The organism is Mycoplasma putrefaciens KS1 (assembly GCF_000224105.1).
Taxonomy (GTDB): domain Bacteria; phylum Bacillota_I; class Bacilli_A; order Mycoplasmatales; family Mycoplasmataceae; genus Mycoplasma; species Mycoplasma putrefaciens.
The window spans coordinates 576,716-634,386 of the sequence record NC_015946.1 but is presented as its reverse complement, the minus strand read 5'-3'; the positions used below and the strand labels follow the sequence as shown (position 1 = coordinate 634,386).

Annotated in this window: 35 protein-coding genes (2 of these 35 running past the window's edge); 27 read left to right on the top strand and 8 right to left on the bottom strand. The window is 26.2% G+C overall.

Annotation, left to right across the window (positions count from 1 at the left end; all coding sequences use genetic code 4):
• A protein-coding gene (locus MPUT_RS02720) for an ABC transporter permease (RefSeq protein WP_014035263.1) crosses the window boundary here: on the bottom strand, positions 1 to 4,706 show its 5' portion. The gene continues 697 nt to the left of window position 1, outside the view; 4,706 of the gene's 5,403 nt are visible here — the first part of the coding sequence; it begins with the start codon at positions 4,704 to 4,706; its stop codon lies off the left edge, out of view.
• A 167-nt stretch (positions 4,707 to 4,873) separates the two neighbouring features.
• Between MPUT_RS02720 and MPUT_RS02715 the strand changes: the two genes are divergently transcribed.
• The 10 genes from MPUT_RS02715 (at position 4,874) to rplT (ending at position 22,667) form a co-directional block, all read left to right on the top strand.
• Positions 4,874 to 8,041: an STREFT protein gene (locus MPUT_RS02715; RefSeq protein ID WP_014035262.1), complete on the top strand. Its 3,168-nt coding sequence runs from the start codon at positions 4,874 to 4,876 to the stop codon at positions 8,039 to 8,041.
• Between the two features lie 215 nt (positions 8,042 to 8,256).
• A complete protein-coding gene (locus MPUT_RS02710; RefSeq protein WP_014035261.1) occupies positions 8,257 to 11,412 on the top strand; it encodes an STREFT protein in 3,156 nt (1,051 codons plus the stop codon).
• Positions 11,413 to 11,620: 208 nt separating this feature from the next.
• Complete coding sequence (locus tag MPUT_RS02705) at positions 11,621 to 14,761, top strand: STREFT protein (protein WP_014035260.1); 3,141 nt, start codon at positions 11,621 to 11,623, stop codon at positions 14,759 to 14,761.
• Positions 14,762 to 14,977: 216 nt separating this feature from the next.
• The gene (locus MPUT_RS02700) at positions 14,978 to 18,115 is read left to right on the top strand and encodes an STREFT protein (RefSeq protein ID WP_014035259.1); all 3,138 of its coding nucleotides are present in this window, start codon (positions 14,978 to 14,980) and stop codon (positions 18,113 to 18,115) included.
• Between the two features lie 100 nt (positions 18,116 to 18,215).
• A complete protein-coding gene (gene coaD / locus MPUT_RS02695; protein ID WP_014035258.1) occupies positions 18,216 to 18,641 on the top strand; it encodes a pantetheine-phosphate adenylyltransferase in 426 nt (141 codons plus the stop codon).
• Positions 18,642 to 18,726: 85 nt separating this feature from the next.
• A complete protein-coding gene (ptsP, locus tag MPUT_RS02690) occupies positions 18,727 to 20,451 on the top strand; it encodes a phosphoenolpyruvate--protein phosphotransferase (RefSeq protein WP_014035257.1) in 1,725 nt (574 codons plus the stop codon).
• 132 nt (positions 20,452 to 20,583) lie between these two features.
• On the top strand, positions 20,584 to 21,054 hold the full coding sequence (locus MPUT_RS02685; RefSeq protein ID WP_014035256.1) for a PTS sugar transporter subunit IIA: 471 nt from the start codon (positions 20,584 to 20,586) through the stop codon (positions 21,052 to 21,054).
• A 467-nt stretch (positions 21,055 to 21,521) separates the two neighbouring features.
• Entirely contained in the window at positions 21,522 to 22,070 is a 549-nt protein-coding gene (gene infC / locus MPUT_RS02680) for a translation initiation factor IF-3 (protein WP_014035255.1), read from the top strand.
• Positions 22,071 to 22,086: 16 nt separating this feature from the next.
• Positions 22,087 to 22,281, top strand: a complete 195-nt coding sequence (gene rpmI / locus MPUT_RS02675) for a 50S ribosomal protein L35 (protein ID WP_014035254.1) — start codon at positions 22,087 to 22,089, stop codon at positions 22,279 to 22,281.
• Positions 22,282 to 22,301: 20 nt separating this feature from the next.
• Entirely contained in the window at positions 22,302 to 22,667 is a 366-nt protein-coding gene (gene rplT, locus MPUT_RS02670) for a 50S ribosomal protein L20 (RefSeq protein WP_014035253.1), read from the top strand.
• A gap of 72 nt (positions 22,668 to 22,739) precedes the next feature.
• Here rplT and MPUT_RS02665 read toward each other — a convergent pair whose 3' ends face one another.
• Complete coding sequence (locus MPUT_RS02665) at positions 22,740 to 23,435, bottom strand: hypothetical protein (protein ID WP_014035252.1); 696 nt, start codon at positions 23,433 to 23,435, stop codon at positions 22,740 to 22,742.
• 163 nt (positions 23,436 to 23,598) lie between these two features.
• Between MPUT_RS02665 and MPUT_RS02660 the strand changes: the two genes are divergently transcribed.
• Positions 23,599 to 26,004, top strand: coding sequence for a PTS fructose transporter subunit IIABC (locus tag MPUT_RS02660; RefSeq protein WP_014035251.1), 2,406 nt, complete (start codon positions 23,599 to 23,601; stop codon positions 26,002 to 26,004).
• A gap of 32 nt (positions 26,005 to 26,036) precedes the next feature.
• On the opposite strand, the gene trmFO is transcribed toward MPUT_RS02660, so the two are convergent.
• Together trmFO and trpS are read right to left on the bottom strand one after the other, a co-directional pair.
• Positions 26,037 to 27,317, bottom strand: coding sequence for a methylenetetrahydrofolate--tRNA-(uracil(54)-C(5))-methyltransferase (FADH(2)-oxidizing) TrmFO (gene trmFO, locus MPUT_RS02655; protein WP_014035250.1), 1,281 nt, complete (start codon positions 27,315 to 27,317; stop codon positions 26,037 to 26,039).
• 34 nt (positions 27,318 to 27,351) lie between these two features.
• Complete coding sequence (trpS, locus tag MPUT_RS02650; RefSeq protein ID WP_014035249.1) at positions 27,352 to 28,365, bottom strand: tryptophan--tRNA ligase; 1,014 nt, start codon at positions 28,363 to 28,365, stop codon at positions 27,352 to 27,354.
• 278 nt (positions 28,366 to 28,643) lie between these two features.
• Between trpS and MPUT_RS02645 the strand changes: the two genes are divergently transcribed.
• The 12 genes from MPUT_RS02645 (at position 28,644) to greA (ending at position 47,856) form a co-directional block, all read left to right on the top strand.
• Positions 28,644 to 29,543 carry an MAG4940 family membrane protein gene (locus MPUT_RS02645; RefSeq protein WP_014035248.1) on the top strand — a complete coding sequence of 300 codons (900 nt, stop codon included), beginning with the start codon at positions 28,644 to 28,646 and terminating at the stop codon, positions 29,541 to 29,543.
• Positions 29,544 to 29,552: 9 nt separating this feature from the next.
• On the top strand, positions 29,553 to 31,757 hold the full coding sequence (locus MPUT_RS02640) for an MSC_0775 family lipoprotein (protein WP_014035247.1): 2,205 nt from the start codon (positions 29,553 to 29,555) through the stop codon (positions 31,755 to 31,757).
• Between the two features lie 104 nt (positions 31,758 to 31,861).
• Positions 31,862 to 32,581 carry an SDR family oxidoreductase gene (locus MPUT_RS02635; RefSeq protein WP_014035246.1) on the top strand — a complete coding sequence of 240 codons (720 nt, stop codon included), beginning with the start codon at positions 31,862 to 31,864 and terminating at the stop codon, positions 32,579 to 32,581.
• An 81-nt stretch (positions 32,582 to 32,662) separates the two neighbouring features.
• A complete protein-coding gene (locus MPUT_RS02630) occupies positions 32,663 to 33,460 on the top strand; it encodes a diacylglycerol kinase catalytic domain-containing protein (protein ID WP_014035245.1) in 798 nt (265 codons plus the stop codon).
• A gap of 179 nt (positions 33,461 to 33,639) precedes the next feature.
• Complete coding sequence (locus MPUT_RS02625) at positions 33,640 to 35,568, top strand: BspA family leucine-rich repeat surface protein (protein WP_014035244.1); 1,929 nt, start codon at positions 33,640 to 33,642, stop codon at positions 35,566 to 35,568.
• 403 nt (positions 35,569 to 35,971) lie between these two features.
• Complete coding sequence (locus MPUT_RS02620) at positions 35,972 to 36,565, top strand: lipoprotein (protein WP_014035243.1); 594 nt, start codon at positions 35,972 to 35,974, stop codon at positions 36,563 to 36,565.
• Between the two features lie 1,089 nt (positions 36,566 to 37,654).
• Positions 37,655 to 39,790 (top strand): BspA family leucine-rich repeat surface protein, encoded by a 2,136-nt coding sequence (locus tag MPUT_RS02615; RefSeq protein WP_014035241.1) that lies wholly within the window; start codon positions 37,655 to 37,657, stop codon positions 39,788 to 39,790.
• A 1,694-nt stretch (positions 39,791 to 41,484) separates the two neighbouring features.
• Positions 41,485 to 42,171, top strand: coding sequence for a lipoprotein (locus tag MPUT_RS02610; RefSeq protein ID WP_014035240.1), 687 nt, complete (start codon positions 41,485 to 41,487; stop codon positions 42,169 to 42,171).
• 239 nt (positions 42,172 to 42,410) lie between these two features.
• On the top strand, positions 42,411 to 44,156 hold the full coding sequence (locus MPUT_RS02605) for a ribonuclease J (RefSeq protein ID WP_014035239.1): 1,746 nt from the start codon (positions 42,411 to 42,413) through the stop codon (positions 44,154 to 44,156).
• A 244-nt stretch (positions 44,157 to 44,400) separates the two neighbouring features.
• Positions 44,401 to 45,537, top strand: a complete 1,137-nt coding sequence (locus tag MPUT_RS02600) for a hypothetical protein (protein WP_014035238.1) — start codon at positions 44,401 to 44,403, stop codon at positions 45,535 to 45,537.
• Between the two features lie 18 nt (positions 45,538 to 45,555).
• Positions 45,556 to 47,310, top strand: a complete 1,755-nt coding sequence (gene uvrC, locus MPUT_RS02595; RefSeq protein WP_014035237.1) for an excinuclease ABC subunit UvrC — start codon at positions 45,556 to 45,558, stop codon at positions 47,308 to 47,310.
• Between the two features lie 72 nt (positions 47,311 to 47,382).
• Positions 47,383 to 47,856 carry a transcription elongation factor GreA gene (gene greA / locus MPUT_RS02590; RefSeq protein ID WP_014035236.1) on the top strand — a complete coding sequence of 158 codons (474 nt, stop codon included), beginning with the start codon at positions 47,383 to 47,385 and terminating at the stop codon, positions 47,854 to 47,856.
• 61 nt (positions 47,857 to 47,917) lie between these two features.
• Here greA and ald read toward each other — a convergent pair whose 3' ends face one another.
• Positions 47,918 to 49,036 (bottom strand): alanine dehydrogenase, encoded by a 1,119-nt coding sequence (gene ald, locus MPUT_RS02585; RefSeq protein ID WP_014035235.1) that lies wholly within the window; start codon positions 49,034 to 49,036, stop codon positions 47,918 to 47,920.
• 458 nt (positions 49,037 to 49,494) lie between these two features.
• On the opposite strand from ald, the gene MPUT_RS03920 reads away from it, so the two are divergent.
• From MPUT_RS03920 to MPUT_RS02570, 4 genes are read left to right on the top strand one after another with little or no spacing between them, the layout of a single operon-like run.
• Positions 49,495 to 49,905: a type I restriction-modification system subunit M N-terminal domain-containing protein gene (locus MPUT_RS03920; protein ID WP_331838521.1), complete on the top strand. Its 411-nt coding sequence runs from the start codon at positions 49,495 to 49,497 to the stop codon at positions 49,903 to 49,905.
• A gap of 9 nt (positions 49,906 to 49,914) precedes the next feature.
• Positions 49,915 to 52,179 (top strand): type I restriction-modification system subunit M, encoded by a 2,265-nt coding sequence (locus MPUT_RS02580; RefSeq protein ID WP_331838526.1) that lies wholly within the window; start codon positions 49,915 to 49,917, stop codon positions 52,177 to 52,179.
• Between the two features lies 1 nt (position 52,180).
• Positions 52,181 to 53,353, top strand: a complete 1,173-nt coding sequence (locus MPUT_RS03870; RefSeq protein WP_014035234.1) for a restriction endonuclease subunit S — start codon at positions 52,181 to 52,183, stop codon at positions 53,351 to 53,353.
• Between the two features lie 8 nt (positions 53,354 to 53,361).
• A complete protein-coding gene (locus MPUT_RS02570; protein ID WP_014035233.1) occupies positions 53,362 to 56,532 on the top strand; it encodes a type I restriction endonuclease subunit R in 3,171 nt (1,056 codons plus the stop codon).
• Positions 56,533 to 56,601: 69 nt separating this feature from the next.
• On the opposite strand, the gene MPUT_RS03915 is transcribed toward MPUT_RS02570, so the two are convergent.
• The 3 genes in view from MPUT_RS03915 to MPUT_RS02560 are tightly spaced (at most 45 nt apart) and all read right to left on the bottom strand, a layout consistent with a single transcriptional unit that may run on beyond the window.
• Positions 56,602 to 57,066, bottom strand: a complete 465-nt coding sequence (locus tag MPUT_RS03915; protein ID WP_331838525.1) for a site-specific integrase — start codon at positions 57,064 to 57,066, stop codon at positions 56,602 to 56,604.
• Positions 57,067 to 57,111: 45 nt separating this feature from the next.
• Positions 57,112 to 57,522: a phage integrase SAM-like domain-containing protein gene (locus MPUT_RS03910; protein ID WP_331838520.1), complete on the bottom strand. Its 411-nt coding sequence runs from the start codon at positions 57,520 to 57,522 to the stop codon at positions 57,112 to 57,114.
• On the bottom strand, positions 57,474 to 57,671 hold the 3' end of the coding sequence (locus MPUT_RS02560; RefSeq protein WP_014035232.1) for a restriction endonuclease subunit S. The gene runs 312 nt beyond the window's last position; the window shows 198 of its 510 coding nt (coding positions 313-510); its start codon lies off the right edge, out of view; it ends in the stop codon at positions 57,474 to 57,476. Before MPUT_RS02560 ends, MPUT_RS03910 begins: the two co-directional genes overlap by 49 nt.

Below are 57,671 nucleotides of genomic sequence, written 5' to 3'. Positions count from 1 at the left end.
TACTTACCAGGTTGACCAATTGGGTTTTTAGTATCAAATGGATTGTAGTTGTAGTTTGTTGATCTTGAAATATCATAACCAAAGATCATATTTGCTAAGTCAGAATCTATGATTGCTTGAGCTTTTCCGTATAACTCAAGTTCTCCAATATTTTTAAATCTTATCTTTAGATCTTTATTAACATAACTTACTTTACTGTTTTCTAGTTTTAATAAAGCAGCTACTCCACTTCTTTGTCCAACTGCTCTTCGATAGAAGTGAGAAATACCTTTTAAGATTAAGTCTTCTAATATGCTTTCTGATGAGTGTTCTTTAACACCAGTGATCTTACCTTGACTATCAAAGTTAAAGTAATCAAACGCACGGCGTTCTTTTCCATCAGTTTCTTTATGCTCGTTTGCTTGATCAAGTGAAAGATCATATGGTCTTATAGCTAAGAATTCTGTATTATCTTTTATTTCTAAAACTGAAGATCAAGCATTTTTAATTGATTTTGGAACCTGGCCATTTTTAATTAAACTTATTGCAGGTTGCTTTTTATTTCTTGTATTTTCATCTTCTTTTGATAAATCGTTTTCAAATTCTCTATAAACAGTTTTTGGGTCTTTATATATTTGTCAATAACTTGCATAAGTTGCAAATTCTTTTCAGTTAACCTCATCTAATTTAGGAATAAACAGTAACAAGTTTCTCATTTGGTAATATGGTCTTATAAATGAACCTAATATCTTACCTTTGTTATTAATAATGAAGTCTCCAAACATTGGCGAATTTGCAACAATACCATTATTCTTTTGCTTTTCTTTTTCTTTAGATCAGATATCAATCACTTGTTTTTGAGTGAATTTATTTGTATCTAAATTATAAGGATTTAAATAATAACGATCAGTTCCAAGATTATTTTGATCTTTATTTCCAGATACTTTTTCATAATTATTTAAAATATCTTGACTATTTAAATATTTATTTATTTGATTATTCTGTTTTGCATAATCAGTGTTTGCATAATCAGTATCATCATAAATTCAAGCTTGTCTTGGCAGGGCTTGGAATTGACCATTTTTATTTTTAAACATTAACTGAGTATTATTAGTTGAAATATTATTAAAAATAGATTTGTTTGAATTAAATTTAGCAGATAATGTTTTATTTAAAACAGCAGGTATTGTTAGTGTATTTGTTTTAGCATCATATATTTTTATTGATTGATGATAAATATCATTTTTTATAGAACCTTTGGGTTGGTTTACAACCTTATTGATTTGTTGAATTGCTTCAACTGATAAGAAAGTTTTATCTTTAGTACTTGAATCAATATCAAATGATTTTTGTGTTTTATCTATTCCTAAAATACTATAACCAGCTTTTGAGTTATTTGATAATGGATCAAACACAGTTGCTAATTGATCTTTATCAGGAATAATGTTTTGTATTTGGAATCCAAGACTTAGTTGTTCTTTTCTAGATCCAGAAGTTAGATGAGATTTAACAAATGTTGGAGTATAAGCAAATAAGAAATCTAACATTTGTTCTTTTCAATCGCTTGAAATATTAGTTTTTGCATCAAATAGTATTTTTAAAAGTTGACCTGCAAACTGTGTTAAAGGCTCTGAAGCTGCATTTGCTTCTTCTAATCTGTGCTTATCATCAATTACATATTTACTTATATCATCATTATTAAAGAAATATGAATACAATTGTTCAACTGAACCTATTGATAATGATCTACCATTAGCAATAGTTATTTGATAACTTAATCAACCTAGCAATCTCTCATATAAATCATTATTTTTACTATTTCTAAAATAACTATCTACAAATGATTTTAAAGGAGTAACAGTCTTTGGACCTTCTGCATAACTTATATCATAAATTAGTTGAGGTAAAGCAGAAGTGTTTTGAATTGAGCTTGTATAGTCATTTGGGTTGTCATAATAATCTAATGATACACCAGCTTCAGTTGCTTTTTTAAAGCTCTTGTCATCAGCTGGACCATTTCAAATATTAATAGAATCTTTACCTAAAGGAGAATTGGTTAAACTTGAAGTTAAATTATATTCATTACTATAATTTATATTTTGGAAATATTTATCTTTAGCATTTAAAGCCATTGATGGTATGGCAATACCTATTGAAATAAATAATGTTCCAACAATTAATAATCCAATTAGTAAAGATAAAGGTTTTTTACCAGCTTCAGCTAGTTTAAAAGTTAATACTCTATTGAATTTAACTGTTCTAAAGACTTTGTCATTAAATCAGTCAGTAATTACTGGTTTACTTCATTTATCAGTTTGATTAATAATATCAAGAGTTGGTTTTCTAATATTTAATAAAGCAACTAGATAAGAAAAAGCACCAAGTATTACTCCAAAGATTAGAAATGTTCATAACGGAGCAGTTGCGTTATATGCAATAATATCTGTTCTAATTCCAAAATAATCTTGAAAAATTGCAATGAATGGAACTTGTAGCATAGTTCCTATCATCCAACCTATTGGAATTACTAGAATAGTTAAAATAACTGCATAAGATAAATATGAAGTTGAAATAACTCTTGCATAAACCCCATTAGCTTTTAAAATACCAATTTGTTTTGCATTACTTTTAATTGATTTATAAACCCCAAAAAAGACAGCTAAACTAGTAACAAAAGCAATTACAATTGCTGTTAAAAATGAGGTTAATGAATATCATTTACTTGCTTTTTTATACAATGTTCAGTTTAATGAATAGAATGATTTATCAAACTCAGATTGAGAATAAAAAGTACTTGGTTCTATATCATTATTACCATAAGCATTAATATTTTGTCTAATTTTAGTAGAATCTGAAAACTGATCTAGATAAACATTTCTTAAGCTTGCACCACTATTTTTTTTAAACAAGAAAAAGTTGAAAATAGAACTGCTATCATTGTTATCTCCTTTATCTTGAGCACCTAGCATTTCTCTAATTGTGTTTCTGGTTGCATAAACTAAACCACCAGAACTAGATTTAGGTAGAGGAACTTTTGGATCTGAAGTTGGGAAGAATGAATAAGTATCAGTTGCATATCCAGTAACAATTAATCCTGTTGCAAAACCTAGCTTAATACTTTCTCCAATTTTAATTTTATTTGCTCTTGCAAATTGTTTGCTTAAAGTTATTTCACTAGGTGCTCTTGGAAGTTGACCATTTAAAATAGCATAATTTGTAAAGTTAGTGTCTGAAATATCTACAACTCTAAAAGTCTTTTTAGTTGTAGGATCTACATAAACAACTTCTGGTCTTATGTATAAGTCATATCCATTACCAATAGCAGATAAGTAATTATGAGTTAAAAATGCTGAAGTAATTGGAAATTGTTTTGGAATTGCTTTTTGAACCTCTTTTTTAAGTTCTGTATATTCTGTGCTTAAAGTGTCAGTAAAGAAATTAACAGATTTCTTACCTATATTTGCAAACGGATCAGCATTAACAGCTAAAAGTTGTACTAAATCATCGTTTCTAAATGATAAAGGCAATTCTTGTGAATTTTGAGTGTATTTATTTGTATTAGACAAAACACCTTCTAATTCTCTAGTTTCAGAAAAGTAGAAAAGTTTATCAATTGTACGATCTGATCCATTCTTTGAAATTTCAACAACCAATGGTCTTAGAACACCTCTAAAACCTCTTTCAACAATAAGATCTTCGAATTTTTTATTAATTATTTCGTCGGTATCTTCTTTTTTATTTAAAACATTTAAGTTTTTGAATCCTTCTTGAGATAATGATCTTTCAAAAGTTATTGAATATCTTTTTGATAGATCTTTTCCTATTACATAATTCTTACCTTCATTAGTTGGTTTATCTTTCTCATAAGCTAATCCAAACATAAATTCATAAAGGAACATAGCTGTCTTCTTTTTATCAGACATTATCTTTTTTAGTGTAGATTCTCTTAATTGATGATTATCTAAAAAAAAGCGAACAGTTTTAAATAGGTATTGAGATACTGACTCAAAAGCATAATAAGAATAATTATAAATTTTTAGGTGTTCAGGGAATTTTTGTTTGATTTCATTATATTTTTTAGTGTTGTTTATAAAAGTTAATCAATTACTTTTACTATCTTTTTCTAAAAAAGGTTTATATCAGTCAGGATTTTTATTTGTATATTTGTCAATCAGAGTGTTTCTAATGGCGTTATATTCACTCTCATTTTTTTTGTTAGAAAGTAATTTTACCATTGTATTAAATATTGCATCATTAATAGCAAAGTCAAATTTTTCTTGGTTTTTCGAAACATTAACATCGCTATCTCAAAGATCATACATACCTTCGTAACTAATCCAGGCTTTTTTAAAATCTTCAGAAGCAACAGCCTTAGTTAATAAAGTATTATCATAAGCACTATTAAAAACTAAGTTGTAATTATGAGTTGAACCTTCTAACCCAGTCCAGGTTTTTTTGACAAAGTCAAAAATCGGTAAGAATAATGAATCATTTTTTTCTGGTTTAGCTTTGGGACCAACTCCAATATTATAAGTTGAGTCAAACTCAGGAGATCTATTATTATTAACTACAGTATTATATTCATTTTCAAGTCTTTGGTTAGTAGTAAATGAAATGGTAAGAATAGTAGAAGCTATAAAAGTTAACAACATAATAATAATTAGTTGAAGTTTTAACTTAAAGATCCACTTCATACCTTGTTTTATCATTAAAAATAAATTCCGCATAATCTTTCCTAATTTCTGATAAGGCCTATATTTATTTTTATACTACACCCGATAAATTTCAAGCACTTATAAAAAACATACGAATATTATATAATAGATAATGTATAAAAATCATTAGGGCTTATTATTTATTCTTTTATTTAGAATTTTTATAAAGGAGCAAATAAATGATTAAAAAACTCAAACCCTATAGAAAGTGATACATTCCAATTCTATTGCTATTGGTTGTACTTGGTGCTTTTGTAGGGTTTATCTCAAGTTATGCAGAAAGTAAGACCCATGACTTTATGACTAATATTAAAAATTATGTTCAACTTAGCTCTTATGCAGTTAGAGGTAAAATTTTAAAAGATCAAGAAGGTGTTAATGATGATTATGTTAACCAAACTTTAGCAAATAAAAGAATAACAGATGAATTTAATGATGGTTTTATTTGAAAACCAAATAACACTGATCCAAAAAATGATGATACAATTAGTAGTCTGTTACAAACTTATTTTGGTAAATCTACAGATCTATTCACCGATAATATTAAATATCTAGATAAAAAAGATAATAAGCTTAAAAATATACAAAACACCAATTCAGCAAATATTGTGCCAGAAAACATTAATAACTTTATTGGTGTTATCAATTCTGCTAAGAAATTTATTAGTGGGTTGTCAAGTTCAACAGTTAATTTAGGTTTAAACCTATTACAAAAAAACTTTTTAAAAGATCAACAAGTAGTTGATAGTATCAAACAAAATCCAATTGTTAAAAAATTTATTAGTTATGTTGAAAAGAATCAAACTAAATTTGCAAACATAGCCAATCTTTTAATTTCATCATCAAATATTGATAATGATGCTAGTTTTTATCAAAATTTAACTGTTAGACAGTTATTTAACAAACAATTAAATCATATTTCAGAAGTTATTACAGGTAGAAAAATTCTTAATCATAACCAAGATAATCTACCAGATGATTTAATTCAATACTTTTTAAATGAAATAATAACAATTATTAAAACTGAGTTTGCTCAAAAAAAAGATATAATCGAAAAGTTTAAAAGTGTTTGAAACAGCATTAAAGCTAAGTTTGATTTTAAAAAGTGAAAAGATCAATTAATCCCAGCTTTGATAAGATATCTTAAAACTGAATTATTTTTTGCGACTTATTATGTTGTTAATCCTAACCTAACAATAAACCAATTATTAGATCAATCAGCAAGTGCTGAACAATTCAAAGCATTAACTACCGGATCTTTAGATTTGGGAGTAATTTTAAAAGGATTGTCACTAGTTTTTCAAAACCAAGAGTGAGGTAATCGCTTTTTAGATTTTATTTTTAAAAAAGTTGATCCTAGTAAGATATATTTCACTTTAGAAGATCAACCAGCAAATATTGGTACTGGTAATCTATTATTTGATATTTTAAATGCTGTGCAAGCATCTTTATTATCAATTACCGGAATTTTAGATTTTGTAATTCCTAAAATAGAAGAATACATTAAACAAAACACTGATAAGGTAAAAGAACTGATTATTAAGAATTTAACTGATCTATTAGAAAAATTTATTCCTGGTGGAAATAATAACAATGGAAATGCAAAAAAGTTACGATGACAGACTCCTAAGTTTAATAATAATGAACTAGAGTTTAAGATTGAGTATAACACTATTTCTATTTTTCGAAAGCTTTGAGCTAATGTTGCTCATGGACATATTAATTTTTTTGATAACAATGGGCTTATTTCAAACCTTATAAGGGGTTTAAAAGATATTACACTTGCATCATCTGAATTGCTAGCAACTGTTTCAAACTATTTAAAACACATCTTTTATAGAGATAAAGAAAGAGATTTTGATTTTAAAAAGGCTTTTACAAGTTTATCTAATCTTCTTAAAATATCAAACGATTTATTCGAAGAACAATATATTAATCAAAATAGTAGGAATCTTGTGATATTTATAGGTTTAGGACCAGGAGATATAGCTAAAATACATTCTATTTATGACATCATAAACTTACCAAATGCTAGAGTATTTACTGTTCCAATTATTGGTAATTTGATTAAAGGTTTTGTGGGAAAATATTTAGAACCATTTAACAATGCTCACAATGAATTAAAAAAATATGGTTTTATAACAGACACTAAAGAGTTTAGAAAACAATTTCCAGAATATATTCTAAAAGCTGCTGAGTTTGTAGGATCATATTATGAAAAAAACAACGGAATTCCTAAATATGATTTAGTTGAAAATCTTTATACTGAAAACGGAAACTTTGCTACTGATTTTACGAAAAAATGAGCTAACTTCTTTGTTCCTGATGTTAATGATACTAATAACCCATTATTACCAATTGTTAAAGCAATTTTAAGAGATCCTATCAATGGAGAAAAAGAAAGAATAAAAACTTTGGCTGATGTCAAAAATGAGATCGCAAACTCTGGGGCTAAATTGATTAGTGATGATGCTTTTTATAAAAATTTTGTAACTTTATCAAATACTGTTATACCAATGAATAGGCTAGCTAAAGTTCTAGGATTAAAACAACTAAGAGATATTAAACTAGGTCTTTTATTTGATCAAATTGGTGAAACTATTTTAGATCACAACAAAAAACATCCTGATAAAATCATTGCTTTTAACATAGCTGCAATAGGTCATATTTTAAAATCACTAACTATTAAAGTAACAGCTAAAAGTGAAGGTGTTATTAAGGTTAATGATAAAAATATAATCTCAACAATTTTTGAGAGCCTAGATTCGGTAGACAATAAAGATAAAGATCCAGCAGCAATTCCCAAAAATTCATACTTTTTATGAGATTCGGTTGAAATGAAATTAGATGGTAAATCTATAACCAATGGAGCAATTCCAATTAAAAAAATTGATAATCTTGTTTCACCTTTAACAATTCTATTAGGAATATTAAAAATCGGAAATAACCAAGCAAAATATATAAGTGGTTCAATTATACATAGTTTATCAACACTAATTGGTGGATTAGACGCTAAAGACCCTTTATACAACCTAAGTTTAGAAAATAAAAATTCAACTCTATTTATCTTTGATGCTTGAGAAGCAACTTTGCAAGCTAGACAAAAAGAATTAGATAAAATAGAATATCAACAAGCTGGTCAATATTATGTAAGTAGTTCTTGAAAAATTAAAATAATTTCTCATACTGATAATCAAATTAAATATCAATTAACAAGAACTCATACTTCAAATAATGACTATGTTAAAAAGATTGGTAAGAAATTTGAAGTAATGCTAACTAAACAACCAGATAATCATTCGTATTGAACAATTAATCAAGTTTTAGCATTAGACTACCAGCAATAGGTTTTTTATAGCAACAAGCGTTGCTATTTTTATTTAATTAATAGTTTTAATCATTAATTGTAATTGTTAAAAATTGAATTTGAAACTTAAGATCAAGTTTGAGTCTAGTCTTGACAAATTCTAAAAAATCAAAAAGCTAAAATATTATTATATAATTTAACATTATATAAGTTTAATTTTCATTTTTATTTAGTCAATTTAAAAGGGGTAAATTAATGATTAAGAAGCTGAAAATTCTTAAAAAGTTATACATTCCAATCTTAATATTATTAATTGTTATAGGTGCTTTTCTAGGTTTTATATTAGGTTATAGTGAAAATAAAAAACATAACTTAATCGCCAATATTCAAAACTATGTTAGATTAAGTTCTTATGCTGTTAGAGGTAAAATTCTAAAAGATCAAGAAGGAATTAATAAAGATTATGTTAACAAGACTTTGGCAAACAAAAAGATAATTGATGAGTTTGGCCCTAACTTTATCTGAAAACAAAATAAATCTAATAGCTCAAATGAAGCCACAACAATTAGTAATTTATTACAAACTTATTTTGGTAAATCTACAGATTTATTTACAGATAATATTAAATATCTAGATAAAAAAGATAAAAATAAACTTAAAGATATACAAAAAACTAATACCCAAGACATTACTCCAGATAATATTAGTAACTTTATTAGTGTTGTTAATTCAGCTAAAAAATTTATTAGTGGGTTGTCAAGTTCAACAGTAAATTTAGGAATAAATTTATTACAAAGAAACTTTTTAAAAACAGATAAAGAAGTTGATGCTATTAGAAATAATGGTGGTGTCAGAGGTTTTGTTAATGCCATTGAAAGTAACCAAGGTCTAATATCAACCATAGCCAATCTCTTAATTTCTTCATCAAATGATAGTGATTCTAGTTTTTATAACGGTTTAACTGTTAAACAACTATTTAATAAGCAGTTAAACGAGATTTCAAAAATTATTACAAAAAAAGAACACAATAATCATAATGAAGACCATCTTCCAAATGATTTAATCGAATATTTCTGAGATGAAATATCAAAAATAGTAAAAGCTCAATTTGATAACAAAGAAAGTAATTTACTATATAAAATCCAACAGATTTTAATAAATATTAAACATAGATTTGATATCAAAGATTGAATACAAAAATTATTACCAGCTTTAGTGAAATATATAAAGACTGAATTATTTTTTGCTACTTATTATGTTGTAAATCCTAAACTAACTATAGAGCAGCTGTTAAGTCAATCAGCAAGTGCTGATCAATTCAAATCTCTAACTAAAGGGGGATTAAATTTAGGAGTTCTTTTAAAAGGATTGTCATTAGTTTTTGAAAATCAAGAGCATGGAAATAGATTTTTAGATTTTGTTTTCAAAAAAGCTGATCATTCTAAAGTATACTTTACTTCAGAAAAACAACCACCAAACTTAGGTACTGGAAATTTAATTTTTGACATTTTAAATGCTGTTCAATCAGTTTTACTATCAAAAACAGGTCCTTTAAAATCTGTTATTCCAAAAATTCAAGAATACATACAATCAAAAAAGCAAGACATTAAAGATTTAATTACTAAAACCTTGACACATTTTTTAAATAAATATATACCAGGTGGAAATGATTCAAGCGGAAATAAAGACAATCTTTGGTGAGATAAACCTAAATTTGATGAAAGAGATAGACTAAAAATTGATATTCAATATAAATTTTTGCTGTCTTGATATAATGTGGCTAGTGGGCATATTGACTTTTTTGGAAGCAAGGGACTTCTAACAAATCTTGTTAGTGGTTTTAAAAATATTATATTGTCAGTATCAGATATATTAGGTACTATCTCAAACTACATAAAACATATTTTCTATAGAGGAAAAGAACAAAGCTTTGACTTTAAAAGCGCCTTTACTAATTTATCTAATCTTCTTAAAGTCTCTAATAGTCTATTAGAAGCTCAGTATGTTGCTGACAGCAATAGAGAAGATGATCTTGTTATTTATTTAGGTTTAGGGCCACATAGTATAGCTAAAGTATATTCTATTTACGATGTTTTAAATTTACCACATGCTAGTGTATTTAGTAATCCTATTATTGGTAGTCTAGTTAAAAAATATACTGGAAAATACTTAGAACCATTCTTGGGTGTTCTTAAAAAATTAAAAGATTATAAATTCATAACAGAAGTTGAAAAGTTTAGAGAAGATTTTCCAAAATACATACTAAATTCCGCTAACTTTATAGAAACTTATTACAACAAAAATGAAGCAATTCCAAAGTATGACTTAATCAAGTATCTATACACTAAAGACCAAAACTTTATAGCAAACTTTACAAAGCAATGAGCAAGTTTTTTTGTTCCTGATGGTACAGATCAAAACAATCCATTACTCCCAATTGTTAAAGCTATTTTTAAAGATCCTAGTGGTAATGGTGAAAAAATCAAGACACTACAAGATATAAGACAAGGAATTGAAGAAATTGGTGCTAAATTAATTAAGGGAAATGTCTTTTATAAAAACCTTTACTCATTATCAAATATTGAAGTACCAATAGGTAAATTAGCAAGTTTTTTAGGAATAAAAGAGCTTACTAACATTAAAATAACTGAGCTATTTAATCAAATTGCTAATGTTATTTTGAATAACAATAAAAAATATCCTAATAAATTAATTGATTTTAATTTAGCTTCATTAGGTTATATTTTAAAATCACTAACTACTAAAGTAACTGCATGAAGCAAAGGAAGAGAAATCTTTAGAGATAAAAATATTTTAGCTGTAATTCTTGAAAGCCTAGATGCAGCTGATAATAAAACTAAAGATCCTGAAGATATTGAAAACGAAAATTCATATTTCTTATGAGATTCAGTTGAATTAAAATTAGATAATAAATCTTTATCTGGCGGAGAAATTAAAATTAATAAATCAGATAGTTCAGCTTCACCATTATCAATGCTATTAGGAATTGGTAATGATAAAACTAAATATCTAACTGGTTCAATTCTACATAGTTTATCAACACTAATTGGTGGGTTAAAATCAAATGATGCTTTATATAAACTAAGTTTAGAAAATAAGAATTCTCTAATCTTTGGAATTGATGCTTGAGAAGAAATTTTAAAAACAAAACAAAAAGAATTAGATAAAAAAGAATATCAACAAGCTGGTCAATATTATAACAATAATGCCTGAGCAACCAAATTAATTTCCTATAATCACAATCAAATTAAGTACCAATTAATAAGAATTCATGATTCAAACAATCAATATGTTAAAAAAATTGGTAAGAAATTTGAAGTTATGCTAACTAAACAACCAGACAATCATACTTATTGAGTAATTAGTCAAATTCTAGCATTAGATTATTAACCATAGAATAGAATTTTTATAGCAACTTGTGTTGCTATTTTTATTTATTAATAATTTAGTTGCAAATGTAAGTAATTTTTAGTGTAATTATAAGCTGGATTTTCAAACCATTTTTATAGACTTTAAAAATCCAAAAAATATTAGATTATTATATAATTTAAATTGTTAAATTTTATTTTTATTTAGGTAATTTAAAAGGGGTAAATTAATGCTTAAGAAATTGAAAGTTCTTAAAAAATGATACATTCCAATTCTAATATTATTAGTTGCTATAAGTGTTTTTTTAGGGTTTATATTAAGTTATACTGAAAGCAAAAAACAGAGTTTAATGACTAATATTCAAAACTATGTTAGATTAAGTTCTTATGCTGTTAGAGGTAAAATTCTAAAAGATCAAGAAGGAATTAATAAAGATTATGTTAACAAGACTTTGGCAAACAAAAAGATAATTGATGAGTTTGGCCCTAACTTTATCTGAAAACAAAATAAATCTAATAGCTCAAATGAAGCCACAACAATTAGTAATTTATTACAAACTTATTTTGGTAAGTCTACAGATCTGTTTACAGATAATATTAAATATCTAGATAAAAAAGATAAAAATAAACTTAAAGACATACAAAAAACTAATATCCAAGACATTACTCCAGATAATATTAGTAACTTTATTAGTGTTGTTAATTCAGCTAAAAAATTTATTAGTGGGTTGTCAAGTTCAACAGTAAATTTAGGTGTTAATTTATTACAGAGAAACTTTTTAAGAACAACTAAAGAAGTTGATGTAATTAAAAATAATAGTGTTATCAAAACTCTTGTAAAATATGTTGAAAATAACCAAGAATTGTTATCAATTATAGGAGATATTTTAATTTCTTCATCAAAAAATAGTGATGTTAGTTTTTATCAAGGATTAACTGTTAGACGAGTATTTTATAAACACTTAAATAATATTTCAGAAATCATTACAGGTAAAAGACATACAAATCATGATCGTGATCATTTACCAAATGATTTAATTGAATATTTTTGAAAAGAAATAATACAAATAGTAAAAACTGAATTTGATAAAACTAATACTAATTTATTAGATAAAATTCAAGTAATTTTAAAAAATATTAAAACTAAATTTAATGTTAAAGAATGAATTAAAAAATTACTACCAGCTTTAATAAATTACATTAAAACTGAATTATTCTTTGCTACTTATTATGTTACTAATCCTAATCTATCAATGAATCAATTACTAGAACAATCAGCAACTGCTGAGCAATTTAAAACTCTAACAAATGGAGGACTAAATTTAGGTGTTATTCTAAAAGGATTGTCATTGATTTTTCAAGATCAAAAATCAGGTAATAGATTTTTAGACTTTATTTTTAAAAAAGGAGTTTATTCTAGAATCTATTTTGATACCACAAACCCACCTGATAATATTGGTACTGGAAATCTATTATTTGATATTTTAAATGCTGTGCAATCATCTTTACTATCAGCTAAAGGTGCTTTAAAATCTGTAATTCCAAGAATTGAAGAGTACCTAAAAGAAAACAAAGAAAAGATAAAAACTTTAATTACTAAAACTTTAACTGATTTTTTTAAAAAATACTTACCAAGTAACAATGAAAATCTTTGATGAGCTCAACCTGAATTTGATGGTGACAGATTAAAAATTAATATTCAATATTACTTTTTATGATGAAATAATGTTGCTAATGGTCATATTGACTTTTTTGGAGATAAAGGACTTCTAACAAATATGATTAGAGGTTTTAAAGACATTATTCTAGCATCATCAGATATCTTAACTACTATCTCAAATTATATAAAAGATATCTTTTATAGAGGAGAACAAGAAAGATTTGATTTCAGAAAAGCTTTTACTAATTTAGCTAGTCTTTTAAAAGTAACTAATAATTTATTAGAAGCTCAGTATGTTAAACCAAATGATACTAGCGAAAGTAATCTAGTAATGTTTTTGGGTTTAGGACCGCAAAACATAGCTAAAATTTATTCAATTTATGATGTTTTAAACTTACCACATGCTAGTGTCTTTAGTAACTCAGTTGTTGGTGGTATAGCTCAAAAGTATGTTGGAAAACACTTAAAGCCAATTTTAAATATTCTTGAAAAATTAAAAAATTATAAATTTATAACTGATGTTACAAAATTCAGACAAGAGTTTCCAGAATACATATTAGGTGCTGCTAAGTTTATTGAAGATTATTATAAGAAAAATAATGCAATACCAAAATATGACTTAGTTAAGAATTTGTATACTAGAGATCAAAACTTTATAACTGATTTTACAAAACAATGAGCAAGTTTTTTTGTTCCTGATGGTACAGATCAAAAAAATCCCCTACTACCAATTGTTAAAGCTGTTTTAAAAGATCCTAGCGGTTCAAATGAACAAATTAAATCACTAGAAGATATCAGAAAAGGAATTGAAACAATTGGTGCTAATTTAATTAAAGGAAATGTTGTTTATAAAAACTTTAATTCATTATCAAATATTGATATACCAGTAAGTAGGTTGGCAAAACTTTTAGGAATAAACGAACTAGCTGATCTTAAAATAACTGAGTTATTTAAACAAATTGCTGATGTGATCTTAAATTACAGTAAAAAATATCCTAATAAATTAATTGATTTTAATTTAGCTTCATTAGGTTATATTTTAAAATCACTAACTACTAAAGTAACTGTTAAAAGTAAAAATAACCAAATTTTTAAAGATAAAAACATCTTAGCAGTAATCTTTGAAAGCTTAGATGCAGCTGATAATAAAACAAGAGACGAAGTTGATATTAAAAATAAAAAGTCATACTTTTTATGAGATTCAGTAGAAATGAAATTAGATAACAAAATCACAAATGACAAATCTACTACAATTAATAAATCAGATAGTTCAGCTTCACCATTATCAATGCTATTAGGAATTGGTAGTGATAAAACTAAATATCTAACTGGTTCAATTCTACATAGTTTATCAACACTAGTTGGTGGGTTAAAATCAAATGATGCTTTATATAAACTAAGCTCAGAAAATAAAAATTCTCTAATCTTTGGACTTGATGCTTGAGAAGAAATTTTAAAACTTAAACAAAAAGAATTAAATAAAAAAGAATATCAACAAGCTGGTCAATATTATCAAAATAACTCATGAACAACCAAATTAATATCTTACAATCAAAACGAAATTAAATATCAATTAACAAGAACACACGTTTCAAATAATGATCATGTTAAAAAGATTGGTAAGAAATTTGAAGTTATGCTAACAAAACAGTCAGATAATCATGCATATTGAGCAATTAGTCAAGTTTTAGCATTAGACTATCAACAATAAGATAGCAATAAGTGTTGCTATTTTTATTTACTAAATAATTTAATTAAGTACTATTTAGTTAAGTTATTTTAGGTATTAAATAACTAATTTAAGTACTTATGATTAAGAGATTTTTAAAGCATTCTACAAACTCTAAAAATCAAAAAATATCACATTGCTATATAATTTATAGTGAATAATTTTCATTTTCATTTAAGTTATTAAAGAGGTATATTAATGTTTAAGAAACTAAAAATTCTTAAAAAATGATACGTTTCAATTCTGATATTATTAGTTGTTATAAGCACTTTTTTAGGTTTTATACTAAGTTATACTGAAAGTAAAAAACAAAGTTTAATGTCTAATATTCAAAACTATGTTAGACTAAGTTCTTATGCTGTTAGAGGTAAAATTCTAAAAGATCAAGAAGGAATTAACAAAGATTATGTTAACAAAACCTTAGCAAACAAAAAGATAACAGATGAGTTTGGATCTAGTTTTATTTGAAAGCAAGATAGATCTGATACTTCAAGTCAAGATACAATTAGTAATTTATTACAAACTTATTTTGGTAAATCTACAGATCTGTTTACCGATAATATTAAATATCTAGATAAAAAAGATAAAAATAAACTTAAAGATATAAATAATACTAATTCACAAAACATTATTCCAGAAAACATTAATAACTTTATTGGTGTTGTTAATTTAGCTAAAAAATTTATTAGCGGATTGTCAAGTTCAACAGTTAATTTAGGTGTTAATTTATTACAAAGAAACTTTTTAAGAACAACTAAAGAAGTTGAAGCTATTAAAAATAATAATGCTATTAAAACTCTTGTGAAATATGTTGAAACTAACCAAGGATTGTTATCAACTATAGCAGATATTTTAATTTCATCTTCAGATGATCAGCTTGAACCAAACTTTTATCAAAATTTAACTGTCAGACAGTTGTTTAATAAACATTTAAATAAAATTTCAGAAGTTATTACAAATAAGAAATATTTTAATCATGATCAAGATAACTTAGCAAATGATTTGATCCAATATTTTTGACAAGAAATAATTGATGTTTTTAAAAAAGAATTTGCTAATAATAATGAGATAACAGCTAAAATTAAAAATATTTTAAAAGCAATTAAAGAAAAATTTGATTTTAAAAAATTTTTAAAAAAAGTCTTACCATCACTAATAAGATATCTTAAAACTGAATTATTTTTTGCTACTTATTATGTTGTAAATCCTAAACTAACTATAGCTGAATTGTTAAACCAATCAATAGACGCTCAACAGTTTAAAACCTTAACTAGTAATCGATTAGATCTCGGAGTTCTTTTAAAAGGATTGTCACTAGTTTTTCAAAACCAAAATTCAGGAAAGAGATTTTTAGATTTTATTTTTAAAAAAGTTGATGCTGATAAAATCTATTTCACATCTAAAGACCAACCAGTAAACATTGGTACATCAAATTTATTATTTGATATTTTAAATGCTATACAATCAGCTTTATTATCAACTACTAGTGCTTTAAGTTTTGTGATTCCAAAAATTGAAGATTATATTGATAAACACAAAGAAAATATTAAAAAATTAATTACCGATAATTTAACAAATCTTTTGAAAAAATACTTACCTACTAGTAATAAAAATTTTAAATGAGCTGAACCTGAATTTGAAAATGATAAATTAAAAATTGATATTCAGTACTGAACTGTTTTGTGATGAAACAATATTGCTAATGGTCATATTAATGTTTTTGGTAACAAGGGAATTTTGTCAAATTTAATTAAAGGCTTTAAAGATATTATTTTTACATCATCTGAATTATTGTCTACTATTTCGAACTATATCAAACATATTTTTTACAAATCAGAAAATAAGAATTTTGATCTTGATAAAGCTTTTAGTAATCTTGCTAGTCTGATTAGAATTTCTAATAACTTATTAGAGACCCAATATCTTGATGATAAAAATAAAAATGAAGACAATCTAGTAATGTTTTTAGGTTTAGGACCAAAAAATTTAGCTAAGATATATTCTATTTATGATATTTTAAACTTACCACATGCTCAAATCTTTCAAACTCCAGTGATTGGTGATCTTATTGTAAAATATGCTGGAAAGTTTTTAAAACCATTTGAAACTATTTATCAAGAATTAAAAAAATATAAATTTATATCTGATACTCGTCAATTTAGAGTGCAATTTCCAAAATATCTTAAGCGTACTGCTGATTTTATAGAAAATTATGCTAAAAAACACAGCGCAATTCCTAAATATGATTTAATTGAAAATCTTTACACTGAAAACAAAAATTTTGCTGTTGATTTTGCAACAAAATGATCAAAATTCTTTGTTCCTGATGACAAAGATAATAATAATCCACTACTTCCAATTGTCAAAGCGATTTTAAGAGATCCTGAAAATAGTAAAAATGAAAAAATCAAATCACTAGCTGATGTAAGACAAGCTATTCAGGATCTAGGATCAAAACTAGTTAATAACAAAGCCTTTTTTAAAAACTTCAAATCTTTATCTGAAATTTTAATACCGATTAGTAAGTTATCAACATTTTTAGGATTAAAAGAACTTGAAGATATTAATCTAAGTACTTTGCTTAGTCAAATTGGTGAAACGATTTTAAATCACAATAAAAAATATTCTGATAAACTAATTGATCTAGACATAACCGCATTAGGTTATATTTTAAAATCATTAACGATTAAGATTACTGCTAAAAATAATAATGTTTTAGTTGTTAATAATAAAAACATTTTGTCAACTATTTTTAATAGTTTAGATGCAGCTGATAATAAAACTAAAGAAGCAACTGAGATACCTAAAAACTCATACTTTTTATGAGATTCAGTTGAATTAAAATTGGATAATAAATCTTTATCTGGTGAAATTAAAATTAGTAAAACCGATAGTTCAGCTTCACCATTATCAATTCTGTTAGGAATTGGTAATGATAAAACCAAATATCTAACTGGTTCGATTTTACATAGTTTATCAACACTAATTGGTGGGTTAAAAGCAAATGATGCTTTATATAAATTAAGTTTAGAGAATAAAAATTCTTTAATCTATGGAATTGATGCTTGAGAAGAAATTCTAAAAGACAAACAAAAACAATTAGCTAAAAAAGAATATCAACAAGCTGGTCAATATTATCAAAATAACTCATGAATAACTAAATTAATTTCTTATAATCACAATCAAATTAAATACCAATTAATAAGAACTCATGATTCAAATAACGATCATGTTAAAAAGATCGGTAAGAAATTTGAAGTTACTCTATCAAAATCAACTAACAATCATGCTTATTGAATAATTAGTCAAGTTTTAGCATTAGATTATCAACAATAGTACTTTTTATAGCAACAAAGCGTTGCTATTTTTACTAAACTGCTATTTTAGTAATCACCTAATAAGAATATAATTAATATGTTATCTTATAGAGGTTATTATGAAAATTGCAATTTATCCAGGAAGTTTTGATCCTTTTCACCAAGGACACTTAAATGTAGTTCGAAAAGCAAGCTTATTGTTTGATAGATTATATATAGTTGTAAGTAGAAATATTAATAAAACCACTTCATTTAAACTAGATAGTCGAGTACGACTTATTACTGAAGTAACTAAAGACATCAAGAATGTTGAAGTGATTAGAAATGATGATAAATTAACAACTGATATTGCTAAATTAGTAGATGCAAAATACATTATTAGAGGTTTAAGAAATAAAAATGATTTTGATTATGAACTAGCATATTATGATGGTTTTAAAAGCTTAGATCCTAATATTGAAGTGATCTATTTTATAAGTAGTTCACAAACTAGAGCACTATCATCATCAACTATCAAAGAAATTGAATTTTTCAAAAAAGACTAGAAATTAACTTTAAAATTTTTGTAAGTTATTTTTTTTAAAATTTAAAAATTAAAATTATATTTGTAAACAAGAACAGGAAGATATTATGGCTAAACAACTTAATGCAATCGGTGCTAGTGAAGGTATTGCAATAGCTAAAGCGTTAATCATTAAAGATGAAAAAATTAATATTAAAAAAACTCTTATTAATAATGTTGAACAAGAAATTGCAAAATATCACCAAGCAGTTTTAAAATCGATTGCTGATTTAGAAAATTTAAAAGTAATTGCAACTAAAAAACTTGGTCAAGATAAAGCCGCTATTTTTGATGCTCATATTGATATTGCAAATGATCCGGCTATTAGACAAGAAATTACTAGTTTAATTGAATCTGAAAAGGTTAATGCTGAATTTGCAACTCAAGAAATTACTAATAAATATTTTGAGATTTTTCAAACAATGGATGATCCATATTTTAAAGAACGCAGTGCTGATGTTAAAGACGTTGCAGCAAGAATTATTAAGCACATTTTAAATATTAAAATTGTTGATCTTTCAACAATTGATCAAGAAGTGATATTGGTTGCTGATGATCTAACACCAAGTCAAACTGCACAACTAGATAAAAAGTACATCAAAGGGTTTTTAACTAATATTGGCGCAAGAACCAGTCATGCTGCGATTATGGCTAGAAGCTTAGAAATACCGGCTGTTTTAGGACTAAAAAACATTACTGAAATTGTTAAAGATGATCAAATGATTGCTTTAGATGGGGCAGCTGGAATTGTTGAATTAGAATTAAGTTCTACTGATATAACTAATTATCAACAAAAAGTTTTAGAGTATCAAAAGACCCAACAAGAATTAAAAAAAATTAAAGATAAAAAATCTTTAACTAAAGATGGTGTTGAAAAGCTAATTGAAGCAAATATTGGTTCATTAAATGATCTTGAAGCTACTTTAGATTCTGGAGCTGAAGGAATCGGATTATTCCGTTCTGAATTTTTATATATGGATAATGATCACTTTCCAACTGAAGAAGAACAATTTCAAGCTTATAAACAAGTGTTAACTGTTATGAATCAAAAACTAGTGATTATTCGTACTTTAGATATTGGTGGAGATAAAAAATTATCTTATTTTAGCTTTCCTGAAGAAATGAATCCTTTTTTAGGTTATCGTGCAATTAGATTTACTTTAGATCGCAAAGATATTTTTAAAGATCAGATTAGAGCTTTACTAAGAGCTTCGGCTTTTGGAAAATTAGCAATTATGTTTCCGATGATTGCAACTGTTGATGAATTTCAGCAAGCAAAACAATTTGTTGAAGATTGTAAAAAAGAACTAGATCAGCAAAAAATTGTTTATGATCAAAGTGTACAAATTGGAATGATGGTTGAAATTCCTAGTGCTGCAGTTAATGCTGATCAATTTAGTAAATATGCCGATTTCTTTTCAATTGGAACTAATGATTTAATTCAATATTCAATGGCAAGTGATCGAATGAATCAAAATGTTTCATATTTATATCAACCAATTAATCCTGCAATTTTAAAACTAATTAAAATGACAATTGATGGTGGGCACAAAAATCATAAATGAGTTGCTATGTGTGGTGAAATGGCTGGAGATATTCAAGCACTACCATTATTAATAGGAATGGGATTAGACGCATTTTCAATGAGTGCTAGAGCTGTTTTAAAATCACGATCTTTAATGAGTAAAATTGATACTAAATCAGCTGAAATCTTAGCAACACAAGCTTTGGAATGTGAAACTGAACAACAAGTTTTAGAACTAGTTAATAATTATTTAAATTCTTTGAAATAAAACTAATTTAACTCTTTTTAATTCTTTTTTAAATTATTTTTTGTTAAAAAACTACTTATAATTATTAATTTTTAAGTGATACAATTATTTTGGAATAATTTTATTTTTTTTATTATAAAAAAGAGGTATATTATGTGATGACCATTTAAGAAGAAAACTATTGAAATTCTTGCACCATGTAGTGGTGAACTTATTGGATTAGACCAAGTTGAAGATGATGCATTTAAAGAAAAAATGTTAGGTGATGGATTTGCTATTATTCCTAAAACAAAAATCTTTCATGCACCAATTTCAGGAAAATTAGTCACTGTTTTTCCTACTAAACACGCTTATGGAATTCGTGCAAAAAATGGTGTTGAAATTCTAGTTCACATCGGATTAGATACTGTAAAATTAAACGGTGAGGGATTTAAAACATTTGTTAAACAAGATCAAATGGTGAATGCAAAAGACAAACTAGTAAACGTTGATATTAAAAAAATTGCTAAAAAAGTTCCTTCAATGAAAACGCCAGTTATTTTTACAAATACTGCTGGAAAAACAATTGAAATTGTTAAAACAGGAAACGTTAAATACGGTGAAGTTGTAGCAATTTTAAAATAATTTATTAGTGGTGAGTTAAATTTAAATAATCTGATTTTATCTTTTAATTAAAAGTCATTTTAAGGTTAGTTGAATTTAATTTAAGAGTAATTTTTAGTTAATTAACTCTTCTAATAATTAAAAAAATTTTAATAGTTTTAAAATGGACTTGATATTTAAATCAAGACCATTTTTATTTAATTTTTTTAATCTTTAAGTTATTAATGTTTAATAGCAACTTTAAAAAATTTTAAAATTAACTCTTAATTAAACTTATATTAATTATTAGCATCAAAAAGTTAGAGATCTTTTTAATTTTTATTGAATAATTAAGATAATTAGTATACAATTAACTCGTTTAAAGAAGAAGCACTAGCTCACCACTAGCAATTACAGCGAAATGGTAATAACTTTTTATAATAGTTATCTGCAATAAGTGTGCTTTCTAATTCTTTAATGGCACATTTTTTATTTTAAAGGAGTAATGCATGGACAACAGACAAAGAAATTCAAGACCTATCAAAAATCAAGAACCAATTAATGAGTATATTAGAGCTAATCAAATTCTAGTAATTGATGAAAACAAAGAAAAACTAGGTGTAATGTCTAAGCGTGAAGCTTTAGATTTAGCTAGAACAAAAAACCTAGACTTATATCAAGTTGGAACTCAACCTGATGGAGTGGCAATTGCTAGAATGTTAAACTATGGTAAGTTCAAATATGAACAACAAAAAAGATTAAGAGAATCTAAAAAAAATCAGGTTAAAACTGAAAATAAAGAAATCAGATTAACTGTTAATATTGGTCAGCATGATTTAGAAACTAAAGCAAGAAAGGCTAAAGAATTTTTAGAAGAAGGAAACCGTGTTAAAGTGTCTTTAAAATTTAAGGGTAGAGAAGTAATTTATATTGATTTAGGACATCAAACATTGAATAAATTTTTTGAATTAGTTAGCGATGTAGCTAAAATTGAAAAAGAAGCTAAACTAAATACTAAATTTTTAGATATGTATATCGTGCCTAAGAAAATTAGTTAAGACAAGGAGAATAGACATGCCAAAAATGAAAACTAAGAAAGCTTTAGCTAAACGTGTTATTGTTAAACCAAATGGGACATTAAAAAGAGGCAAAGCTTACAGATCACACCGTGCAACAGGTAAAACTACTAAACAAAAACGTCATTTAGAAAAAATGACTATTGTAAGTAAATCAGATATGAAAAACTGAAAGGGTTTAATTCAAAAATAATTTAGGAGGATAAGTGAGACATGGCAAGAGTTAAATTTGGAAAAGTAACTAGAGCAAGAAGAAAACGTTGGATTAAACGTGCCAAAGGTTATTATGGAACTAAAAAATCTTCATACAAAAAAGCACATGAACAAGTAGTTCGCTCTATGGCTTATGCATTTGTTGGACGTAAAGAAAGAAAACGTAACTTTAGATCACTATGAATCGTTCGTATTAATGCTGCGGTTAGACCTGAAGGGTTATCATATTCTACATTTATGAATGGACTGAAATTGGCTAACATTGATATCAATAGAAAAATGTTATCAGAACTAGCTATTAACAACACTGAAGAATTTAAAGTATTAGTTAATGCAGCTAAGCAAGCATTAAACAAATCAAACTAACAACATACCTTGGGTATGTTTTTTATTTAAATAAAAAAATTTCTAAAATAGTTTTAGAAGTAGTATTAATAATTATTGTTGTAATTCTGGGTTTTTCTTTCTAAATAAGTCCTGACCTTCAGTTTTTTTTAAAGCTCATATTTTACTTTCAATATTTGGACTGTTTTTTAATAATATCAAAGCTGTTTGAAAACAAGCAAATACCAAAACAATTTCAAAAACTACATCAATTGGAAAGACAATAAATTTTTTAGGAAATAGCACCACTGCTAGAAAAGGAATGTTTTTTGTTGTAAATGATCATTGCGCAATTGGAAACGCAATAAAAGTCATTAAAAACATTGCTATAAATAGTAAAACTACTGTAGTATAAACAAATTGAAATCTTGATTTAGGTTTTAATAAAAATACAAATGAGCCTAACATTGCATATAAGACATACATTGCAAGAATTGAAGTATGAATATAAGTTTGAATAAAAGCAAGACCGATAATTCAACTTAGCACTCCAACTACTGCTCCACCAACTGGACCTAGCAACATACCGGATAAAAACAACACAAAGTTACCTAGCATTAAACGGGCACCTAAAATTCCTGAATTACCAATGCAGTTTGTTAGTAAAACAATTAAAGCTACTAACATTGCCATTAAAGTAATTGTAGTTGTTGAGATTCTTTTAAAAAAATTTCGATCTAAAACTATTGCTAAAACTATAAGACCAATTAATACTAATACACTTATTCCAGTAGTAATACCATAAAACATACTTACCTCCTAAATGAATAGAATTTTTCTTTTTTATTATATCAATACGATATTTTGTAGTAAAAATTGTCTTGTTAAAATCTATTTCTCTTAAAAATAAATGATAACTACAATTTAAAGATCTAAAAGCTTATTATAATAAAAATTGTAGACAGGAGATAGCATGATAGAGAAAGTTTGTGATAAAGATTTTATATTTTTAGATGTTGATCTTAAAACAAAAAGAGAAACATTTGAGTTTATCGCTCAAAAAGCAAGCGAATTAAAAATACTAACAAATAAAAAAGCACTAGTTGATGGCTTTGTAAAACGTGAAATGCAAGGATCAACTGGATTTGAAGACGGTTTTGCAATCCCACACGCTAGAATCAAACAACTAAAAAGAACTGCTGTTTTTGTAATTAGATTCAAACACGAAGTTGACTGGGGATCAATGGATGGTCAAAAAACTAAAGTAGCTATTGCGTTATTAGTTGTTGATGGTTCTAATGGTGATCAGCACATTGAATTATTAAGCCAAATAGCAGTAAAACTTATTGATCCTGATTTTAAAGAAATATTAAAAAAATCAAGAACTTATAAAGCTATTTTAGAAGCTTTACAAAATCAACAACAAACAACTAGTACTAAAAATCTTGACCAACCAGAAGTAAAGATTTCTAAATCAAATCATAAAATCGTTGCAGTTACTTCATGTGTTGTGGGAATTGCTCATACTTATATGGCTGAAGAAAAGTTACTTCAAGCTGGATTAAAAACAAATAATCATATTAGAGTTGAGACACAAGGATCAAAGGGTGTCGGAACTGAATTAACAAAAAAAGAAATCAAAGAAGCTGAAGTTGTTATTATTGCAGCTGATACAGCTGTTGATTTATCAAGATTTGCGGGTAAAAGAATTTATAAATCTAAAGTTGCTGAAGCAATTAAAGATCCTGAATTAACAATTCAAAAAGCACTTGAAAGTGCTGTTGTCTTATCACCAAAAAACAAAGACTTTGAAATTAGAAACCGTCAAAAAGAAGAAAAAACTGGTATCTTACAACATGTTTTAGTTGGTATTTCTTATATGGTTCCTATCATTATTTTAGGGGGAATCTGTTTATCTGTTTCAGTTGGTGTAACAAAAGCAATTAATGGTGCTAATGCCTCACCTGTTGGGTTTTTAAAAGTAATTGAAACTATTGGAGTAGCTGCATTTATGCTTATGATTCCAGTTTTGGCAGGATTTATTGCTAATTCTATAGCCGGAAGATCTGCTATAGCTCCAGCAATGGTTGGTGCTTTTATTGGAAATAATGCAACTAATTTTGTAAACTGAATTCCTGGGTTAAATCAAATTCAAACTCCAATGGGATTTGTTGGTGCAATTATTGCAGGACTAGTAGTTGGGTATTTTGTTAGATGAGTTAACACATGAAAAGGTCCTAAAACTTTAGCCCCAGCCATGCCAATCTTTTTTGTACCACTAACAGCAGGGATTTTAATTTCATTACTATTTATTTATGCTCTTGGTGCACCTATTGGTTTTGTAATGGAAAAATTTTCTAACTTTATTAAACAAACATATCAAAAACAAAATATCGGTTTAGTTTTAGGACTAGGTTTAGGTGTTCTTGTTGGAGCAATGGCTGGATTTGATATGGGTGGGCCAATTAATAAAATTGCATTTGTGACTTGTTCAGCTTTAATTACTCAACAAATTTATGAACCAATGGGAGCGATGGCTGCTGCCATTCCAGTTGCTCCACTAGGCATGGGACTAGCAACTGTTATTTTTAAAAAATTCTTTAACTCAGCTGAAAGACAAATGGGTTTAGCTGCTCTAATTATGGGAATGATTGGAATTAGTGAAGGTGCAATACCATTTGCCATTAGAGATCCTAAACGTGCTATTTTATGTAACGTTTTAGGAAGTGCTATAGCAGGAGGAATCGCTGGAGCTTTAAAAGTTCAAGATACTGCAGCTCATGGTGGACCAATTGTTGGAATTTTAGGAGCAGTTCCTTATGGAATTCAAACAGTTTATTTCTTTTTAGCTATTATTATTGGTTCAGTTATAACTTGTGTTAGTTATGGATTGTGATTATTAGCTGGTGTTACTGAAAAAGATTCAGTTAAATGAGCTTATCAAATGGCGTTAAGTAATTTAAAACAAGTTAGAAAAACAAAACTAAAAGCTCTTAAAGCTGAAATCAACAGTCTTAAAAAACAAACAAATGATAAAGCTAAACTACTTTCACTAGCTAATCAAGTTTCAGAAACTAAGGTTAAATTTGATAGAGATTTGCAGCAGTTAAAAGCAACTTTTAAAAAATATCAAAAAGAAGAAGACCAACTTTTGAAATCACACAAAACTGAAATCAGCAATTACAAAAATCAAGTAAACCAAAGATTAACTAAAGATATTCAAACTATCAACCAAGCAAATGATAGATCTGATAAAAAATCATCATCAGCTCAAATTATAAAATTAAAAGATCTTGCTAAAGAACAAATTGATAATTACTCAAAAGATCTAAAAAAACCAATTGTAAATAAGTTTTTACAAGAAAATAACTTGTTGTAATTTCATAAAATGCTTAAATCCCTTTTAGTTGATTAAAGGGATTTATTTTTATTAATATCTTTAATGTATTTTTGAATAGCTTTTTGTGCTTTGATTGATAACTTTAGTTTGGCTTTTTCTGAATTTAGATCTTTAACTTTATTGCCAACAAGTGCTCAATTTATTTTTATAGGTTGAAAGATTTCATCTGTAGTTTTATTTAAATAATTACATAACGCTCCAATGGTTGAATTGATATTAGGAACTAATGGTTTTTGCTTATTTAGATATCTGTCAAGATTGATTGCTGCAATAATTGCGGTTGCTGCTGATTCAACATAACCATCAACACCTGTTAGTTGTCCTGCAAAAAAGATCTTAGGATGAGTTTTTAGTTGAAAGCCTAAATTAAGAACTTTAGCAGTGTTTATATAGTCATTTTTATGCATAACTGCATATCTAAGAATTTTAGCATTTGCTAATCCTGAAATATTTTTAATGATTTTTTCTTGTTCTGGTCATTTAATGCTTGAGCAAAAACCCACTAGATTATAAATATCTTTTCTTACACTGTCTTGTACTAGTCTAACAGCAGCATAACTATCTTGTTTTGCTTTAAAAATAGTATTTAATAATAATTTTTTATCTTTTTTTGCAATTGTTTCAATTGCATTAAAACCATGATCATGAACCATTTTGATTTCATCAGTTAAAGGTGAAATAAAAATTTCAGCATTAATTAACTGATCATAGATTTTGTCAAATTGTTGCTTGTTTAATAAACAATAAAGATCATTATTTTGTTGATAAACATTCTTTAAATCTATTGATGATTTTAAAATCATAGGTTCAACTGCATCAAATAAGTAAAAATTATTTTTACCAACTAATTTTTCAATTGCTTTTTCTAAATTGGTAGTAGGAATTGGTCCTGTAGCAATAATAGTAGGAATGTCTGAATCAATTTCAAAATATTCAGCTTCTATAATTTTTAAATTTGGTTGACTTTTTAAATAATTGGTAATATAACTTTGAAATTTATTTCTATCTAATACTAGTGAACTAGTTGTGCTAGTTGCAGCCTTGTTAGCATTTTTGATAATTAAAGAGTCTAATAGTTGCATTTCACAATGCAATGTTCCTACAGCATCAGTTAACTTAGTAGATCTAAAAGAATCAGAATAAGCAAGATTAGCAAAAAGATCATTAGTTTGAATAGGATTTTTTTTAATAGTCTTAACTTCGTATAATTCAACAAAATAATTTCTTTTTAATAATTGATAAGCAGCCTCACAACCACTTAATCCAGCTCCAATAACTCTAACTGTTTTCATAATTTAATTAATAAAAAGACCAATGATAATAGTCTTATTTTCTGTTATAGTTTAACCCAATTAGGTTTTGTACTTTTTGTACTTTTTTATAAGCAATTTTTTGTGCTCTGATAGCGCCTTGTTCTAATCACTGCTCAACTTGTTTTGAGTTATACAGTTCTTTAAAACGCTTTTGAATAGGATCAATTAACTCAATCAAAACTTGAGTTACATCATCTTTTAGATCTTTATAATTTTTATTTGTTCAACGTTTTTCAGCTTCAGCGATACTTGTGTTAGTTAGTTCACAATAAATTGTGATCAAATTACTTACTCCTGGCTTATTAACTGGATCATATTTAATTAGATTTTCTGAATCAGTAACCGCTGCTTTGATTTTTGCTTTAATTTGATCTGTTGAATCTAACATTGTAATAATAGATTTAGGATTATCACTTGATTTACTCATTTTTTTAGTTGGATCTTGTAAATCCATAATTTTACTAGTATTTGTATTTATCAGTGGTTCAGGAATTTTAAAAACCTCACCATATTTGTTATTAACTCTAATTGCCAAATCTCTTGTTAGTTCAAGATGTTGTTTTTGATCGATTCCGATTGGTACAAAATCTGCATCATATAATAAAATATCAGCAGCCATTAACGCAGGATAGGCAAATAATCCAACAGGAATATAAGCCTTATTATCAGTATTAGCTTTAAGTGATTTATCTTTGAACTGAGTCATTCTTGAAAGCTCACCCATAGTGGTGTGAGTTATTAAAATTCAACCTAACTGAGAGTGTTCTTTAACATCTGATTGTAAAAAAATAGTGGATTTATTAATATCTAAACCACAAGCAAAATATAAAGCAGCGATTTCTTTAGTGTTCTTTCTTAGTTCTTCTTTATTTTGAGGTAGTGTTATTGCATGTAAATTAGCAATAAAAATATATAAATCATGCTCTTTTTGAAACTCGATAAAACGTTTAACAACACCTAGATAGTTTCCTAAAGTCATAGTTCCGCTAGGTGTTATTCCAGATACCATTTTCTGCTTAGCGTGCATATTTTCTCCTTAAGTTTTTTGTCTATATCATTATAATTTTAAAATATTAAACCTAGTAAAGCATTGTTTTAAAAGCTTATATAAATAAATATCTAATATATTTTACTAATTATTGATCCATTCTTTAAATACTTTAAAGTAACTTATTAAAAGTTATTTTTGACCTAATGATCAAGATTCTAACTTAAGATAATCTCAAAAAATTCATAAGTTCAATTTTATGATTTTTTAGATATTTAGTAAAATAAAACCGAGTGAGTATTGTTATGAGGTGTTATATGAAACATACCCCAGGTGAAGCATTAAGAACAACTTTTGATGCTACAGTCTTTAGTTTTGAAATAATTGCTGTCTTTTTATTAGTATTTTTTGTTTTAGCTTTCAAACTAATTGCTATAGCTTTAAAAAAAGATCATAATAAATTATTTTTGTCAACATGTTTAGTGTTTGCAACAGCATTAGCATTCTTTTTACCTTATGCTTTAGCAAGTATAGGATCAAAAACAAGTATTTCAGTTTTTTTAAATCCTTTAATAGTCTTTTTTAGAAGCGTTTTTATCGGATTTGGTAAATCAGGCCAAGCTAGTAATAATTTAACAGGAAGTATTTTACTAACTGGAGTACCTTATATTTTAGCAGGTCAATTAATTGGTGGTATTTTAGGATTTACAGCTTTCAGTTTATTTTTTTATGCATTTAAAAAAACTAATCAACACAAAATAGAATACCAGTTTTTAAACAAAATAACTCTAAGATCATTTTTTAACTCAACTAGTGAGTTATCAATGCTAGGTTTTAGTATTAAAGAATTTGTTTTTATCAGTGCATTAGTAATAATTATGCCTTTTATTTCAAGCATTGATCTTGGTATTTATCGATTTGATCAATTTGGAATTATTTTAATTGAGCTATTTGTGATTTGAATAATACTATTATTCTCATCATTTTTTGAATACTTTTCATTTCACTTATTTTTTCCAAGTTTAGAAATCATTTTTAAAACTATTACATTTATATCATTAGACCAACATTTAAAACAACAAGAATTAAAAAACTATTTAAATCAACTTTTTAGATTTGTCATAGTACTAGTGTTTTCTTTTTTTATTCCGATGATCATCGCTTTTATTAGTATTTTAATAAAAATCCAAACTGGTGCTGTGATTTCAGTTGCATAAGGAGATTTTATGTCAAATAAATTTAAAAAACTATTTATTCCAATTTTAAGTACTACTATAATAAGTTTTCCAATTATTGTTACTTCGTGTGCTACTTTTCAACAAGGTTCAGAAAAACTCTATTTACAATATCATAGTTTACAAACAGAACAAGCTAAACAAGAATTTGAAAATTATAATCAAATTAATTTGCTATCAGAAATTAATAAATATTTTTTAAAACATGATCACAGTCAGCAATTAGTTAAATTTAAAATTGCTGGTGCGTCTGGAGCAACTGTTGAATTTAATAATTTAATGAAAAATAACTATGCTTATAAATATATTAAATTTGATGAGAATGAATTTAAACGTATTATTAAAGAAAAATTTAATCTATCAACCAAGTTTATAAATAGGCTTAAATTTTTAATTGATTATACAAATATCAACCGAGATTATGCAAATAATTTTGATGTAATTTTTCCTGTCAAAGTTCAATTACCACTATTAAGTCATAATAATTTCAGTTATGCTAAAGGCCTATTTATAGAACAGATTATTAACTTTAAAATTAAGGATGTTAAGAGAAGTAGATTAGAGCAAATTGACACAAAAAATATAGAAGAAATCTTTAAAAAAATTAAATCATTTGAAAATAAAAATCAGTTTACAGCAACTATTAAATCTGACATTAAAAACCAAAAGGAAAGTATTGAAAAATGAGGTCTTAATGAGTTAGATTCAAAGCAACTAGAAACTATTTTTGATTTGAAAGTAAAAGAATTTGATGATATTCAAAAAGACAATACTAGTAATACCAATATTAAATTTAAAAAAACCATTACGGGAGTTGACTTGTCAAATGAAAAACTTGCATTTAATGAAGGTTATTTAAAAGTTAGATTAGCTATTGGTGAGAAAAATAAAGACATAGTTAAGGCTGAATCTGGAATCACAACATTTGTAAAATTTAATTTCAACGAAGATGATCAGTTCTGAAGAGATATAAAGTTAAATGAAATATTGAAAGTAAACACAATAAAAAATCCTGAAACAAATACTGATTTTAGTAACTTAACAAAAAATAATTTACTAATAAAATCTAATTCTAAAAACATAAGTGATGTAAAAATTAGACAAATTAAAAATGCAAATGATTATAGAAATGCTGAATTAGAATTAGATCTAACTTTAAAAGATAATAAAAAAGTAAAACTTCATAAAAAAATAGGCATAGGTCAATACACCAATCTTTTTGAAAGTGATTTTGTTAAACAAAATATTCAAGCTCCTGTATTTGCAACTGAACGACTAACTCAAGAAGATCTAAAAAGTATTAATAAAGATTCATTAAGATTTTATGGATCTGAATTGTTTTCTGGTGGATATGGAACTTCAAGAGGATTTTATGATGAAAAAACAACCACACCTAAGTTTATGCATATCGGTGAAGATTATATTGCAAATGATTTTCAACCTGTAGTTATGCCATATGATGGAGAGATAATCGCTGCTTATGAATTAACAACCGATCAACCTTTTACTGGAGTTGGAACAGTATTGGTTGCAAAAATTCCTATTAATAATCTATCATTTACTCCTAGAGAAAAAGAAATTTATTTAAATGATAATAGCGATTCTGTATATGTATCATTCTTACATTTAGATGCACAAAGAACTTTAGAAAATAAAACTTTAAATTGAAGTGTTCAAAATGTTAATTTAACAACTAATCGAATTATAAAAGCTGTAACATCAGTTACCCCTTTAACTCCTACACATGTCAAAAAAGGAACTATTATAGGTTATTTAGGAAATAATGCTTCAAATGGTGGATGAATGTCACATGCCCATGTTAATTTTTATACAAATAGACCAAGTTATTTATCAGCAAATTACTTTTCAACTAAAACAACATCTTCTCCAGTGAATAAGAACAGAGTAGATAGATACTATGATAAATCTAAAAATAAATTTTCAACTTTTGGAAACACCGGAGTAGAAAGCAATTCATCTTCATTTGTAGTTTATGATGTTGAACCTATAACAGGAAAAGAAAAATTAAATGGAAAAGACAAAATCAAGACAAATGAAACACCAGCTTATCTAACGAATTTAAGTATGTCAAGATTTGAAAAAACAAAAGGGTATGCAAATCCTAACTTATTATATAAATTAAGAGATGAAAGAACACCAGCATACAGTGTTAAAGAATTTAATAAATTGAATTAATTAAAATAACAATTACTTTAAATCATTTCAAGATTTTTATATTTAGTTATAAAGATCTTTTTTATTTTAAAATCAAAATAAATAAATTCAAAAGAGGTGAAGAAATGAAAAAATTAGTAGTAATTACCGGAGCTAGTTCAGGAATTGGACTAGAATGTGCTAAATTATTTTCAAAAAATGGTTATCCCTTACTAATCATGGCAAGAAGAAAAGAACTTTTAGATAACTTAAACTTACCAAATTGCTTAACTGCTAAAGTTGATGTTAGAAATGTTGAAGAGATTAAACAAGCTATTAGTCTGGCTGAACAACAATTTGGACCAGTTGATTTAATGATCAATAATGCGGGAATTATGCCTTTAGATAAATATCTTGACCAACCACTTGAACAAAAATACGATATCTTAGATATTAATATTAAAGGTGTTATTAACGGCATGGATGTGGTTCTACCTTCTATGTTAAAACAAAATCATGGAACAATTATTAACATTTCAAGTGTTGCTGGACGATATCTCTATGAAGATCATGCAATCTATAATGGATCTAAGTTTGCAGTAAACGCAATTACTGAGCAACTAAGACGAGAATTAGCTGATAATAATATTAGATTTACTTTAATTGAACCAGGTACAGTTAATACTAATTTATTAAATTCAACTAAAAAAACAATTCTTGATCAACATATGCAGTTTATTAACCAAATTAATGGTGGATTAAAAGCTGAACAAATTGCAAAAACTATTTTATATGTTTATCAACTACCACAAGATGTTTGTATTAAAGAATTAATGATTGCTCATACAAATGAAACAGATATTTAAAGACTATTAAGAATTTTTTAATAATATCAACTTAGTTCAGAAAATATATAATATTTAAAAAATAAAAAGGAGAATTTAATTATGAAATACAGTTTAGTAACAAATAACTATGCTACAACTGGTGAAATTAAAAATAATTTAGTAAAACTATTGGCTGAAAACGACTTTTATCAAGATGATCAAAATCCTGATGTTGTTTTTGTAATTGGTGGAGATGGTACTTTTTTAGTAGCAGTTCATAAATACCAACATTTACTAGATAAGTTAGTTTTTGCTCCAATTAAGTTTGGTGGCATTGGGTTTTATACTAATAAAAATCGAATTGAAGACCTACAACAAGCAATTTGTTGTGACTTATTAAAAAATGCAAATATTACTAAACTAGGATTATTAGAAGTTAATTTTAATGACAAAAAAGTCTATGCAATAAATGAAATCAAAGTTACTAATCACACAAGACCATTAACTACCAAAATTTATATTAATGATGATCTTTTAGAAGAATTTAAAGGAACTGGGTTAGTGTTTGCAACTCCAAGTGGTTCAACTGGATTTATTAAATCTGCTAATGGAGCAATTATTTATCCTGAAGTGTCATTATTTGAAATGCAAGAACTGATGCCAGTTTCAACTAATAAATTCCGAACACTAAATGCTCCTGTGTTATTTTCTGATGAACAAGAAATTAGACTAGAATTAGAAAGTTTAGATCAAGTAGGTTTGAGTGCTGATACTTTTGAATATCACTTAGAAGCAAAAAACTTATTAATTAAGTTAAGTAGTAAAAAAGTTAAATTATTAAATTTAAATAAACATAAAATTAGTAAAACTGAAATATTACGTGACATTTTTGTTTTAAATGACAAGACTAAAAATTAAGATAGGATCTTAATTATATCTAAAAAAATTAATTTAAATAATATTTAATTAAATATCTAACTCTTAAGCAAGCTTGGATCTTGCTTTTTTAATTAATTTGATAAAAAATAATGATAGATGATCTCAATCTCTAACCCTAATTTTTTAAATAACAACCATAGAATTGGAGGAAGACTATTGTGCACAAAAATATCAATAGTAATGAAGCCCAAGTTCAGCTTGATGATATCGACCAAAAACAAAATAATAGCGATGATCAACAACTAGATCAAGAAAATGAACTACCAAATCATAACAAAACTAAGTTTTTAAAAGTTCTTAGTGTTACTGGGTTGATAGCTGCTTTAACTGCTGCTGGAACTGTGACATCAGTTGTTAAGTTTTGCGATCCTAGAAGTTCAATTCCTGATGATGGTTTTAATCCTACTCCAATTATTCCTGATGATGGAGTAAATCCATCACCAACTCCAGGTCCAGGACCAACTCCAGATGATGGTGATTCTCCAACTCCAAACCCTCAACCAAACCCAGATCCAGATGATAAACCAGGTCCAGAGCCATCACCTGCTCCTGGTCCAACCCCTGATCCGGGACCAGAACCAAGACCTGAACCTCAGCCACGTCCTGAACCACCAGTTCCACCTACTCCAGATGATCCTATTCAAAAACTTCCTGACGTAGATTATATGAAATTTATGTGAGAGCAACACTTTAAAGATAAACGTAGCTCAATAGAAACATTTAAAGATGTTGAAGAAAACTTTAAATACTTTTTAATCCGAACTAGACCTAATATAAAAATACAAGACATTAATATAAGCTTTAATCGTGTATCTAACACTGATGATAAACTTGGTTTAGATAAAGATAACCATAGGATGTCGGTTAGATTTAATAATGAATCATTTAATCTAGACATTGGTAAAGTTAATGATTCAACAAAACCTATTATATTAAAAGTTATAAAATCAGAATCAGACCCAGCAGATAATGGAAAAATATTTTCTATTTCAAATTGAGAAGGAACTAATAATAATAAAAAAATAGATCCTCAAAAAACAAGTTATGAAGTACTTCAAATAGGTTATTCAAAAGTTGGTCCTTCACCTGAAGACAAAACAGTCTTAGAAGCAGATATCCAGATTATGAAGATGCCTGGACAAGTTCAAAATGTTCCGCCAACTCTTTCAAAAGAAATCACTTTACTAAAAGAGGTATTTTCTGATAGTAGAATTGATAATCAAATGACTGGGATTGAGCAATGAAATACTTCAAATATTGTAAGTATGCAAAGCGCTTTTAAAAACTCTTCATTTAATGGTGATTTATCAAACTGAGATACTTCTAATGTAATTGATATGAGTCATATGTTTGCTAATTCATCATTTAACAACCAATCAATTACTAATTGAGATACTTCGAAAGTGTTTTATATGAATCACATGTTTAACAATGCTAAAGCATTTAACCAAAACATTAACACTAAACAAGTGAATGTTAATGGTAAGAATTACAATGCTTGAGACACTTCAAGTGTTAGAAGAATTAATAGTATGTTCGAAAGTGCCGAAATGTTTAATCAGAGCATTGATAAATGAAACATTACATGAGTTGAAGATATTACAAAACTATTTAAAAATGCTAAGAAATTTAATCAAGATATGATTACAAAAAAAATTAAAGTCGGAAATAAAGAATACATGACTTGAGATACTGCAAGAATTACATCTCTTGAAGGTATGTTTTGAGGAGCAACATCATTTAATGGTAATATCGAAAATTGAAATACCATAAAAGTAGAAAACTTAGATAATATATTCAGAGATGCTGAATCATTTAATAGAGATATATCTTCAGACATTCAATCTACAAGAATGCATCCAAGCCTTCCAAAAAAAGATCATTATATAGCTTGAGAAGTTAAGAATGTAAAAACTATAAATTTTGGATTTTTCAATGCAAAATCATTTAGCAAAATACTAAAAAACTGAAATGTTAAGAAAATAAATGAAGAGACAAAAAAGGGGAAAAAGAACACCGTCTCTTGAGATCAAGGTACTAAAAGTTGAAGCAGATTTGATAAGCCTCGAATTGGAAAAATATATTAGACTTATATATCTCTAAAAACAGATTACCAAGAAAATTAACAAATCTAGTATGATTTTTGGTTAATACTTAAAAAGCCATAAATTCAAGCAAGGGTTCTTGCTTGAATTTGTTTTATATTAACAAGTAAAAAACTAGTAATTATTTTTAGTATTGTCTTGATCGTTCAAAAAAGTAGTAGTTTAATTTTTGGCAAATTTAAACTTTGAAAATCTAAAAATAATTTAACAAAAGAGTACTTGCTTTGATAAAGACGAGAAAGTAAAATTAGGTAGTATACATAATGTCTAAAAACCTAAGTAGAAAAGATGTTTAATAATTAGTTAACTTACTTTTTGTTCTTAAAAAGCATTTTGAAATGATTTGAGAAATATTCATTTTTTGTGATGAAAGGTATTGATATTTATGAAAAAATTATTATCAGTTTTAGGTGCAGCAGGGCTAATTGCTTCAACTGGTGCAATTGCAGTTGCTTGTCAAAAAACAGTCATTAAAGATTTAGCAACAGAAATTAAAGTTACTGAAATTGTGTTCCCAAGAAATGATTGAAATGACTCAAGTAAAGTTATTGAAGCTGTTAATAATGAAAATCCTGGTTTAAATTTACCAGCTAACCAAGTTGAAGTTGTTTACAATTCTAGAAGAAATGGTGCAACTATTAAAGCTAAAAAAGATAGTAAAAACTTTAAAGGTGAAAAAACAGTTACTTTTAAAGATGGATTTATCAGAATGGATCTATCAACTTTAATTAAAGTTACTGATTTAGGTGACACACCAATTAAAGGTGATGAAATTATCACAAAAACTCTTGAGTTAAACAAAACAACTAAAGGTAAACTAGAAAAAGAAGATTTGAAATTAATTGGTCAAGCAACAAATGAACCTTCAGGAAAAATGAAAGTAAAAATTACTGTTGCTGATAGAGAAGCGTCAAAGACTAAATTCAAAGGAACTGTTGAAGTTACTTTTAAATTGAAACCAATTGCAGATAAAAAATAAATTCTTAAATTTTAATAAATATATTACATAACTATGTAAAACTTATTCTACCCCAAATCCAGACACTGCTGGAAATGGGTTTTTTTGTTACTACCTAAACCTTTATAATGCTTTTAGCTAATAAAATATAATGTCTGATTTCATTAAAAATGAATTAATTAAATATTATAAATATTTGTGCCTACAATGAACCTATATTCACTAGTTAAATTCAGCGAGCATTGTTTTTATTTCAAATTGTATGATCAAATTCATTGAGTTTAATTTCAATAAAAATTCATTTACTTTATTAATTAGCTCATTAATATTTCTAAATTTATGTTTGATTCATTTGATTAGTAATTTAACTATTGATAAAGTTCTTTAGATGTTTGAGGTTTATATTTTTCAATATTTCAGCTTTCATTTTGACTCACAAATAGTGATTTTTACCTTGTAATAACTTGGTTGTTTAATTGAAATTGATCTTCTATTATTTTTTGCAGTTCTATTATCTTTTTAGTTACATAAGAACTTACAAATCCTTACTTAATAAAACGTTATGAAGTTGAAAAAATGATATTTCTTTTTTTATCTGTAAAGTAAGACAAATTCAAATAAAAGTTTTTCAAAGTTAAAAAAAGATGAACTAGTATTATCAGAACTTCCGGCTATTTTCAGATTACTTTTAAATATTTTGGCTAACTATTTTATCTCATTATCATTGTATTTTAGTTTCTTTTATTTAAATTTCTGTGACTGGTTCTAATAGTAGTACCCAGTAAATAAGATTGTTTAATTTCTCTTTTCAATTTTTTGATAGTTGATATCAAACAATGAAGTCTTTTTGCTAAGTATTTATTTCTAACAGTTATGTTATCTTTAGCCATAGTTAACTGGTATTCTTTTTTTTACTTTGATAGTAATTAAAGTTCTCATATTTTTATTTCTTAACATTTAACTAGTTGTTCATCGGTTCAAAATAGATAAGATTTCAAGGGGTCTAGCCTAGCCTTGCTTTTTTAACTAATTTAATAGACAATTAATAATAGATGTTCTCAATTTCTAACTCTAATAATTTAATAAACCTAAAATTGGAGAAAGACTATTATGCACAAAAAAACCAATAGCAATGAAGATCAAGTTCAACTTAATGAAATTGATAAAAAACAAAATGATAGTGATAATCAACAATCAAATGAAGAGAATAAACTATCAAGTCATAACAAAAATAAGACTCTAAAAATAATTGGTATTACAGGATTGATAACAGTTTTGGTGGCTGCTGCAACTGTGACATCAGTTGTTAAATTCTGTCAACCTAGACCAAATAATAATTCTGATCCATCTCCAAATCCAACTCCAAATGTCAAACCTAATCCTGACGCTGATATATCTCCTAAACCACCAACCCCAGAACCAGGTCCATCACCCTCACCAAAACCAGATGACTCTAATATAAATCCAACTCCAAACCCTCAACCAACTCCAACACCACAACCTAGTCCAGATCCAAGACCTGATGATAAACCAGATCCTCAACCTACACCAAGACCTGAACCCAAACCCGATCCACAACCCGAACCTTCTCCAGCACCAGTTCCAGTTCCACCAGAACCACCTGTTCCACCAACTCCAGAGCCAGCACCTGCTCCTGGTCCAACTCCTAGTCCAGAGCCAAGTCCTGAACCAGTTCCACCAACTCCAGAGCCAGCACCTGCTCCTGGTCCAACTCCTAGTCCAGAGCCAAGTCCTGAACCAGTTCCACCAACTCCAACTCCGCCACAACCAACCCCTCAACCACGTCCTGAACCAGCTCCAAAGCCACCTGTTCCTGAACCTCAACCAACACCAGACAATAATGAGCTTAGAATAAAAGCAGACATAGAGTACATGAAATCTATTTGAAATGATCACTTTAAAAATAAACGTAGCTCAATAGAAACATTTCAAGATGTTGAAGACAACTTTAAATATGTTTTAAAACAAGTTAGACCCAAGATAAAAGAACTTAAAATAGAATTTAATAACATTTCAGATAAAAATACTAAACTTGATTTGAAAAATAATGATTATAAGTTAAATGTTAGCTATGATAATGATTTATTTAACTTAGATATTGGTAAAGTTAATGATTCAACAAGACCTATAATATTAAAAGTTTTAAAATCAGATTCAAACCCATCAAGTAATGGAAAAATATTTTCTATCTCAAATTGAGAAGAAACTAATAATAAAAAAATCGATCCTCAAAAAACAAGTTATGAAGTACTTCAAATAGGTTATTCAAAAGTTGTTGTTTTTCTTGAGCCTGGTAAATCGGGAAGAGACATTCAGATTATGCAAATGCCCGGACAAGTTCAAGACGTTCCACCAACTCTTCCAAAAGAAATCACTTTGCTAAAATATGTATTTTCTAATAGTAACATTAATAGCAAAGCAATAGGTATTGAAAATTGAGACACATCAAATATTAAAAGTATGCAAAGTGCTTTTAGAATGTCTTTATTTAATGGTGATTTATCAAAATGAGATACTTCAAAAGTAACTGATATGAGTTACATGTTTGCTTTTGCTGAAAACTTCAACAAACCTCTAAGCTCCTGAGATACTTCAAAAGTAACTAATATGAGTTATATGTTTCATAAAGCAACTAACTTCAACCAACCGCTAAACACTTGAAACACTTCAAAAGTAACTGATATGAGTAAAATATTTCATGGCGCAACCAACTTTAACCAAGCACTAAACACCTGAGATACTTCAAAAGTAACTAATATGAGTGATATGTTTGCTTTTGCTAAAAACTTCAACCAACCTCTAAACTCTTGAGATACTTCAAAAGTATCTAGAATGGATTACATGTTTTTTGGTGCTAAAAATTTCAATCAGAATATTTCAAATTGAAAGACTTTAAATGTAACTAATATGGCTAAGATGTTTGCTGATGCTGAAAACTTCAACCAACCGCTAAACACTTGAAACACTTCAAAAGTAATTGATATGAGACGAATGTTTGAGAATGCTAAAAACTTCAACCAACCTCTAAATTCTTGAGATACTTCAAAAGTATCTATTATGGAATCAATGTTTGAGAATGCAACTTCATTCAATCAAGATATAAGCGGATGAAAAGTTCAAGAAAATGTTAAGCAATGAAAAAATTTTGACAAAAATACATCATCTAACTGAAAACAAGATCATAAACCGCGTTTCGTTTTAAATCTTAATATAACAAGAACATAAACTAATTTAAATATCTACTAAACTCTTAAAATCAATTCTATTTTTACCACAAAATTCTAAGGTTTAAGATTAAAACTTTATCAAATTTAATGTGAAAATTAAGTCAAAACTCTTTTATTTTTTGAATTTAAAGATTAATATACTTTAAGTATTATTCAAAAGAATAATCTTATAAAAAACTAAATATATTATTAGTTTTTTCTCTAGAATAATCAGTCGTTCGCATTTACAATGTTAGATTAGTAGTTATTTATTTTTAGTTTATTTATGCTAGGTTTTATTATATAAATAAATTAATTACTAATAAAATTTAGTTAAATAAATTTTAAAAAGGTGATATTAAAAATCATCTCATACTAGCTTAACCTTAAATAGAAGCTTACCTTTTAAAATTGCAACATAACACAAATTATAAAATAATTATTATTTTAAAGATTTATCTAATAATGGATTAAAGAAATTTAATAATTTTATAAATTAAATATACTTAGCAAAGGATAATAATTCTTTTTGGTTATATGGTTATTTTAATCAGGATAACTACTTTGTAATAACTAGAATTGACTCTAATCACAAATTTCAAATAACAACCATCACAATAAAAGTTTAAATTTTGTTTAAAAAGCGACTTGATAACAAGAGTTGCTTTTTGTTTAACTATTAAACTTACTTTTTTATTTGTTGATTTTAAAGGTTTATTTCATTGCTTAATTAGTTTTCATCTTTGATATCAGAAGAAATTTGTAGCAAATTCTACAACTGGTGTTGCATGACAACTAGGTATAATTCATTTTAAATTTCTAGCTTGTGTGTTAATTCTATTAGTTAAGTTAACTTGTTGTTAATCGTTATTAAGATTATCAAAATTTGATGTGTTTAAAGTAGTGTCTATAAAGAATTTAATTTTTATTGAGCCGACAAATTGACTTGAATTAAGTTTTGTAGTTAATTCAACTTTATAAATTATTTATAATAAAAATTCTAAAATTGTAACTATTAAAGCTAAAAAAGATAGTAAAAACTTTAGATATCAAAAAGCATTATCAATCTTAACTAAAGTTACAGAATTTAGGTGATGCAGCAATTAAAGACAATGAAATTATTTCTAAAATTTTCAAATTAATAATGCTACTAAAAATTAATTAAATAAAAACAATTTAAAAATAATTAGTTAGTCAACCACAAAAAGCTTTAAAAATGAAAGTTAAAATTATTGCTTTTATTGTTTCTAACAAGTAAATTTTAGAAAGCAAATTTAAAAGAACTGTTAAAGTTATTTTCAAATTAAAATCAAGTGCAAATTTAAAATAAATTTCTAATTTTTAATAATGCTATAAGCAATTAAAATTTATATTTAATCTCAAATCCAAAGATAAGTAAAAATAAATTTTGGATTGTTTATGTGCTTTTAAAAAATGTGTTTATAAGATCGATTAAAATACTTAGCCATTTGATAAGTTTTTGAGTGTTTTAAGATTAGTTTAAATTAAATAATAATCTAAGAATAAAGTTTAGCAAAGAGTTTACTTGTTTTAATAAAAATAAAAAAATAAAATTAATTTGTATACATAATATCTAAGAATTCAAATAAAATACATTCAAATAAAATCTAAATAATTAATCTTTTTTACTTTTAAAAAGAATTTTAAATTGATTTAAAAAAATATTTATTTTTAAGGTGAAAGGTTTGATTTATGAAAAAACTGTTATCAATTTTAGGAGCAGTAGGACTAATTGTTTCCACTGGAACTGTTGCAGTTGCTTGTACTAATAAAGAACAAAAAAACTTAAATCAACAACAAGTAATAGTTGATAAGTTTACTGCTGAAATTAAAAAAGCATCTGAAGAATTTGAACAAGAATATAATAGTATCATAGCTGAAGCAAAAACTAAGTATACAGCTGAAGAGTGAGATGCATTAATCAAAAAATTAGAAAAGATTAAAGAAAAATTTTCTAAAGACCCAAATAAAGATTTCGGTAGAATATTTGAAGAAAAAACTAAAGAAGAAGCTATTAAAGAAGATAAAGTTAAACCAGGTAAAAAAATTACTGAGAATTTTGAACAAGAATATAAAGCTAAACTTGAAAAATTTTTACAAACTGCCAAATCAGAAGCTGAAAAGAAGTTTTTAACTGATGTCTTTAAACATAATATTGAAGTTATTAACAAAGCAATCGAAGATCAAGCTAAAAAAGAAGCCGAAATTATAATTAACAATACTTTTGAAGAACATAAAAAATTCTTTGAAAAATTTAAAGAGCCAATTGAAAAATTAGAATCTTCAAAACAAAAATATGAACAGGCAGTTAAAAAAGCAATAGAAAATTTTGATAGAGAGATTAGCAAAATTAAAAACCTAAAAAGAGACGAAAAATAGTTTCATTTAATAATTAATATCTGTGATGTGGAATTTTTCACATCATTTTTTAGTTACAAAAAAATACTATAAATTTTAAATAACTTAAATTTTAAAACTAGATAAAATTTGACTTTCTGGTTTTCTTTTGATTATTAATTTTTATAGGCTAAAATATATTAGAGATGACAGCTTGTAACTAATCTAACGAATTTAACGCGATTAGTGAAATATTTTTATAATTTGAAAGGAATTTTATAATGCCAAATATTAGATTCACAGCTATTGGTGGGCAAGATGAAAGAGGAAAAAACCTTTACGTCTTAGAAATCAATGATGATTTTTTTATATTAGATGCTGGGCTTAAATATCCAGAAAAAGGCATTTTAGGAATTGATACTGTGATTCCTAAATTAGACTATGTTAAACAAAATAAAAAGAAAATTAAAGCAGTCTTTTTGACAAATCCAAGTGCTTATAACATTGGTGCTTTAGGTTATATTTTAAAAGAATTAGATGTACCTGTTTATTGCAATGAGATCACTGAATTACTAGCAAAAATTAAAATTGAAAGAATGAGATTAAAGCATAAGGAAAAGTTTTTTAATGTTGTAAAAGACAAAGATATCATTAAAGTTGGAGATACAAAAGTGGAAATATTTAGAACAACTTCATCATCTCCACAATCATTTGGTTATGCATTTCACACTAACTTAGGTTCAGTTATTTATATGGGAGATTATATTATTGATGGAAAAGAACAATCATACTTTTCAACAGACTTTACTCATATATCTGAAATTTCTAAAAAAGGTGTTTTAGCATTTATTTCTGATGCAGAATTTGCTTCAAGAACAGATTTTACAGTACCCAATCATAAAATTGATAAATATATAGCTTCACCATTTAAAGATAAAAAAACCAAAATTGTAATTGGGATTTTTGAAGAAGACATTTATAAATTAAGTGAAATTTGTATGGCTGCAATTGAAAATAACCGTAAAATAGCAGTTTATGGTCGAACAATGGATGCTATTTTAAAATCCAATTTAATTAGCAAAAATTTAGTAATTTCTAAGTCTTCATTAATCAGCATTGAAGAGTATATGAAATCAGAAGATGGAATTTTAATCATTTCAGGTACAGGTGATGATCTATATTCTAAACTAATGAAAATTGCTACAGGAATGGATAATGTTGTTGAATTTACAAAAAAAGATTTAATTATTTTAGCAACCCCACCAGCAGCTGGAATTGAAAAAAGACATGCTCAAATTCTAGATGAACTAGCTAGAACTGATGCTAAACTAATTGCTTTAAGTGATAAAAATATTTGATCAATGAGAGCTAGTTTTGAAGATATTAAATTAATGACTTCTTTATTAAAACCAAAATATTTTATTCCAATCAAAGCCTTATATAAAGAGTTTTTAAAAGCTGAACAAGCAGCAATTTCAGCAGGAGTAGCACCCGAAAATGTTGGACTAATTGATAATGGTGAAACTTTAGTTTTATCTAAAAAACATTTAGCAATTTCAGAACACGTAGTTGAAGAGGGTAATGTTTATGTTGATGGTGTTGGAATCGGAGATGTTGGATCGATTGTTTTAAATGAAAGAAAACAATTAGCAACTGATGGAGTAATTATTGTTGGAGCAACAATAGATGCTAGAAATAAAGAATTAGTTTCATTGATTGATACGCAAATGCGTGGAGTATTATACATTCAAGAAGATAATCCTATTTTTAAAATCATTCAAAAAGAAGTAACAAATTTAATTTTAGAAGGTCAAGCTATCTTTAAAAAAAATCCATCTAAATACGATATAACCGAAATTAAAAAAGATATCACAAATAAAGTTAGAAACCTAGTAAAACAAGAATCAGGAAAAAATCCAATTGTTTTAGTAATTATTAATGAAACTGATGGAAAAGTATTTACATCAAAACAACTAAGAAAAAAACATGTCTTTTCAGCTAAAAATTCACAAAAAGCTAAAAATTAATTTATTTAATCAAGAAATACTATCAACTTAAAATCAATATAAAGTTAAAAAACTAAACTACATTTATCAATTGTAAATAAATAGGTTAAATATTTGATTTAAAAATAATCAATTTAAATCAAAACTTATTATTTAAGAATGGGTATTAACATACTCAGTCTATTTTTGTTATTAAATTTTTAATGTCAATTTTTATATAATAATAATAAATGTAGTTAACTTAAAAATAGCAAGGAACCAGATCATGCATAAGCAAAAAAGTATAGATCAAAATAGTACTTATTCTCAGCAACAGAAAATAGCTATTTTTCAACCAAAACAAAAAAAGCGTAAGCAAGATTCAATTATTTGAGTTGTTAGTGGTTTAGGATTATTTACTTTTTGTCTGATTAGTGTTGCAAGAATCACTGTAATTGGTCAGTTTTTTGATGATCTTTTTTTTAATTATCTATTTGGATGAACTAAGTATTTAGTTTATTTAGTGCTATTTTGTTGAAGTGTACAGCTTTTTTTTAATTTCAAATATAAATTTACATTTAAATTTAAATTGATAGTTTTTATAAGTTTTATTTTATTTGCTATTTTTATAAGTTTAGTATTACTAACTGTTTTATTTGCACAAAATAAAATTGTTTCATCTAATCAAGTTTATAAAGTTGAAAGTTTATGACAAGCAAATCTTTTTAAACAACTTATAGGTTTTTATAATCATACTTGATATGAACATTTAGTTTTTAGTGATAATTACTTTACTAAAACTAGTGATTATTTAATTAATCATAATGGGTATTTTAATCTTTATTTAGGATCAGGAATCACTGGATTTTTTAGTGTAGCTATTTTATGGTATTTTTCATTGCCTGGAGCTTATGTAGTTTATTGTGTTTTATTATTGCTATTTGTTGTTTGAGTGTTTACTGGTGATTGGTTAAAATTATTTAAATTTAAAAACAAAAAATCAATCAAAGCATTAAGATTTTTTAAATCAGCAGTTAAAAACAGTTCAATAAATCAACAAGTAGTTGTTGATGAACAAAATTCTAATGATCTAAACTTTAGTAATACTAAGCAAGATGATTGAGATAGTCTACAAGCATTTAATAAAAGAGGTTTAAATAATAGTGATTTAATTATTGAATTACCTATTTATAGCGATTTTGAACCTGAGAAATTAAAAAACTTTGAAATAATTTGAAATGATAAATTAAAAACAAATAATAATAATCAAAATAATCAAGAAATTTCAAAAACTAATTCTAATAAGTTAGCACAACAAGTTAATGATTATGAAGGCTTAATTAATTGATACGAACTAAAAACTAAAACTCATCTTTTAGATAATTCATTCTTTAGTGACGATAATTTTACATTCAATAACTAATTACAAGGAAGTGAAATTATGGATCTAAAAGAAAAAGTTAACTTATTACCTAATAAACCTGGTTGTTATTTATATTTAAATAGTTTGAATCAAGTTATTTATGTAGGTAAAGCTAAAAATCTAAAAAAAAGAGTTAGTTCATATTTTAACAGAGCGCATAACATAAAAACTACAAGACTGGTTCGTGAGATTAGTGATCTTAATTATTTTGTTGTTAATAATGAAAAAGAATCATTAATTTTAGAAGAAAACTTAATTAAAAAATACCATCCTAAATACAATATTTTGTTAAATGATGATAAAGCTTATCCTTACATTGTAATTACTAATCAAAAAGATCCTAGTTATAAATATCTAAGAAAATATGATAAAAAAGCTTTAAGAAACTATGGTCCATTACCTCAAAAAAGTAATGCTAGAGCAATTCTGTTAACTTTACAACGACTTTTCCCTTTAAAAAGATGCAACAATAAAGATCATAAACCGTGTTTGTATTATCATTTAAACCAATGCTCAGGAGCATGTTTTAAAGATGTTGATTTTAGTTATTATGAACAGCAAATTAAACAGATTGATAAGTTTTTTAAAGGTGATATTTCACAAGTCAAAACTAGTTTAATTAATCAAATGAACAAAGCAAGTGAGATGTTACAATTTGAACAAGCCCAAAGAATTAAAGAACAACTCCAAAGTTTAGAATTTATTACAACTAAACAAAATGTAGAGTTTCAAAGTGATAAAAATATTGATATTATTAACTATCAAATCAGCGAAAATAAAATTGTCTTTGTAATTTTATTTTATCGCGCTGGTCAATTAACTTTTAAAGATGAATATGCTCAAGATTATGATCAGCAAGATCTAGTAGAATTATTAAATAGTTTTTTACAACAGATTTATGCTAAAAATATTACTCCTGATGTTTTATTAGTTCCAAATGATATTGAGCTATTAGAACTAGATGAAAATATTTTAAAATTTAGTTCCCATGCATTAAATAAACAAGAAAATCTTTTAGTTAATTTAGCTAAAAATAATGCTAAAGAGCTAATCTTAAAAGCAGCAATTTCAAAGAATGTTAATGTAGGTGATGAACAAGAAATTCTTAACTTATTGCATCAAATTAGTAATATAAAAAGATATCCAGGTTATATTGAAATGTTTGATATTTCAAATATTTACAACCAATTTATTACTGGAGCTTGTGTTGTTTATAAAAATGCTAAACCAATTAGAAATGAATTTAGAAAATATAATATTGATGCAAGTTATACTTCTGATTTTGATCGTCTAAAATTTATGATTAATAAAAGATTTACTAAAAAAATTCAAGCTGATGAAAAACTTCCTGATTTAATAATTGTTGATGGAGCTAAAATTCAAATTACAGCAGCCAGAGAAATTTTAAGTGAACTTAACTTAGAAATTGATGTTATTGGATTGGTTAAAGATCAACATCATAAAACTGACAAACTAATTGATGTTTATGGTCAAATTATTGAAATCAAACAGTTTAAAAAACTTTATAACTGATTATCAAATATTCAGCTTAGAGTTGATCAGTACGCAAAATCAGGATTTAGGAAAAAATATCATAACCAAATTCAAGACCAGTTATTAACAATTAAAGGCATTGGTAAAAAAACTAGCCAAGAACTATACAAGCATTTTAAAACTATTGATAATATTAAGAATGCTGATTTTGATAGTTTAAATAAAGTTATTAAAAATAAAAAAAGTGCTAACTTAGTCTATAAACATTTTAATAAGTAATTAAGCAAAAAACTTATTATAGAACTTTAAAATGCAATATTATATAATCAAAAAGATGCAAGGAGAATGAAGATGTCACAAGAAATTATTCTAACTCAAGAAGGTTTAGAAGAATTAAAACTTGAGCTTAAAAATTTATTAGAAGTGATAAGACCTAAAGTAATTGAAGAGCTGGTTGAAGCACGTAATCAAGGTGATTTAAGCGAAAATGCAGATTATGATGCTGCTAGAAATAGACAAGCAGAAGTTGAAGCAAGAATTAAAGAAGTTGAATCATTAATTAATAGAGCTAAAGTGATTGAAGATACTAAAGCTGAAAAAAATGGAGAAGTTAAGATTGGTTCAACAGTGGAATTTGTTTCTAATTTAGACAAAAAAACTAGAGAAATTAAAATAGTGGGAGCAATTGAAGCCGATCCTTTTTCAAACCTAATTTCTAATGAATCACCAATTGCTAAAGCAATGTTAGGTAAAAAAGAAGGAACTACTGTTGAAATTAAAGACATTGCTAAACCTTATAAGATTACAATTAAAAAAATTAAATAATAATCAAAATAAAACCTAGTCAATAGCTGACTAGGTTTTTATTCAAATTAATATCGTGAAATTAGTTTAAAACTTCATCAACATTTGTGTAGGCTAAGTTTAATGATTCAGCAACATTTTTATAAACTATTTTACCATCAACAGTTTGAAGTCCTAGTTTGATTGCGTTATTTGTTCTCGCAGCTTGTTTTCATCCTTTACTTGCAATTTCTAAAGTATAAGCAATAGTTGCATTAGATAAACCAATAGTTGATGTTCTTGGAACGGCTCCAGGAATATTTGGAACTGAATAATGAATCACATCATGTCTAATAAATGTTGGTTCAGCGTGTGTTGTTGGATGATCAATTGTTTCAACACTAGCTCCTTGATCAATTGCAACATCAATAATAATGCTATTTTTTCTCATTGATTTAACCATTTCTTCAGTTACTAATTTTGGAGCTTTTTTACCTGGAATTAAGACAGTTGAAATCACAACATCACTATTTTTAACAGCTTCAGCGATATTTTTATGATTAGATTTTAAAATAGTTGCTCGGTCTGCATATTGATCATATAATTCTCTAATTCTGTCTTCATTAAATTCAATAATTGTGACATTAGCTCCAATTGAACTAGCCATTCTTGTTGCAGCCGCTCCAGCTACTCCCCCACCAATAATTGTAAAGTTAGCTTTTGGAGTTCCTGGTGTTCCGCTTACAACCATTCCAATCGCATCTTTTGTTGTTCTAGTCAGTAAACCACAGGCTGTTAAAACTGCCATTCTACCAGCCACTTCACTCATTGGTCTTAGCAATGGAAGTTTACGATCTGAAGTTTGGATTGTTTCATAAGCAATTGCAACAACTTTATTTTTAATTAATTCATCTGTTAATTCTTTTTGATCTGCTAAATGAAAGTATGTAAAGATGATTTGATTTGGATAAAAGTATTTATATTCTGCTTTTAAAGGTTCTTTAACTTTAACAATCATTTCTTGCTTTCAAACATCTATAACATTATCAGTTATTTTTGCCCCAGCTTGTTGATATTCAGCATCTTCAAAACCACTACCAATTCCAGCTCCTGTTTCAACTAGAACTTCATGTCCTGCTTTAACTAGATCAACAACATTGCTTGGAGTTAATCCAACACGAAATTCTTGAGCCTTAATTTCTTTTGGCAAACCTATTTTCATATATTAATTCTCCTTAAATAAGTTTTTTGACTTTGAATTTAAAGATAGTGCATAAACTTATTAACAAATCATTTTAGTTTATTTAACCATCTTCAATTTTTATTATATCAATCAGTAATTTTTTATAAATACTCAAAATTTTAGATTACTTCTACTAGTTAACAGACAAGTATTAATCGTTTTTAATAGACTTTTTAAATGAGTGATAGAGATTTGAATTACTAGTTATTTTAGAGCTATTTTTAAAGGTATTTTGCTAATATAATTTAATTATTTAACTGCAATTAGTTAATTTTTATTCTGTTAATAATTTATAAAATTAATAGATTATTTTTAATAATTATGCAATTAATTTAGCTTTTGAATAGTTGAAATTAAATGCGATTTTGAGCATTTTATAACAATTAATTTTAAGAGTATAATTAATTATAGTCTTTAACATAAGGAGTTAAAAAGGCATGAATAATAAAATGACAAAACAAAAGCTAGGTTCGATTATTTGAGAATCTGCTAATAATTTAAGAAAAAATTTAGATGCTTATGAATATAAAGATTACATTCTAGGCATGCTTTTGTATAAATTTTTATGTGAAAAGCAAATAAATTGAATACTTGCAAATGACATTTGAAAAAGTGATCTTAAGTATCTAGATAATAAGTTTGATTTTTCAAATTTTGAATTTGATGATAATACATCTTTGGAAAACATTGATGAAATTGAACAAATAAGACAAGATTGTGTTAACCAAAATGGATATTTTATTGAATATAGAAATTTATTTAGTTCTTGAATAAAAAATAAAAATAAACTTAACATTCAAAACTTTCAAGAAGCTTTTATGGACTTTAATACAAGTATTAACGAATAATACAAATATTTATTTGAAAATATTTTTTCTAAGTTTCAAAATGAATTAGATAAATTAGGAAAAAATGCAACTGAACAAACTGAGACAATTCTTAATTTGTTAGATACAATGAACAAAATTCCTACAACAAAGCAAGACTATGATCTTTTAGGCTTTGTTTATGAGTATTTGATCGCACAATTTGCTTCAAGTGCAGGAAAAAAAGCCGGAGAATTTTACACTCCACACGAAGTATCAGAACTAATGTCTAAAATTGTTGCTTATCATTTAAAAGATAGATCTATTATCAAAGTTTATGATCCAACTAGTGGTTCAGGGTCTTTGCTTTTAAATATTGGAGATGAATTTAAAAAATACAATAAAGATTCAAGCCCAGTTACATATTATGCTCAAGAGCTTAAATCAGATACTTTTAACTTAACTAGAATGAATTTAATCATGAGAAATATCAATCCTTCTGAAATTCATGTTAGAAGAGGAGACACTTTAGAAATAGACTGACCCATGTTTGAAAATGAAGACTTAAGTACTTACAAACGTTTAACAGTTGATGTAGTTGTTTCTAATCCACCTTATTCTCAAAAATGAAGTCCAGAAAAGCATAAAGATGATTTTAGAAATATTGAATATGGAATAGCTCCTAAAAGTAAAGCAGATTATGCTTTCTTATTACATGATTTATATCATGTTGATTCTAAAGGAATTATGGCGATTGTTTTACCTCACGGAGTGTTGTTTAGAGGTAATTCAGAAAAACAAATTCGTCAAAAACTTGTAGAAAAAGGTCAAATAGACACAATTATAGGACTACCTTCTAATATGTTTTTTGGAACAGGTATTCCTACAATTATTATGATTTTAAAAAAACAAAGACAAACTAATGATATTTTGTTTGTTGATGCATCTCAACTGTATATTAAAGATGGAAAAAATAATAAGTTTAGCAAGTCTCAAATTAAAAAAATAGCTGATATTGTCAATAATAGAAGTCAAGTTGAAAACTTTTCAAGAATTATTAAACTCGAAGAAATTAGAGAAAATGAATTTAACTTAAATATTTCAAGATATATTGATAATTTTAAAAAACAAGAACAATACGATCTTCATTCTTTAATGATTGGTGGAATAAGCAAACAAGAATTAGCTTTTTTTGATAATTTTTTTGCAGTATTTGTAAATATTAAAGATAAGCTATTTGTTTTAAATCAAAATAACTACTTTGATTTAAAAGTAAGTCAAGAACAAATAAGAGATGTTATTTACTCAGATAGTGATGTTAATAGATATTTAGAATCATTTAAAATATTGTCAAAAAACTTTTTAAATAATTTTAAAACTTTAATTCCTTCAATTAATCAGATTAAAGATATTGATCTAAGTGAAATTGAAAAATTACTTACTGATTATATTTTTACTAAAATTGCTGATATTGCTTTAATTGATAAATATGATCTGTATCAAATAGTGATGGATAATATTGATGTTATTAAAGAAGACGTTGAATTAATTTCAAAATACTACAATGACAATGAAAATAAACCTAGCCAAAATATTTATCTAGAAATATTAAAAGATGAATCAGAAGTAGAATGAGAAGTTAAAAAGAAAGAATCTGAACAACAAACAGTTAAAAAATGATCTTCCACCATCTTAGATCCAGAGCTTATTCAAAATACTTATTTTAAAAATATTTATGATGATTTAATTGCTCAACAAGAAAGACAAGAAGAAATTAATCTTGAAATTCAAGATCTTTTAGATTCAATTGCTGAAGAAGATAAAATAGATGAAACCTATGATTCTGAAAAAGAAGAATTTAATAAAACTAAAATAGAAAACCTAGCAAAAGAGATCATAAAAGCTAATCAAGCAATTATTGAAGATTCTTTTGAAGACAAAATAACAAATCTTTCTAAACTTTATACTAAGCAAGCAGAAATTAAAAAATACATAAACTCAACTGATAAACAATTAGTAAACGATTCATATAATAAGTACTTGAGCTTGTCTGAAAACGAGTTTTATCAATTATTAGTAACAAAGTGACTTGAAAATATTATTAAAATGTTTGAACAAAAACCAATCGATATAATTGATGGCTATGTTTCTAAATTTGAATTATTATCCGAAAAGTACAAAGACACTTTAGAAGATATCAATAAACAGATCCTAACTAATGAAAAAGAATTGATTAATTTATTAAAAGATCTTAAAGGTGAAGAAGATGATATGAGAGCAATTAATGAATTAATTAAAGTGCTAGGTGGTAGTTAAAATGAAGCAAAATGAATTATTTCCAAAGATAAGATTTAAGGAATTTACTAACACTTGAGAACAGGAAAAATTAGAAAATATAGTAGATAGAGGTGGAACAGGTGGAACACCCAACACTTCTAATCCAAAATATTACAATGGAAAAATACCATTCTTAACGATTTCTGATTTAACTAAGACAGATGGACACATTTACTCAACTGAAAAGAAAATAACAAAGGAAGGACTAAACTCATCTAGTGCTTGAGTTGTACCAAAAGGGTCTTTAACCTTATCAATATATGCAACTATCGGAAAAATAGGTATTTTAAACAATGATACGGCAACTTCACAAGCTTTTTATAGCATGGTAATAAAAGATGATTCTATTAGAAAATATCTTTTTTACTATTTTAAAAAATGTGATTTACAAAATTACTGATTTCGCTTGATATCAACAGGAACTCAAGCAAACCTTAATTCTGAAAAAATAAGAAATTCCATTATTAAAATTCCAAAAAATTTTCAAGAAAGAGAAAAGTTAGTAACTTTACTTTCTAACCTTGATCAACTGATCGCTTTTCATCAGTGTAAGTTAAATCTTTTAAAAAATGCAAAAAATAGATTACTTGAGAAAATGTTTTGTGACGAAAAATCACAGTTTCCAACTATAAGATTTAAGGAATTTACTAACACTTGAGAACAGGAAAAATTCAATGAGCTTGTTAAATACCAGTCATCAAGAATGACTTTGAAAGATCTAACACATAATGAAAAATATGATGTTTATGATGCAAATAAAATTGCAGGAAAAACAAATAATCAACCAATTACTGAAGAATATATATCGATAATAAAATATGGAGCAGCAGCAGGAACAACAAGATTACTACCTAAAAATACTATGGTTTTAAGCACTATGGGAGTTATTTTAGCCAATAATTCAAATATAAGATTCATTTATTTTTTAATTAGTAGCAAAAGTAACTTCTCTAAAGAGATAAATGGTTCTACAATACCTCATATCTATTTTAAAGATTATGGTAAAAAAATTTATTGTATTCCTTTTATAAATGAACAGTCTAAAATCTCATCTCTATTTTATAATCTAGATTCACTAATCACCCTTCATCAGCGTAAGCTTGAACTATTAAAAAATGTAAAAAACGCATTACTTGAAAAGATGTTTGTGTAGGAGGAAGTATGTATTTTACTAACGAACAAGAATTTGAAAAAGCAATAGTCAATAGTCTACAAGAATACGGATGAAAAGGTTTTGTTGATCCAAAAAATTTAACAAAAAATTGTGATGCAATTTTAAATAATGTTACAGAAGAACAACTTATTAGAAACTGAAAAGACATCCTATCTGAAAATAATAAAGACGTTTTAAATGGTATAGATTTATCTGATGATGAAATGGAACAGGTACTTAATGAGGTTAGAAAGTGCAACACGTTTGTAGATTCTAATATTTTAATTACTGGTGAGTTTATAGGAATAAAAAGAACAAATGAGTTGGATCAAAAAAAGTATGGTAAGCAAGTTCATTTAAGAATTTTTTATAGACATGATATAAATGCTGGAAATAATGTTTATCAGATTGCAAGACAAGTAACTACAAATACTATTAGTGGTCAAAAAAGAGCTGATTTAATGTTGTTATTTAATGGAATGCCTTTAATTCATATTGAATTAAAAAATACCAATAATGGTATTGAAAAAGCAATTAATCAAATTAAAAATTATTCAAGACTAGGATTTTATAGAGGTATTTTTAAATTAGTTCAAGTTGTTGTTGCAATGAAACCTAATGAAATGATATATATGCCTAATTCTAATAGTTATAAAGAAATAGTTGAAGATAAATTTTTAAAATGAACTGATTTTGATAATAAACCTGTTAATAATTGATTGGAATTGGTTAGACAATTTCTAAGTATTCCTACAGCACATCGAATGATTTCAGATTATACAATTGCTGATAGTAGTGATAATAATTTAAAAATATTAGGAAGTTATCAAGTTCACGCGGTTAATAAAATTCAAGATAAATTTTTTAAAAAAGAATTTTTCCAACAAAAAACAACACAAAGTGTAAAAGGTGGATATGTTTGACATACTACAGGCTCAGGTAAAACTCTTACTAGTTTTAAATTAGCTACGCTTCTTTTAGAATGAAATCAAGCAGACATTATTTTATTTGTTGTTGATAGAATTGAACTTGGACTTCAAACAAAAAATGCTTTTAAAAAGTTTAATTCATCTAGCAAAATTGATGTTGTTGAAGCTACTTCAACTAATGATTTAGTTAAACAATTAACAACTGAATCTATAAAACAAAAACTTATTATTACTTCAATTCATAAGCAATCAAGAGTTAGAGAAGAAAACTATTATAAAGAACTAAATAAAATTTCTCAAAAACGAATTGTCTTTATTTTTGATGAAGCACATAGAACAACTTTTGGAGAGATGTATAAGAACATAACTGAAAATATTTCTAATTCAGTTTTGTTTGGTTTTACAGGAACACCAATACGTAAAGAAAATGCAAAAAATGACTTAACAACTGAACAAAACTTTGGTCAAGAACTTCATAAATACACAATGGAACACGGTATTAATGATGGCAAAGTTCTTTCATTTAACTGTGAATACAGATATATTGACAAAGTTTTATTACCTTTTATTTGTGTAAAAGAAAATTATTTAAATAATCAAAACGACAACCACAAACTTGCTAGTGAAAAACTAAATAAACTAAAAAATTCATTTCATAATCAAGATGAACAGATTTTAAAATTTGAAAAAGATCTCTTTTCTTTAATAAATAATCAAAAACAAAACCAAATGAAACAAGAAATTGTTAAAGACATATTAGATCAATGAAAAAACAAAAGTGTTGATAAAAGCTTTAGTGCAATATTAGCTACATCATCAATTAAAGATGCGATTGAATATTTTGATATTTTTGATCAAGAAGTACAAAAAAGAGCATTTGATTTAAAATTTAGCGCCTTATTTGATCGTAGCACAGATATTACTGAAGAATCAGATGATGTTTCTAAAGGGTTAGGAAAATTAGAATCAATAAAAAAGATCATCACAAGATATAACAAAGATTTTAATACCAATTTTAATATTCAAAATCCTAATGATCACAATAATTTTAAAGAAGATGTACAAAAAAGATTAGCTCAAAAAGATCCGTACATTAACTTACAAGATGAAAAAAAATTAGATCTTTTAATAGTAGTTAACCAATTATTAACAGGATATGATTCTAAGTACATTAACACTGTTTATTTTGACAAAGTGCTTGAATATGAGCATTTAATTCAAGCAATATCAAGAACAAACAGAACAATAAAATCTGACAAAAAACCTAATGGAAACGTAATTTTTTTCAGACAACCAACTCTGATGAGATGAAATATGGACGAAGCCTTAAGACTTTATTCAGGAATTGATCCATCAATGGCTGAACCAAAAAGTTTAGATTTATTTTGTGCAAGAATTGATTCGTCATTTAATGAGATTAAAGAAATTTTTAGAATGTGAGGATATGCTGAGTTTGAATCAGTTCCTGATGAAGAAAAAATATCAGAAGATGATGCTAAAAAACTATTGCATGAGTATAAAGAATTAAGAAAAAATTTAAATAGCGCTAAAATATTAAACTTTAACTGAAAAAAAGATCAAGAAAAAATTTCAATGACTAAAGATCAGTTTCAATTAATTAGTACAAGAATAAAAGAAATTGATTTTTCTAAATTTGATAATTTATCAGTAAATTCAGGTGAACTAGATCTTTTAGTTGAATTAGCTGATGTTGATAATTCATCTTGATTTATCTATGTTGATGATAACTATATAAAAAGCTTAGTACTAAGAATACTAGATATTGATGAAAAACTTTTAAAAAGTGAAAGCAAAGACTTAATAGCAGAACGTGAACAATTGAAAAATACACTATTTAAAGAAGTTTATAAGTTTCCAAAAGAATACCAACGTTATGCTGAAATAGGTGTACATTTGTCAATTTCAAAAAATCTTCCTTATACTGATTTTAGTTTATGAGAATATGTTAGAAAAAAAGTAAACGAAGAAAATGATCAAAAAATAAAAGATTTTGCTATTGAAATGAATTTAGATGAAAACGAGCTAAAAAAAATAATTAACTCTGATGATATTATTAATGCCAATGGAAGATTAGATAATTTATGTAACGGTAAATTTACTCAACAAGTTAAACAAGTTTTATCAGATAAATTTAACACTCCTTTATTTAAAGTAAAACCTTTTAAATTTAGAAATTACGTTCAAGAATTTATTCAAGAACAAAGAATAAAAGCTAAAAAAATCAAATAATTATAAAATAGTCAAAAAAACACCACACTTGTGTGGTGTTTTTTTTCGTGGGTAATAATATTATTTATACTAATTTAATGTTGAAATAGATCTCATAACAAGATCAATGTCTTTGTTTTCTAACTCATTGATTATGTGTAGATAAATTCTTTCAGTGGTATTCATACTTGAATGTCCTAGTCTCTTAGCAACTGAAGCTATAGATACACCAGCATATAGCAAAATTGATGCATGAGTATGTCTTAATCCGTGAATACTAATCACTGGAATATTTGCCTTTTTGCATCTTCTTGCTAAAGTATCATTTATTGTAGAATTAAATATTTTATCTTTAAAAACAAAGATAGGTTTATTACTTTCTAGTCCCTGAACAAGAGAAGCAAATCTAGATATTGTTTGTCAGTCAAGTTGAATTTTTCTGATCGAAGACTTATTTTTAGTTGGCAAAAAACCACCTGTTTCTTTATAGTTTCATGTTTTAGAAATATTTAAAAGTTGTTTAGTAAAATCAAAATCTTCAGGAGTTAGTGCAATAGCTTCTGAAAATCTTAGTCCAGTTTTAGCTATTAAAAATATTAATTAATCAAAATTTAAAGAATCTTTTAAGTTTAATTGTTTTAACAATAACTGTAACTCAAAGTTACTTAAAAATTTTATTTTTTTAGGTTTTGCTGGTTTTCCTTTAATAACAACTTTTCTAGTCGGATCTTTAGATAGCAATCCTTCATCAAATGCATCTAACAAGCAACTTTTCAAATGATGGTGAAAATCCATTGTAGTTTGTCTTTCGTGATCTTTTGCGTATTGGTTAATAATTTCTTGATAAGTTATTCTGTCTAGGTCACATAATCTAATACTTGGTGCTAATTTTATAATTCAATCTAATGTAAGTTCATATTTTTTAAAACTTACATTTCTAATCGATCCTCTCTTGTATACATTTATCCAATTTTGAAAATATTTGTATAGTAGTATGTCATCTTTTTTCACTTTTTACCTCCATTATACCCACGCTGATGAAAGGTGATTAGTGAATCTAGGTTAGAAAATAGAGATGATATTTTATATTGTTCATCTATATTTGATGTGATTGTTAATTCTATGCTTGACATAACATTATTCATTAATTTAGGATTACC